Below are 57520 nucleotides of genomic sequence, written 5' to 3'. Positions count from 1 at the left end.
CGCGGTGCCGTGCTGGTCGCCGGTGCCGAACAGGGTCACCGCGTGGCCGTGCTGCACGAGTGCGTCCACCAGTCCGGCGACGACTTGCTCCACCCCGCCATAGCCCGGCGGCGGCACAGGCAGCCAGGGTGGAACGACCATCGCGATGCGCAGGGGTCGATCACGGGTGAGTGCAACTGCTTGGTCAACGGCCATGAGTCCTCCGATTCGGTCATTGGTGCGTGGCTCGCCTGCTGGCTTCCCGCCAAATAGCACCACTAACCAGTCACTCAGCCCCGTGAACGCTGACTGATCGGTCGATCAGTGCGAGGTTCCGCCTTAGCCAGCCACTCAGCGCTACGAAGCTCGGCGATTCGCCCGCTCACTTCTCACGCAGGCCACGGGTTCCCAGCCCACCTGCCCGCGGCGATCACGGACCTGACCCAGGCGCTCGACGGGCAGGCATCAACGGCATCGCGCTCTCGGCCTCCGCCGCCGCAGGCCCGCGATGGCCGCAACCACAGGACGGCCATCCGCCCCTCGGAACTCCCCAGCGGGCCCTCGGTCGTCGCGTCGCGGCCCGACGCCGTCGTCGCCAACTGAGTGGCGACTCCGGATAAGGCGCCGACCGGCGTCTGGATCCGATGACAGCACGCTCCTCCGCCAGGCGTGGACGTCCGAGCCGGCGAATTACCGGATAAGCAGCTTTCGTAGCGCTTCGCCGCGTTTACGATCGTTGAGCTTCTTACGGATCCAGGTCTCGGAGTAAGTCATGCCAAAGCCGGCGAGCACCAAGCCTGGTCAACACCGTCAAGCGCCCATCCTGGCCCCGGCGGAGTTCGGCGGCTATCCCGGGCCGCTGCGGCGCGCAGTGCCCGGCAACACCCTGCTCAGGCTGCTCGCCACGACCGACGCCAAGCAGATCGGCTTGCTCTACCTGATCTCGTCGTTCTTCTTCTTCATCGCCGCTGGCATCGAGGCGCTGCTCATGCGCGGCGAGTTGGCCCGCCCGGGGATGCAGTTCCTCTCCCAGGAGCAGTACAACCAGCTGTTCACCTCGCACGGCACGATCATGATGTTCCTGTTCGCCACACCGCTCGCCTTCGCGTTCGGGAACTACCTCGTGCCCCTGCAGATTGGCGCACCTGACGTCGCCTTCCCCCGGCTGAACGCGTTGGCCTACTGGCTGTACCTGTTCGGCGGCCTGATGGTGCTCGGCTCCTTCATCAGCCCGGCAGGCGCCGCGGACTTCGGATGGACGGCCTATCCACCCCTGAGTCAGGTGGAACACACACCCGGGGTGGGCGGCAACCTCTGGGTCATCGGGCTGGTGCTCTCGGGTGTCGGCACCATCCTCGGGTCGGTCAACCTGATCACCACCACCCTGACGCTGCGCGCCCCGGGGATGACGATGTGGCGAATGCCGCTGTTCACCTGGGCCATGTTCATCACCGCGTTGATGGCGATCGTGGTGTTCCCGCTGCTGTCGGCGACGCTCCTCGCCCTGCTGTCCGACCGTGTGCTCGACAGCCACATCTACGACGCCGCCAACGGCGGCCCGCTGCTCTACCAGCACCTGTTCTGGTACTTCGGCCATCCCGAGGTCTACATCGTGGCGCTGCCGTTCTTCGGCATCATCAGCGAGGTGCTGCCGGTCTTCTCGCGAAAGCCATTGTTCGGGTACAAGGGCATGGTCCTGGCACTGTGGGTGATCTTTTTCTACTCCCTGAACGTGTGGGCGCACCACATGTTCGCCACCGGTCAGGTCCTCCTACCCTTCTTCTCAGCGACCACCTTCATCATCGCCGTGCCTACCGGGGTTAAGTTCTTCAACTGGATCGGCACCATGTGGAAGGGGCAACTGACCTTCGAGACCCCGATGCTGTTCGCCATCGGGTTCCTCGTCACCTTCCTCTTCGGCGGCCTCACCGGCGTGCTGCTGGCAAGTCCGCCGGTCGACTTCCACGTCCACGACAGTTACTTCGTCGTCGGGCACTTCCACTACGTCCTCTTCGGCACCATCGTCTTCGCCGCGTTCTCCGGCGTGTACTTCTGGTTCCCGAAGATGACCGGCCGGCTGCTCGACGAACGACTCGGCAAGGTCCACTTCTGGACCATGTTCGTCGGTTTCCACACCACCTTCCTGGTCCACCACTGGCTGGGCAACCGCGGTATGCCCCGCCGCTATGCCGACTACCTACCGCAAGATGGGTTCACCACCCTGCACACCATCTCCACCATCGGGTCGTTCGTGCTCGGTGCATCCACGCTGTTCTTCATCTACAACATCTGGAAGTCCTGGCGCTTCGGTGCCGCCGTCACCGTCGACGACCCCTGGGGGTACGGAAACTCCCTGGAATGGGCGACAACCTGCCCACCACCGCTGCGCAACTTCGACCGCATACCCCGGATCCGCTCCGAACGCCCCGCCTTCGACGCCAAGTACGGCACCCGGGTCGCCGACCTCGGCCGTGACCTGCCGCAACGCGCCGCCAAACCTGCACAGAGCGTCAGCGAGGAGCTGCATCGCGAGGGACACGCGCCGGAGCCGCTCGCTGTCGAACGAGCCCACGGCGGTGAGGGCGCGGCCGGTGACCAGCCGATCCCGCAGTCCGGTGCCCGCCCCATCGAGGTACCCGACCCGGAGCAGACCCGACGACCGAGCTTCGAGCCGACCACCGAGACCGACGAAAACCCACTGGACTCCCAGCGGGGAGAGGAAGCCCCGCCGCAGTGGCGCCACCCCGGTCAAGAGGACGACGAGAGAAGGTGAGGAGGTCAGGTCGCCATTGCCCGCCGACTCCCCATCGACTAGCGCCCCGTCCGCCACGCCGCGTGGCAGCGCATCGGACGTCGTATCCGCGACGAGCGACCTCCGGGTCAGGCACCGGCAGACGGCCAGGCTGCTGCGCAACGGCAGTCCGCGGGGCTCTCCCTGTCGAGCGGCAGGGCAAAGCAACCTGTGCCGCCAGAGGAGGGGGTCATCTCCTCTGCCATCTCACGGGCTTTCGCCGTAACGTTCCCGAGTCAGCCGGTTGGCCGTCTCCGGATCGAGACCGCTGGCGCGAAGCAGGTCACTCGCCGCGACCCGCGTCTGAGTGACCAGGGTCTGGCTGAACCGGCCGGTGGCAACGTCGCCGGCCCTGCGAGCGCCGTGCATGGCCGCCAAGGCTGTCGCTCGCGCCCGCTGCGGATCACGGCCCGACCCGCGTTCGGCCCGAAGGTGCTCGTTGGCGTCGGCGAGTTGCCTGAGCGTCGTGGTCAGCTCAGACGGAACCGCCTCGTCGTACTGCAACACAGTCGCCGAGGTACGCGCCAGATCCTGTGCGTCACCAATCAACCGTTGGGCATGCGCAGCGAAATGGGCGAACTGTTCCACGTCATCTCGCCGGAGCCATCTCACCGGCGCCAGACTCACCACCTCCTTCGCCCCATCGAGCGCCTGCGACAATCGTGCGAGATCGGGTCCCGAGTCCCGCAGGCGCTGCAGGGACGCAGTCGCCCGCTCAGCGTCACGCTCGTTCAGAGCGGTCGCGATGGTGCGGAGTTCTGCACTGATCAACTGGACGATCGGCGTGGCCGCCCGGTTGAGAACGCGCATCGGGTTGACCGGAAACAGGAGCGTCACCACCACCAACCCCACCGCCCCACCGATGACGGCATCCAGGATCCTGGGCCACTCAAGGTTGGGATCCACCGGCGACAGGGTCGCGATCACGACAGCCGAAGCACCCGCGTGGGCCACGGTCGCGCCGCTGCCACCGGAAAGGATCAGCGCGAACGCGATCGCGACACCAACCGCCAAGCCGATCTGCACCGGTCCCGGGCCCACGGTATAGAGCAGAGCATCCCCGATGAGGATACCGATCACCACGCCAACCAGCGTCTGGACGGTTCGACGGACCCGCTGGCCAATTGCGGCGACGATCGTCCCGACCGCCGCGGACGGAGCGAAAACCGGCGCAGGGATGCCCAACACGTCGTGCCCGATGAACCAAGACAACGACGCCGCCAGCGCCGCCTGCACCGTGATCACCAGGATGACGTTCGTCAGACGCAGCCGCACCCGCCAACCCTGACGCCCACGCTGGCGAGCCCGCTCTGCCGCCTGCCGCACCTCGGCCGCTACAGCGTCGACACCGGAGGACGGATCGGGCGAAGGTTCCTGGGCACCACGCATGGGGGTAGCTACCCGAAGCAGCGACAAACAAGTCAGCAACGAGTGCCATCAGGGTCGCTCGTGGTGTGGCACAACAGCTGCAGCCAGCCGGACCGGTTACGGGCCTGGTGATCACCGACCATTCGTCGCTCAGCTCGCCCGGGTCTTCCAACCTCAAGCCGATGATGAACGCGCAGCGTCCACCGGCCACTTACGGCTGCCCGCCGTGTTCAACAGCATTCTGTGCCAGCCCACAGATTCCGACGGTTCCGGCACGCAGAAGAGGTCCCCACCTGAATACCCCGAGCAGGACGTTGCCCGTGGGGAAGATGCCTCAGACGACGGACCCGCGGGGGCCTCGGACCACGAACCGCAACGCCGATCACAGGGCGTGTGCACTCTGAGGTAATGGAAACCAGGTCCATCCACTGCATCAACGACGTCTTCCGCAAACACCATCGAACTCGAACAGCTCGGCGTCCTTCGCCGAAGCCGTCCCGCCGGAAGCATGGGCGCCGAGGCATGGGGTATCCGCCGCAGCATGGGTAGCCAACAGCGCAACAAGCATGACAGCGGTGGCGAGTCGGCGCGGGGCCGCCGGCACCCGGGCAGCGGCGCACGGGGTCGGCAGGGGGCCACGGTGGAGCACTCGCCGAACCAGCGGCACGAGCGCACCGCGACGGGATCAGCCGGCACCGAGCGCGACCACAGCCGGTCGAAGGCGGCCCGGGAGGGGCGGGTAAACCGCCAGGGTACGGCCTGATCCTCAGTTACCATCCTCCCGCGCTTGTCGGCTGCCAGCCTGCGGCAGCACATGCCGTACAGCCGGGAGAGAGGTGCAGTTGGCCGTGGCGAGCACTCCCTTATCGGCATCTGTCCGTGCGGCCGTTACGGATGCCCGCCCAACCAGGTTCGGACGGTGATCATTCGGCACCTCGGCCGCCTGCCACTGCAGCCAGCGTCGGCAGCCGATTACCGCGTCGCACCAGCAGCGTTAGTCGAACCACCTGGCATCGAATGACACTCGAAGCCCGGATCGCGCTGTGCGCGTTGGCCCTCGCCCTCCTCCAAACGATCACAGCTCTCCTCGCCTTCGCTGAACACCCCGCCCTGCCCTGGCCCCTGCCGCCGAGCAGTCGAGCGCTGAGTACGGCTCTTGTTGGGGAACCACTGCTCGCTCTCACCTAGGCCAGTGGGTGCGGCTGACCGCTGAGGGCTGCCAGGCGGTAGCGACGGCGTGCAGGTCGGCTTTGATGTAGGTGGTGGTGGCGGGTCCACGGCTGTCGGTGTGTCCGGCGTAGGCGCGGGCCACCCCGTAGCCGAAATGCCGCTCGACCCACGTCAGGGTGGTGTGGCGCAGCCAGTGCGTGCTGATCCCCTGGGCCGCGACCCACGGTAGCTGTCGGCCGATGCGTTTCCACATCAAGTCGTAGCGCCGGTAGGAGGCGGGTTGGCCATTGCGGTAGCGCAACAGCGCATCGGTCGGTGCGACGGCGCCGCGGGCTCGGGCATGGTCGTCCAATCGGCTGGCGAGCATCGGTGTGATGGGCTGCCAGCGTTGCGTGCCGCCCTTCTCGGACAGGCGGATCAGCGCGTGGTCGGTGTCCAGGTCGATCAGGCGTAGCGCGAGGGCGCCGCCGCGTCGGCAGGCCGTTTCGGTGTGCAGGCGCAGCAGTAGGGCGTCGAGCACGATGTCGTGGCCGCCGCTGCGGGCGGCGGCGTTGATGTCGGACAGTTCATCCGCGGTGAGAGCGCGGCGGGTGTTGGGCAGCCGGCGGGGTTTGCGGACCCGGTGGGCAGGGCTGTCCACGGCGGTGAGGTAGCCGTCGGCGATGGCGCGGTTGTAGAAGGCGCGGGCGGCGGCGATGAGATGCTCGCCGGCATGCCGGCCGTTTCGGGAGTTGCGGCGAGGGCGGGCACCGGCGGCGGCCCGTCGCATGAGGGCTTCGAGGTCAATGGCCCGCACCGCGTCGATGCGCCGATCGCCGAGGGCGGCGGCCATGAGCCGCCAGGAACTGCCGTAGGTGCGTCGGGTACCCGGGCTCGCCGCGGCGACAACAGCAGGAACGTACTCAACGACCGTCGGCACGGCAGGCGGGTCAGTGCCAGTGAGACCGGCGGCAGCGAGGCCGAGGTGCTCGAGAAACGCTCGGGCGATGGCGACACGATCGGGATTCGCGGTCATCAGGCCTCGCCGAGGATGCGATCGTGCAGCTCGGCCAGACCCACGGCGATGGTGTTTGAGGGGTGCACGACGACACGGTTTCGGCGTAGCAGGGCAGCCAGGAGCACGGTATCGCCGGGACCGATGCCGCACAGGCGTCGAGCGGCGGCCGGCAGGGGCAGTTCCGCGCGGGTGCCCACGACGTGCGCGCCATCAGGTGCGGGTGTGATGAGCACGGTGGCGTACGTGACGTCTATGTGCAAGGCGAGGCCGGAAGTCCAGCCCAGGGCGCGCAGCAGCGGGCGGGTGGTGACCCGGCCTGCGGCGTCGGGGCGTGCCACGTCGAACAGCATATCGTCGGCCGGTGGGACGGCAGGTGGCGGCAGCGTCGGTAAGGGTGCCGGCTCCGGCGGCACGACCGGCAACGGGGTGGGGACGAGCGGTTCGACGAGCTGCTCAACATCCCCGCACTGAGGGCGACGTCGGCGAATCATGGCCGCCACCAGCACGGCCGCACAAGCATCAGCTCAGGCGGAACCGCCCCCCGATATTCGCTAGGAGCATGGATGCTTCGTGACTTCGTCGAGAGATTCGCGGCGATCGGTTGATCTTTCGCGAATCTCCACACGAACTGGTGTCCGAGGGGGGACTTGAACCCCCACGCCCTATACGGGCACTAGCACCTCAAGCTAGCGCGTCTGCCATTCCGCCACCCGGACTTGCTCGTTCAGCCTACCTTGCCGACCCAGATGATCTTGCATCCGAAGGCCGGCCCAGCGGGCCGCACGGGGAGTTACTGTACACGGCGCCCATGGATCATGCACATCACCCTCCCGCCACCGCTCACACCGCCACTGAGGGTCACCAGAGTCGGCTCGAGCGCAGGGCCGGGTAGCGTCGACGGCCCGGTGACGGCAGCATTGCCCTGTGTCCCATCCCTCTCCCCTGGCCGCCGTACAGCAACGGGCCCTCGCGCTACGCGCGGCGGGCGACCACGACGCCGCCCGGACGTTGCTCGCGGACGCCGTCGACTCCGCCCGTCCGCCGTACGGCGAGGACCATCCCGAGACGTTGCACACCGCTCACCTGTTGGCCCGCCTGCACCGCGAGGCGGACGACCCGCTCGCCGCCCGCCGGGTGCTCGAGGAGGCCTTCGCGGCGGGCGAGCGGCGCTGGGACCATTCCGAACCGACGATGCTCGCGCTCGCCTTCGAGCTGGCCGAGGTCGCCGAGGAGTTGGGTAACAGGCACGAGGCCCGCCGTAACTACACCAGGGTCGCCAGCGCCGGGCCCGCGGCGCTCGGGGAGAACCACCCAGTCGTACGCGCCGCCCGTGACTACCTCGGCGAGGGCAGCGCTGCCGTGGAGCAGACGTACGTCGGACCGCCGGCCTCCGCCACCGGCACCTCGATTGATTCCGGGGCCCGCTCGGCGCTCTCCGGCCCGACGCTGTCTCTGGCGACCCTGGCCGCGATGCGCCCGACAACGGACGGTCCGCCAGCGCCCGCGTCGCCCTGGGCGCCGCAGCCCTCCCCGACCCCTGCCGGTCCGACGCGGCCCGCGTCGGCCGTCCCCCCGGTGCCGGCCGCACCGCCGATGCCGCCCCGCCAGCGGGTCGAGCAGCAGGCGGCCACACCCCGGCCAGTGGCCGGCCCACCACCCGGGGTAGCCGCCCAGCCCACCCCACACCTGCGGCAGCAGCCTCCGTCCGCGCCGCCGCGCCAGCGCACCAACGACGGGCCGATCCGCCCGGCCTCCGGCGGGCCGCAGACACCGCCCATGACCGGACCGCCCGCCACCGCGCCGACCTCCGCCGGTCCGCACACCGGCCCCCCGCCAGCGCCGCGGTGGGATGAACCCACGATTCAGGTACGGCAGATCGAGCCCCTGCTGGCCGAGGAGGCGGCTCGGCTCGCGGCGGCAGGGCCGAGCGGCCCGGCCGTCACGGCAGCAGGTACGGCACCGTCTGGTGCGATCCCGACGACCAACGGTCCGGCGGGCACGCCCACGCACCACGCATCCGGTGCGACGCCCGCCGCACCATCGCTGCCGGTCTCCGGGCCACCCCTGCCCTCGGCGCCGGCCTCCGGACCAGCCGTACCGCCCGGCCGCCCGGTGTCCGCTCCGCCCGGGTACGACCAACCCGTCTCCGGGCCGCCCGCCCAACCCCAACCGCTGGTCGGGCCGCCCACCAATCCGGTGTCCGGACCACCCGGCCACGCCTACCCCGTCTCCGGTCCGCCGGCCCAGGCATTCCCGACGTCCGCACCGCCCTACCCCGTGTCCGGTCCCCCGGCCTCGGCATTCCCGACGTCCGCGCCGCCGCACCCCGCCTCTGGCCCACCGGCCTCAGCGTTCCCGGTATCCGGGCCGCCCGCCTTTCCCGTATCGGCACCACCTGGGCAGAGCCAGCCGGTGTCGGCGCCTCCGGTGAGCGCACCGCCGTGGGGACTGACCGCGCCGCCGTGGAGCAGCAGCGCGCCTCCGCAACCGCTGCCCGCGTCGAATGCTGACTCCCCTGGGTCGACGGACGTCCGGCCCACCCCGGCCGTTGGGGGCACACCGGGTTCACCGGGCACCGGGGACGGCCAGGCGGGCGTGCCCCAGCGGCCTGGACCGGGCGACAGAGGCACGGAAGCGCTGTCGGCCGGACCCGGTGAAGCGTCAGGTTTCGCATCCGCGTCGACGGAGGTGTTCCCGGCCGTCGGGCCGTCGACCCCCCAGCCGGGCAGGCCCGACGCCGGAGATCTGGCTACCCCGCCCGACCGGGCACCGAACCTCGAACCGGCCCCGACGACGCCTGTCGCCCCGATCCTGAACGAGCACAGCGGACCGGGACCCGTCCCGGGTGGACATGGCGGCCCGGCGCACCTCACCGGCGGACATGGCGCCTCGGCGTCGACTCCGGTGGACGATCTGGTGCCGGGCCTGGCCGCGCCCTACGGCCCGCCGGTCACGCCCGCCTACCCGGCCGCCGAGCAGTACCGGGCCGCCGAGCAGTACCCGGCCGGCCAGCGGTACCCGGCGCAGCAGGCCCCGGCCGGCCACGAGGTGTACCCGGGGCAGTACTACCCGCAGGAGGCGTACGCGCCGTCGTACACCGATGGGACTGGCTCGACGGGCCGCAACCGGGCGACGGTGATCGGCGCGGCGGTGGCCGCCGGGGTGGCCCTGGTGGCGGTCGCGGGCCTGGGCGCGGTGGTGTTGAGCCGTGACGACGCGCCGCCGCCGTCCGGGACACCGGTGACGGTGGCACCGGCGACGACCGGTCCCCCTCCCGGCGACCTGAAGCTGAGCGACGATGCGGTGACGATCACGCTGAGCTGGACGGATCCGTCCGGGGGCACGGTGCCGTTCATGGTCGCGGGTGGGCGGGCCGGGTCGGCGCTCGGCGTGATGGCGACAGTGGAGCCGGGGCGGACCCGCCACACGGTCAACGGGCTCAGCTCCCGGGTGGACTACTGCTTCACGGTGCTGGCCGTCTACTCGACCGACAGCTTCGCCACCTCGGGTCAGGTGTGCACGGATCGTGAGCGGTCCACACCCCCGAGCTGAGCACCGCGCCGTGGAGCTGGTCATCGTCGGATTGACGATTGTGGAGCTGAGCTGGGCGTCCGCCGCCCACGCTCGGTATCCACAGGGGTGACGGTGCGGGTTCCCCCGTTCCCGGCCGGGCCATATGATGGCACCCGGCTCAGGGGAGGGGTCGCCGCGAGGCGTACGCCACCTGCCACGACTCAGGGAAGGCAGCCGGCTGTGGCCAGCATCGACGACGCCGAGCGGACCGACGCCCCCCGTTCCCGGTCCCGACTGCGAGGCGGGCTCGTGACGGTGGGCACGGTCACCGCGCTGCTGGCGGCCATGGGGCTGACCGTCCTGGGGTTGGGCGCGGCGGACAACGCGGTGGCCAACTACGACGCGAGTTCCTGGCTGTGGAGCGGGGTGCGCAGCGAGCTGGCCCGGGTCAACGGGGTGACGGCCCGGGTGGACACCCGCACCGAGATTCCGGGTGCCCGTCGGCACCCGATGCAGGTCGCTCAGACCGACCGGCTGCTGATCCTGCGGGACCTGCAGACGGGGCAGATCAGTTCACTGGACCTGGCCACGTTGCAGCTCACGGCGACCACGCCGACCACGCCCGGCCTGGGTGTGAGCGTCGCCCTGCACGAGGACGCGGCGTTCGTCGTCGACGCGGTGCAGGGCATCGTGCGGCAGCTCGACCCCCGCTCGTTGAGCCCGGTGGGTGAACCGGTGCGCTATCCGCCGGGCATCACCGGCGGCGCGTTCGACGGTACGGGCCGGCTCTGGATCGCGGTGCCCAGCGAGGGCACGGTCTCGGCGGTCACCGCCGCGAAGCTGCCGTCCGCGCCGGCCTCGGCCGCGCCGGCCGGCGGAGGGCTCAGCCCGGAGCGGGTCGAGACGTACGACGTCGCCGACCCCAGCCACGATCTGGTGGTCTCCACGCTGGACGACGGAGTGGCGGTGCTGGACCGGACGGCCGGCCGGCTGCTGCGAGTGCAGCGCGGCGAGGTGCGCCCGACGCCGTTGACGCTGCCCGGCCCCGCGGCGTTGCCGGCCCGCACGTCGGGGCCGCGGGTGCCGGTGACGGTGCCGGCCGAGCGGCGGGTGCTGGTGGTGGGGGACGTCGGTGAGGAGCGCACGTTCACGGTGCCGGGTAGCGGCGACCGGCTGAGCCCGGCGGTGGCGTGGGCCGATCGGTTCTACTGCGCCGACGAGGCCACCGGCACCATCTACTCCTTCGACGCGGGCGGCCAGTTGGTCGACACCATCAAGGGCAAGGCGACCGGACCGTTGGAGATGGAGGTCCGGGAGAACCACCTGTTCATCAACTCGCCCGACTCGGCGACGGCTCGGGTGGTGGACGACAAGCACCAGGTGCGCGAGGTCGACAAGTACGCCAATGACGTGTTGGGCGGTGACCCGCCGCCGGCGCCCCCGCCGCCGCCTCCGCCGAAGAAGCCCCGGGTGAGCAAGCCGAGCGCGCCGCGCAGCGTCACCGCCGCCGCCGGCAACGCCCAGGCCCGGGTGAGTTGGCGGCCGGCCGCCGCGAACGGCGCGGAGATCATCAAGTACGTCGTGCAGGGCGCCGGTCAGCGCCTGGAGGTGGGCGCCAACCAGCGCGCGGTCGAGGTGAAGGGGTTGACCAACGGCGAGACGTACCGGTTCGCGGTGCACGCCGTGAACGCCAAGGGTGACGGCCCGCCGCGCAGCAGCAACCCGGTCACTCCGACCGCCGCGGTGCCCGATCCGCCAGCCAGCATCACGGCGCAGGAGCGGCCGGACGGCACGGTGGTGGTCAAGTGGCCGGCCGCGAACGCCCAGGGCAACAAGATCGCCAAGTACGCGGTGACGGCCACGTCGGCGGGGACGAACGCGCCGGCCGGCGAGTCGACCAAGACCGAGCTGGTGGTGCCGGCCGGTGAGCTGGAGTACGGGACGCAGTACGCGTTCACCGTCGTGGCGGTCAACGACAAGGGCGCCGGCTCGGCGGCCTCGCCGGTCAGCAACACGGTGGTGCCGTTCGCGGCGCCGGGTCGTCCGCTCGACCTGCAGGCCGGCACGGTCGCCGACCAGCCGGGCGCGGTCACGGTGCAGTGGTCGCCGGCCGAGGCGAACGGTCGACCGGTGACGAAGTACCAGGTGGACGTCGGTGGCAAGACCACCGAGGTGACCGAGACCCGCACCACCGTCACCGGTCTGGGCAACGGCCAGAACGTCACGGTGAAGGTGAAGGCGGTCAACGAGGCCGGGCCGGGCCCGGAGGCCACCGCCACGGCCCGCACGGTCGCGGCGCCCCGGGTGACGGTGACCGGCTCGTCGGCGACGGCGACGGGAGCGACCGTCACGTTCACCGTGGACGCGGGCGGCGGCAGGGCCACCTGCTCGCTGAGCACGTCGGGTGAGCCGGCGAAGGCCGGGGCGTGTTCCAGCATCACGATGTCGGGTCTGACGCCGGGCACGGCGTACACGTTCACGGTGACGGCGACCAACGCCGCCGGCAGTAGCACCGCCAAGCGGGCGCAGACCACCCAGGCGCTGTACGGGATCGCGACGTGCCGCAACGGCGCGTCCGGCCCGGAGGCGAGCTACTGCACGCGGGAGATCCCCGGCGAACGCAACGGCAACGAGATCTTCGAGGTGCCGCGGCAGGACAACGATCGCCAGGCCGGCTGGGTGCCCAACGGGCAACGCTTGCAGGCGTACTGCAAGAAGTCGGGTGAAGAGGTCTACGCGTACATCTACAACAACGACAAGCGCAGCACCTGGTGGGTGCAGGTGGACTACAAGGGGAAGAACTACATCCCCTGGGCCTGGCTCAACCTGGAAGGCGGCGACAACATCAACGTCCTGCCCACCTGCTGAACCACCAGGCGAGGAGCACCACCGACCGTGAACACCCACGAGCCGCTAACCCAACCGGAGGTCCAGGGCTTCGCCGCCCTGGCCGCCCGGCTGGCCGAGAACGTCAACGCGGTGGTGCTCGGCAAGCCGCAGGTGGTCCGGCTGGCGCTGACGGCGCTGTTCGCTCAGGGGCACGTGCTGCTGGAGGACGTGCCGGGGGTCGGTAAGACGACGCTGGCACGGGCCATCGCCGCGACGGTGCAGGGTCAGTGGCGGCGCATCCAGTTCACCCCGGACCTGCTCCCGTCGGACGTGTCCGGCGTGACGATCTTCAACCAGGCGAGCAGGGAGTTCGAGTTCCACCCGGGGCCGGTGTTCGCCAACATCGTGATCGCCGACGAGATCAACCGGGCGTCGCCGAAGACGCAGTCGGCGCTGCTGGAGGTGATGGAGGAGCACACCGTCACCGTGGACGGGGTCCGACACCCGGTGCCGGCGCCGTTCCTGGTGGTCGCCACCCAGAACCCGGTGGAGATGGACGGCACGTACCGGCTGCCCGAGGCGCAGCTCGACCGTTTCCTGGTGAAGCTGTCCGTCGGCTACCCGGACGAGGCGGTCGAGGTGGAGGTGCTGCGCGGCGCGACGGTCCGCTCCCCCGAGGCGCTCGCCCCGATCACCGATACGGCGACCGTCGGGGAGATGGTCCGGATGGCGCGTCGGGTGCACATCGCCGAGCCGCTGTACGCGTACGCGGTCCGGCTGGCCGCCGCGACCCGCACCCATCCGCAGGTACGGGTCGGGGTGAGCCCTCGGGGTGTGATCGCGTTGACGCGGGCGGCGTGCTCGTACGCGCTGATCGACGGGCGGGGCTGGATCATGCCGGAGGACCTCAAGGCGCTCGCCGAACCGGTGTTCGCGCACCGGCTGCTGCTGACGCCGGACGCGCAGGTGCGCGGGATGACCGCCGGGGAGGTGCTGCGCCAGGCCATCGCCTCGGTGCCGGTGCCGCTGCCGTCGGGGCAGCCGGCCCCGGTGCAGGGCTGACCGGCAGCAGCGCCATGGGGATCACCGCCCGAGGGGTCGGGCTGCTCGTCGCCGCCGTCGTGTTGCTGGGGGCGGGTTTCCGGTTCGCGTACCCCGAGTTGACGTTGTTGGGCGCGGCGGCCGGCGCGGCCGTCGGCTACGCGGCGCTGACGGCGGCCTGGCGGCCCCGGCTGGTGGTCGCGCGCCGCGCCGATCCGGATCGGGTGGCGCGGGGCGAGCCGGCGAGCATGACGTTGACGGTCCGCAACGCCGGCCGGCTGCGCTCGGCGAACCTGCTGACCGAGGACCGGTGCGGGAGTCGCGCGGTGCCGGTGCCGCTGCTGCGCCTGCGTCCCGGTCGGGACACCGAGGTCCGCTACGACGTGCCGACCGACCGTCGTGGGGTGGTGGCGGTCGGTCCGCTGCGGGTGACCCGGCGGGACCCGTTGGGTCTGGTGGCGCTTGCCCGACCGTACGGGGAGACGGCACCGGTCTGGGTGCACCCTCGGATCCACCCGCTGTCGGCGGTGCCGACCGGTGCGGGGCGCAGCCTCGACGGTCGGGTGGACGGGGTGCCGCACGGGTCGATCACGTTCGACTCGCTGCGGGAGTACGTGGTCGGCGACGAGCTGCGGCGGGTGCACTGGCGCACGAGCGCCCGCGTCGGTGAGCTGATGGTGCGGGAGAACGTGGACACCAGCCTGCCCAGTCTGGTCGTCCTCCTGGACAACCGGTCGGCCGCGCATCCGCACCGCACGGGCGGGGTGGCGGAGTCGTTCGAGTCCGCGTGCGAGGCGGCGGCGTCGGTCGTCACCGCCGCGCACCGCGCGGACCTGCCGGTGCTGTTGCTGCTGGTCGGCCCGGAGCCGATCGAGGGCGGGCCGGCCGGGGTGGGGCCGCTGGACCGGCTCGCCGCCGCCGAACTGTCCGACTCCGACGACGCCCTGCGCGCCGTCACCACCCGGCTGCGTCAGGACCGGCTCGGCGACACGCTGATCTTCCTGACCGGCCCCGGTGGGCGGGACGGACTGGGGCACGTCGGTGCGCTGCGGGGCGCGTACCCGTCGGTGGTGGTCGGGGTGTTCGGCGCGGCGGAGCCGACGCCGGCGGGCACGGGCGGCCTGGTGGTGGTCGACGCGGTGGACGGCGCGCAGTTCGCCGCCGAGTGGGACGGGGTACGCCGGTGGTGACGGGCATCGCGCCGCGGCGCGAGGCGCAGGAGGCGACTGCGGGCGGCCCGAGCGCGGCGGGGCGGGTGGTGCGCGCGCTGCGGGCGGCCGTCGTGCCACTGGCGCTCATCGCGCTCATCGCGCTCGCCGGGGTGGTGCTCGGCCGGGTGTACGCGGGCGACCTGCTGACCCGGCTGGTGATCGGCGCGGCGGTGGGTTCGGTGCTGGCCAGCGTGGCTGCCCGGCGGCTGCCGTCGTGGCTGGTGGCGCCGGTGTCGATGGTGGCGTTGGCCGGGTGGACACTGTGGTCGCTGCGCCTGGCCGCCGCCCGCGCCGACCTGCCGGGCAGCCTGCTCGAGGTGAGCGCGGACGCGGCGCGCAACGGCATTCCCCGCCTGCTCACCGCGATGATCCCGGTGGAGCCCACTCCGGACACGGTGCTGGTGCCGGTGGTGGCGGCCTGGCTCGCCGGTCTGGCCGGGGCGGAGGTGGCGTTGCGCACCGGCCGGGTGTTGCTCGGCTACCTGCCGGCGGCGGGGCTCTACGCGGCGGCCCTCTACGTGGTCGGCCCGAACGCCGAACCGGCGATCGGCGCGACGGTGGCGTTCGTCGCGGTCGCGGCGGTCGGGCTGGCCGTGCCGACCGGCGCGTCACCGGCCGGCGGCGACCCGGCGGCCGGTCTCGCCCCCGGGGTACGGGCGGCCGTGCGACTTCGGCTGGCGGCGTCGGCGGCGCTCGGCGTCGTCCTGGTGATCGGGCTGGTGGCGCTGCTCGGCCCGGTGGTCGCCGGTCAGGTCGACGGGCGGCCGGTCGACCCGCGCCGCTATGTGGAGCCGCCGCAGGTCGAGACGCTCGACGAGAACCCGCTGATCCGGATCTCGGGGTGGGCGCTGCACCCGGAACAGAAGCTCCTCGACGTGAGTACGTCGGGCGCCACCGCTCCGGCCGGCGACGCGGACGAGCCGAGGGCGGCCGGGGTGCGGATCCGGCTGGCGGTGCTCAGTGACTACGACGGGATCACCTGGCGGGTCGGCGCGACGTACCGCAACGCGGGGCGGATCCTGCCGGCCGGCGAGCCGGCCCGGGACAGCACGGTGCAGACCGTCCGGCAGCAGATCACCGTGGCCGAGCTGACGGGGCGGCTGCTCCCGGCCGTGGCGACGCCGCGTGAGGTCAGCGGCGCGCGGGTGGCGTACGACCCGGCGACGGGGACGCTGATCCGGCCGGAGGGGTTGACGCCGGGGCTGCGGTACGAGGTGACGTCGGTCCGGGAGCGCCCGGACAACAACCTGCTGGCGACCGCGAACGTGCCCGCCGGCGAGGAGGTGGCCCGGGTGCTGCGGGTCGCGGACGGTGTGCCGGATCCGCTGCGCCGGCTGGCGACCCAGCTCGCCGAGGAGAACGGCGCCCCCTACGCGCGGGCGGCGGCGATCGAGCAGTTCCTGGCCGAGCACTACCGGGTGGTGGCGGACGCGCCGAGCGGGCACGCGTACCCGAACCTGGCCTTCTTCCTCTTCGGCCCGCGCAACGGTGGCGGGCAGCGGGGCACGTCGGAGCAGTTCGCGGCGGCGTTCGCGGTGCTCGGCCGGCTCTCCGGGCTGCCGACGCGGGTGGTGGTCGGTTTCTCCTCGGGTGGTCAGGGGCCGGTGCGGGCGGGTGACGCGTACGCCTGGCCCGAGGTGCTGTTCGACGGGCTGGGTTGGGTGGCGTTCGACCCGTTGCCCCGCCCGGAGAACGAGCCGCGGCCGGTGGAGGAGGACTTCCGCCCCACGCCCGAGGATCCGCCGCCGTCGGAGGTGCCCGCGCCCACCGCGGAGCCGAGCGCGTCGCCGGAGCCGGTGGCCGCTGGTGACGGGCCGCCGACGCGCGGTGGGGTGTCCACGCCGGTGCTGGTCGCGGGCGGCAGCGGGTCGCTGCTGCTGCTGGTGGGGGTGCTGCTGCTCACCCTGCTGGCGATGCGCCGCTCGCTGAGTCGGGGCCGGTTGGTGCGGGGTGACCCCGGCCAACGGATCGCGGGCGCCTGGCGGGAGGTGACCGACGCGCTGCGGCTGGCCGGTCGGCCGGTCGGCGACGACCTGGCGGCCACCGAGGTGGCCGGACGCGCCCGGCAGGCCCTCGTCGACGCCCGTCGCACGGCTGGTTCGCCACCGGAGGTGACGACCGACCCGGCGGTGGACGAGCTGGCGACGCTGCTCAACCAGGTGGGCTTCGCCCCGGGCACCGCGACGGCCGACCAGGCGGTCCGCGCCGCCGAGGTGGCCACCGCCTACGTGACGACGTTGCGGGAGGCCCGTCCGTGGTGGCGTCGCCTGCTCTGGTCCATCCACCCCGATCCCCTCCGCCGCGCCCGCCGGCTCCGCCGCGCCCGCCGGCTCCGGCGCTGATCAAGAGGTTCGCGTCATCGGTGGACGTCTTTCTGACGCGAACCTCTTGGTCAACTCGGAGACTGTCGGGCGGTCAGACGGCGGATGAGTTTGCGCATGCCGGCCTGCCAGCCGTCGGGGTCCTCGGCGCGACGGCGGGCGTAGTCGGCGACCTCCGGGTGCGGCAGGATCAGGAACCGCTCCTCGGCGAGCCCGGCGATCGCCGCGTCGGCGACCTGGTCCGGGGTGAGCACCGCGCCGGAGGCGGTGATCACCCGGGCGCCGAGGTGCCCCTCGGCGATCCCGTCGGCGAGCATCGGGGTGTCCACCCCCTGCGGGCAGAGGGCGCTGACCCGGATGCCCCGGTCCCGGTAGGTGATGGCCAGCCACTCGGCGAAGCCCACCGAGGCGTGTTTCGTGGCGGTGTACGCGGCGTCGCCCACCGCGGTCAGCACCCCCGCCGCAGAGCAGGTGTGCAGCAGGTGACCGCCACCGCGAGCGAGCATGCCGGGCAGCACGGCACGGGCCGAGTAGACGTGGGCGAGCACGTTGACCCGCCACGCCCGGTCCCAGCCCGCGTCGTCGACCTCCACTCCCCCGCCGGTGGTGACCCCGGCGTTGGCGCAGAACAGGTCGATGCGGCCGAACCGCCGTTCGGTGTCGTCGACGAGCGCCCGTACCTGGGTCTCGTCGGTGACGTCGACGGCGACGGCGTGCGCCACCGGGCCAATGCCCTCGGCAACGGCGCGCGCGGCCTCGGCGTCCAGATCGGCGACGACCACGGCGGCGGCGCCCTCGGTGGCGAAGCGGCGCGCGAGGGCCGTTCCGATGCCACCGGCGCCTCCGGTGACGACCACGACCCGGTCGGTCAGGTTCACGCGGACGCTCCCGCCGGCTCGGCGCCGAGTTGGGCGATGAGGGTCGTCAGCGCGGCGGCACCCCCGGCGGTCACCTCCGGGGTGGGCAGCAGCGCGAGGATCGGCACGTCCACGCCGGCTTCGGCGTAGCGCCGCGCCTGGGCCCGACACCGCTCGGGTGAGCCGTGCAGCACCAGGGAGTCGACCACCTCGTCGGGCACGGCCGCGCTGGCCGCGCGGCGGTCGCCAGCCGCCCACGCCGCCCACATCGGCCCGAGCGTTTCGTCGCGGCCGAGCCAGCGGTGGAACTCGGCGTACGCCGGGACCGTCAGGTAGCTGGTGATGAGCCGGCGGCCGAGGGTACGGGCGTACGCGGCGTCCTCGGTGGGGCAGACGAAGATCCGCGCGGCGACCTCGAAGCCGGCCCGGCGCTCGCCCAGCTCGGCCAGGGTTCGCGGCACGTCGTCGGCGCTGAGCCAGTTGAGGATGACCCCGTCGGCCTCGGCGCCGGCCAGCCGGAGCATCCCCGGGCGCAGCGCGGCGAGCAGGATCGGCGGCGGCGCCGTGGGCGGGCGTTCGAGGGTGAACCGGCGCACGGTGAAGGTGTCGTAGACCTCGTCCACCGTCTCACCGCGCAGGGCGGCCCGCAGGAAACGCAGCACGTCCCGGGTACGCCGGAACGGCTCGTCGAACCGCGCCGCGTTCCAGTCCCGCACCAGCACCGGGGAGGACGCGCCGATGCCGAGCGCGAACCGGCCCGGTGCCGCCTCGGCCAGCGCCGCCGCGCTCATCGCGAGCAGCCCGGGTCCACGGGTGAAGACCGGGGTGATCGCGGTGCCCAGCCGTAGCTGCGGCTGCCACGCCGCGGCGAGGGCCAGCGGGGTGAACGCGTCGGTCCCGGCGACCTCGGACGACCACACGTCGGTGAACCCGGATCGCTCGAGGGTCGCGTAGACCCCCTGGTGCTCGGCCAGCGGAATTCCGCCCAACGGCACCGTCATGCCCCATCGATTCGTCACCGATCGATCCTGCCTGGTGACGGCGCCCCTGAGCAAGATCCCCTTAGTGGGCCTAATCGCCGGTTCGCCGCGCCCCAGCCCGCGAAGGTGTTACCACTGCGAGGTGGACCGGAGCACCGGCGCAGGCCGCTGACCATGGGTTCCAGGGCGGCAGGACACCTGGAGCCGGTCCCGGCGGCGGCCGCGCCCGGCCGGGCGACGTTCCTGGAACTCTTCTTCGACCTGGTGTACGTCTTCGCGCTCACCCGGATCTCCGCGCGGGCGTTCGAGGATCTGAGCCGGGAGCCGGCCCGCGACCACGCCGCGGCGGCGATCACCGGCAGCGGCAAGACGCTGCTGTTGCTGCTGGCGCTCTGGTCGGTCTGGCAGGGCACCGCGTGGACGACCAGCCGCTACGACCCGTACCGCGCGCCGTTGCAGATCGTCGTGTTGACCGCGCTCGTGAGCAGCATGGTGATGGGGGTGGCGGTTCCTCGGGCGTTCTCCGAGACGTCGCTCATGTTCGCCACGGCGTACGTGGTTGCGCAGGTGACCCGGCCGGTGATCCTGTCGATCGCGTTGGGGCCGCACCCGTACCGCCGGCTGAAGGTGCGCATGGCGGTCGTGTTCGCCGTCACGGGGGTGCTCTGGATCAGCGGGGCGCTGCTGGACACCAACACGCAGGTGGTGCTCTGGTCGGTGGCCCTGGCGGCCGAGTACCTGGCCGCGCGGTGCGGCTGGCCGGTGCCGGGGCTGGGCCGCTCCACGGTCTCGAAGTGGGAGATCGCCGGGGAGCACCTGGCGGAGCGGTACCAGCAGTTCTTCCTCGTGGCGCTCGGCGAGACGATCCTGGTGGCCGGTTTCGCGTACAGCAAGGGTCCGTACGGGTCGGGGCACCTGTGGGCGTTCGCGTTCGCGGTGGCCACGTCGATCATGCTGTGGCGGATCTATGTGCAACGCGCCGGGCAGATCCTGGGCGAGGCGGTGCAGATGGCCCGTCACCCCGCCAACATCGGCCGCTCGGCGGCCGACACTCACCTGATCATGGTGATCGGTCTGGCCGCGACGGCGATCGGTTACGAACTGGTGATCGAGCATCCACTCGGCCACGCCCCGGCGCCGTGGGTGGTCATGGTGCTCGGCGGACCCGCGCTGTTCCTGGCCGGCCGGGCCCGCTTCGAGTACGAGGTTTTCGGGCGGGTGTCGCCGTCCCGGTGGATCGCCATCGGAGCGCTCGCGGCGGCGGTCGTACCGCTGCTGTTCCTGCCGGGGGTGGTCGCCACCGCCACCGGGACGATCGTGCTCGGCGGCGTCGCGGTCGCGGACGCCCGTCGGGCGCGCGGCGCGCCGCCGGAGGCCGCCGCGACGCCGTTCTGAAGCACCGGTGTACGCGACCAGGTCGGTTGGGTCGAGTCTCACAGCCCCTGGCCGGCCGAGGAACCGGACACACGCCCTAGTCTCGGCGGGTGACCTTCTCCCTCGTCGCCCGCTCCGCCGACGGCCGCCGCCACGGCGTCGTCGTGGCCAGCAAGTTCCTCGCCGCCGGAGCGTTGGTGCCGGCGGCCGCGGCAGAGGTCGGCGCGCTGGCCACCCAGGCGCACGTCAACCTGGCCTATCGTCCGCAGGGGCTCGCGTTGTTGCGCACCGGGGTGCCCGCCGCCGACGTGGTGGCCGGCCTGGTCGCCGCCGACCCCGAGCGGCAGCACCGGCAGCTCGCCGTGGTGGGCGTCAGCGGGCCGGGCGCGAGCTGGACCGGGCCGGCCTGCCATCCCTGGGCGGGCGGACGCGTCGGCGACGGCTGGGCCGCGCAGGGCAACATCCTGGCCGGCCCCGAGGTGGTCGACGCGATGGGCGAGACGTGGCAGGGCGCCTCGGCGCTGCCGTTCGCCGAGCGGCTGGTCGCCGCGCTGCGGGCCGGTGACGAGGCCGGCGGGGACCGGCGCGGCCGGCAGAGCGCCGGCCTGCTGGTGGTCGAGCGCGGCGGCGGGTACGGCGGCACCAGCGACGTGGTCGTCGACCTGCGGGTGGACGACCATCCGGACCCGGTCGCCGAGCTCGGTCGGCTGCTGACCGTGCACACGATGCTGTTCAGCCGGCCCGACCCGGCGACGCTGCTCGACCTGAGTGGCGCGCTCGCCGACGAGGTGGCGGCGCTGCTCACCGCGCTGGGTCACCCGGTGGGCGACGCCGGGCCGGAGGCGGCGCTGGTCTCCTGGGCGGGGCTGGAGAATCTGGAGGAGCGCCTGGTGCCGGGGCGGATCGATCCGGTGGTGCTCACCCACCTGCGTGGCGTCGCCCCGCACGTGCCCGCGCCCCGCCAGGGCGCCTGATCACACTGGACGCTCGCCGGGTCAACCCTTCACGCGGGGTACCAGCCGGTGCACGACGGTCAGCGCCAGCGCCATGACCACCGCCATCGTCCCGGCGATGCCGGCGGCGCTGCCCGCGTACCCGGCGAACAGCGGTCGGCGGGCCAACTCCTCCGGGCCGGTCCCGCGCAGATCCACCAGCCAGGTGAGCGCCAGCCCGGAGGCGATCAGGGCGAGCACTCCGGCGACACCGAGCACGGCGGCGGCGACGCGGTGCGCGTCGCCGGGCTCGATCTGGGCCTGCTCCCGTTGGGTGATCAGCAGGAGCAGCCCGGCCAGCGCCGCCCAGACACCCACCACCAGATAGGCGGCGACCGCGTCACTGGGCCGGTGCCAACCGGCGGAGAGGGTGGCCACCCCGGCGACGGCGGCGTAGAGCGCGCCGACGAAGGCTCCGACGGCCCGCACCTTGCGGGGCAGGACGAGCATCAGCGCGACCGCCACCGACGCGGCCACCGCGGTGTGCCCGCTGGGGAGGCTGTTGCCCACCGCGGCCCGCTCCGGGTCGACGCCGAAGTCGGGCCGGCTCAGCCCGTACTTGAGTAGTTGGGTGGAGACGTTGGCCCCGGCGATGAGCAGGGTCGCGGTGACGGCCAGGGCGATCCGCCCCCGGATGAGCGCGATGAAGCCGATCATCGCGGTGGCGGCGAGCAGCGACACCACCGACATCGCGTTCAGGATCCGGTCCACCGGCCCGTCGATGCGGTCGTGACCGATCTCGTTGCCGGTGAGGGCCACCGTGTCGACCCACTGACCGATCTCGGTGTGCACGGCAACCCGCCACACGGCGAGGAAGGCGGCCGCCTGGACGAGGGCCAGTACGACCAACCAGACCGCGGTCCAACCCCGTGCCGTCGCGCGCATCCGCACACCGTAGCGGCCGGACCGGACCGGGCAGTCGGTGGCCCACCGGCTGTTGGCGGTCAGGTTGTGGCGGGGGTCAGGAGGTGGCGGTGAGCGACACACCGGAACGCGAGTCCGGCCAGGTCGAGCCCGGCCCGGCGCTCGCCGTCGGCGTCGGCGTGGCCGGCGTACGACCGCGGCGGGGTGACCGGCCGCGCTCGGGCATAAAAGTGGAGAGGCCGCCACGGGGGGAGCGGCCTCTCCGGTGACGTACGTTACTCCGTCAACGTCCTTGGTGTGATCCCGTGACAGCCGGAATTTCTGGGCTTTTTCGCGGCAGTCTTCAGTCCGGGCGGTGGGGTGGGCCGGTCGACCCGCTGCGTTGACCAGATGACCGGCCCACCCCGGCCTGACCGTGGGTGTCAGGCCGTCCGCCGGCCGGGTCCCGTCGTTCCCCCGGACCCGGCCGAACCCCGGGGTGGGCGGGGCACTCCACCCACCCCGGGTCGCTCTCAGCCGTTCGGGAAAAGGCTCCCGTAGTCGGCGTACGCCATGGCCACATCGGCCTGCGCCCAGAAGCGGTGGTAGTTGAACGTGGGCTCCGGGCCACCGTTCAGGTACGCCTGCACCTTCGGCCAGTCCGGGTCGTTCTTGTAGAACGACCGGATGTCCAGGAAGCTCTTCCCGGCGGAGATGGCGTCGCCGTTGGGCATCTTCCCGGTCCAACCCGGCGGGACGTAGAGGCCCTGACCGCTGGAGGCGTCGTAGACGTCGTCGAAGCGCTTGTAGTCGCCACGCGTCTCGGTGGTGGAGACACCCTTCGAGTCACTGGCGGCGTCCAGCGCGTCGAGCAGACCCTTGGCGGTGGTCTTCGCCGCCGCGTTGCCCGACTTGGCCGCGTACGCGATCAGGATCCGGGCGTAGGAGGCGGCGACGCCGACGTCCTGGCCCTTGCTGATCACCTCGACGTGCAGGTTGGTGTTGGGCTGCGGGCTGCTCGGGTTCCAGGTGGTCGGCTGGCCGGTCCACTTCATGTCCGACGGGATCGACCAGTTGGTGCCGAGCGTGGTGTTGGCGATCGCCCACGGCACCCACTTGTCCAGCAGCGCCTTGGCCTTCGTGTTGCCGGTCTGCAGGTACAGCTCGGCGATCCGCTGCATCGACCACGCCTGCATGCCGAACCACTGGTTCGACGGCGGGTCGTTGTAGACCGGGTCGACGTCGTAGAACATGCCGTAGAAGGTGCTGGTGCCCGCCGGCGGCTGGGCGTAGCTACCGTCCCAGCTGTTGGTCGCGCCGCCGGCGATGCCGCCCTCGGAGGACTGCAGCCAGGTGTAGAACTCCAGCTGCCGGTCGAAGCTCTTGGTCCAGTCGGAGACCGCGGTCGACGACTGCGGCTTCAGCTCCGGCGTGTTCGTCAGCGCCCAGGCCGCGAACGGGTTCTGGTAGCCGAAGTGGTTGTGGCTGGAGCCGATCCGCCAGGACCAGTTCTGGCTGGTGTCGTACGCGCCACCCCAGGCGTAGTACCAGGACAGCAGGTAGTGCGCCGAGTCCCGGCCGCTGCCGGCGGGGCAGGTGCTGGCCCCGACGCAGTTGCCGATCTTCTTGAAGTACTTGTCGAACATCGCGTACCGCAGGTAGTCGCCCATCTTGGCGGCCTTGGCCACGGTGGCGGCGACGTCGGCCTGCTTGCCCTGCGCCTTGGCCCAGGTCAGCGCCCAGTAGGCGGCCTGCACCGCACGGGCGTCGGCGTCCGGCGCGTTGGTGTACTTCCACTGCTTGGCGGGAGCGCCGGTGTCCTTGACGAACAGGTCGAGGTAGCCGTACTGACCGCCGTGCTTGAAGGTGTCACAGGACGGCTGCGGGATGGTCTCCCACACCGACTCCTGGGTGCCCCGCTGGAAGGTGTTGATGTACGCCGGCTTGGTGGTGCCGTCGCCGCAGCGGCCGAAGCCGTATGTGTTGTCGACGTCCATCAGCCAGTGCATGCCGTAGATGTCGCCGGTGCCGTAGGTGGACTGCAGCTCCGAGCGCAGCGGGTCCTGCCCGACCGAGATGTTCGGGTTCAGGGCCGACGGGTACTGGCTGGGCAGGTTGTACTCCGCGGCGTACTGCGGGGTGCCGGCGGAGCCCGCGGTGGGCTGGTCGGCGTGCGACGGGATGATGTACTTCTCCATCACCGTCCAGGCGTTGTTGAACGGCGCCCAGTTCTGGGTGACGCGGCCGTACTGGGCCTCCAGCCAGATCCAGAAGCTGAACGCCTCCGAGGTGGTCTCGTGGCCGTAGTCGGGCGCCTCGACGATCAGCGTCTCGACCGAGTGGTACGGCACGCCCTCGGGGCTGAAGTAGCCCGAGTTCTTGATCTTGCCGTACTGGTCGAGGAACTTCTTGATGTAGGCGTTGTCGCCGCCCGGGGTGTCGTTGTCGATCTCGGTGGCGGCGACCGCCAGCGAGGCGAGACCGGTGGCGGCGGCGGTGATGGTGGCGCTACCGCCGACGGTGTCGGTGTCCTCGGCCGCGGCGACCGTGACGGTGACCCCGGTGTTCCAGTTGGTGGGGGTCAGCGTGACGGTGCTCGGCGAGACCGTGATGTCGCTGTCGCCCGAGGGGGTGAGGGTGACCGGCACACTGGTCGTCGGCGCGGCGCTGAGCTTGAGGTTGAAGGTGGACGTGCCACCCTCGTTGACGCTCACCGCGGACGGCGTGGCGACCAGCGTCGGGCCGTTGGCGGCGCCGACGGTGAACGACTTCTCGGCGACCCCGATGCCGTTGGCGTTGTCGTACGCCTTGGCCTGCACGGTGTAGCTGCCGGCCGGCAGGTCCTCCTGCGTGTAGGAGTACGGCGCGGTGGTGTCGGTGTTGATGAGCAGGCCGTTGCGGTAGAACTCGACCTTGCTGATCGTCCCGTCCGGGTCACTGGCGGTCGCGGTCAGCGGCACGTCGGCAGGCGCGGTGAACGGCCCGGAGGGCAGGTTCAGCGAGACGGTCGGCGGCTGGTTGGCCGGGGTGCCGTTGCAGGGGGTGCCGTTCAGGGTGAACGAGGTGGGCTTCGGGTTGCTCCCCGTGTGGGAGCCGTTGAAGCCGATGGTGGTGGAGGCCCCGGTGCCGAGGTTGCCGTTGTACGACTCGTTGGTCGCGGTGACCTCGCTGCCGGACTGGCTGTACCGGGCCGACCAGCCCTGGGTGACCCGCTGTCCGCTGTTCGGGAAGGTCCACTTGAGCGTCCAGTTGCTGATCGGGTCGCCCAGGTTCTTGATGGTCACGTTGGCCGTGAAGCCGGTGTTCCAGTCGTTGGTCGCGTAGACCACGTCGCAGGCCGGTGCGGCCTGTGCGGCGCCAGCGGGCAGCATCACCCCGCCGACGGCGAGCGCGGCGGCGGCGAGGATCGCCACTCGACGGCGTCGTGCCAGATGTCTCATGTGCGCGGTGTCTCCTCGGACCAGGCCGGGTGGTTCCCGGCGAGGCGCCTGCCCGCAGGTGGTGGTGGTACGCGGGGGATTCGAGGCGCCCGGGAAGGTGGTAGCCCCGGGCCCGGCCGGGGTGCGGCGATGCGGCCCGCGCGGGAGGGGGTCCCGCCGGCTCGCTCGGGTGCCGTGACCGGAGGTGGTGCTCCGGCTGCCCTCGGCGGTCCCGCGCCCACGCGATCTGGCTCCTGTCGCGTTGAATCGACAGTGTGCCATGGAAGCGCTCCCACAACAAGCGCGGAGCGAGCTGGTTCACCCACTTGTTTCGATCTCGTTTTGGGTCTTTCACAAAGGCGTGACGGGCGTTACAGTCGCAACATCGGTCGATGGGAGCGCTTCCATCGACAAAGGTTCCAACTGGAAGATCGCCGGGACCGTCCTCGTGGCGGGCCCGGGGAACCATCCGAAGGCCGACGGCGGGCCAGCCCGGACGCCGCCGTCAGCCATCATCCCGCCACAGGGAGGGAGGTGGAACCAGAGCCACTCGCGTGGCCCGGCTCCCGCGCGACACGCACGGCAGGACCCAATTCCGCCCGTGTGTGTGCAGTTACGGTGGGGACGGGGGTTGCCCTCCCCCGTCCCCACACTAAACCCCCGTACACGATGGGAAAAGAGGCCGACGGGACAGGCGCGAAGCGCCGCCCGGTCGGCCTCGTTCGCTGTCCGGGGCCCTCAACCGCCTCAACCCGCCATCGTCGGCCGCCGTGACGGCCGGCTCACCGGGTCGAGCGCTTCTGGCCTATCCTGGGAGCGCTCCCGAATCTGGGCGGTGGGCCCCGTATCCACGAGGAGAATCCATGTCGATACCTACCGGGCCCGCCGGCCCGCTGCGCTTCCCCCGCCACTTCGGTTGGGGCGCGGCCACCTCTGCCTACCAGATCGAGGGCGCCGCCAAGGAGGACGGCCGCGGCGAGTCGGTCTGGGACACCTTCAGCCGCATCCCCGGTCGTACCCGCAACGGCGACACCGGCGACGTGGCCGCCGACCACTACCACCGGTACGTCGAAGACCTCGACCTGATGCGTGACCTGGGTCTGCGCAGCTACCGCTTCTCCATCTCCTGGCCCCGCATCCAGCCCGACGGCAGCGGAGCGCCCAACCAGCGTGGGCTCGACTTCTACCGTCGCCTCCTCGACGGTCTGCACGAACGCGGCATCGCCCCGATGGCGACCCTGTTCCACTGGGACCTGCCGCAGGCGTTGCAGGACGCCGGTGGCTGGGAGTCCCGCGACACCGCCCTGCGCTTCGCCGACTACGCCAACGCCGTCTTCAGCGCCCTCGGCGACCGGGTGCCGGTCTGGCTCACCATCAACGAGCCCAAGACCGTCGTACAGAACGGCTACCTCACCGGCCACCACGCGCCCGGTCGACAGGACCCGGAGGCCGCCTACCTCGTCGCCCACCACCTGCAGCTCGCGCACGGCCTCGCGGTGCGCGCGCTACGGGCCTCGGACAGCACCGCCCGGATCGGCCCCGCGCTCAACCTGCACCCCTGCTACCCCACCGACGACTCCGCCGAGGCCGCCGCCGCCGCGCACCTCTACGACGGCTACGAGAACCGCCTCTACCTCGACTCGGTGCTCAAGGGCAGCTACCCGCAGGACGTCCTGGCCGACCTCGGCCCGCAGAGCCGGATGGTCCGGGGCATCCGCGACGGCGACCTGGCGGTGATCTCGTCACCGGTCGACCTGCTGGCCGTGCAGTACTACACGCCCATCTACGTCGCCGCCGACGGCAGCACCGAACACCGCTGGCCCACCTCCGAGGCCGGCTGGCAGCAGATCTACCCCGACGGGATGTACGACATCCTGACCCGGGTCACCCGCGACTACGGCCCGATCCCGCTCACCGTGACCGAGAACGGTCTGCCCACCCCCGACACCCTGGCCGCGGACGACACCGTCGACGACAGTGGCCGGATCACCTTCCTGCGCGACCACCTGGCCGCCGCGCACCGCGCCATCGCTGACGGGGTGCCGCTGGAGAGCTTCCATGTCTGGTCGATGCTCGACAACTTCGAATGGGACGAGGGATACGAGCAGCGTTGGGGCCTGGTCTACGTGGACTACGTGACCCAACGGCGCGTGCTCAAGCGCAGCGCCCACTGGTACCGCTCCGTCATCACCGAGGGTGGCTTCTGAACGGCTCGCCCGGACGGCCGGGCCCGGACGGCTCGGCTCGGGTGAGCCGGTGACCGTCCGGGTCACGGCCGGAAGACTCAGCGGGGCAGCGCCTGCTGCAACTCCGCTCGCAGCGCCGGGGTGAGCATCTCCCCCGCCTGCTTCGCCAACCGGGCCATCTCGTAGCCCACCACGCCGATGTCGGCGTCCCCGGCCGCGAGCGTGGCCAGGATGGACCCGTCGCGCACCTGCATCACCAGGAAATAGCCCCGGCCCATCTCGACCACCGTCTGCTTGACGATGTCGCCGTCGAACATCTGCGCCGCGCCCGCCGTGATGCTCATCAGCCCGGACGTCACCGCGGCGAGCTTGTCCGCGTGGTCGCGGGGCAGGTGGTCGGAGATCGCCACCAGCAGCCCGTCGGAGGAGACCACCACCGCGTGCGCCACGCCCGGCACCCGCTCCGCGAACGCGCTCACCAGCCAGCTCAGGTCACGTGCCTCCTGGCTCAACGTCGTCACTGTCGTCGTCCTCCTTCGTCGTGCCCCCACGAGGGTGGCACCGGTATCTCGGTGGTGTCCTCGGCCTCGGCACGCCGTACCCCGCTGTAGAGCCGGGAAAGCATGCCGCCGACCGCGTCCGGGTCGAGGTCGGCGCGCCGCGGCGACGACTCCGGCTGGGCGGGGCGGGTGACCGCGGAGAGCTGCGCCATGGGTACGCGTACCGGAAGGCCCCGCTCGTTCGTGCCGGCCGTCACCGGAGTCGCGGGCGGCACGGGCTGGACCGGGGCCGCCGACGCGGTCGGCCCCTGCCGGGACCACCAGCCACCGCCGTCGCCATCGCCGGCGGAAGCGGCAGCCGGAGCCAACACGTCCTCGGCGCGTACCGGCACGGGTCGGGTCTGGCGGGGCACCGCCGCGGCCGGCGGACGACCGGCCACCGGAAGGTCCAGCGGCGCGGTCGCTGTCCCGTGGACGCCGCCGGACGGGGGCACACCCGCCCCACGCTGCGCCGCGGCGCCCCGGGCCGCGTTCGACGCCAGCATCCGGGCGGACGCCGGCGGATCCAACTCGACCGCGCCGCCGGGCGCCAGCAGGGTCGCCGGCAGCACGAGCCGCGCGACGAGGCCACTGTGGCGCCCGTCGAGCTGCACACGCACACCGAGCCGGCTGGCCAGGTGACTGACCACGAACAGGCCCATCCGCTCGACCGCCGCGACGTCCGCGGCCGGCGGGCTGGCCAGCACCGCGTTCGCCTCGGCGAGCGCGGACGGGCTCATGCCCAGACCGTCGTCGACGATCTCGATGAGCGCGGTCGACGCCTCGACCCGCGCGGTCACCACGACGAAGGTGTCCGGACGGGAGAAGGCCGTGGCGTTCTCCAGCAGCTCGGCCAGCAGGTGCACCAGCTCGCCGACCGCGTGCCCGACCACGTTGACGGCACCCATCGACTCAAGCCGTACCCGCTGGTACTGCTCGATCTCGGCGGCGGCCGCCAGCAGCACGGTGCCCAGGCCCACCGGACGGTTCCACCGGCGGGTGGAGTCCGTGCCGGCCAGCACCAGCAGGCTCTCGTCGTTACGGCGCATGCGGGCGGCCAGGTGGTCGAGCTTGAAGAGGTTCTCCAACTGGTCCGGGTCGCTCTCCTCACGCTCCAGGTCGTCGAGCAGCTCCAGTTGCCGCTCCACCAGCACCTGGCTGCGGCGCGCGAGGTTGACGAACATCGCGTTGACGTTGCGGCGCATCAGCGCCTGCTCGACGGCGACCGTCACGGCGCTGCGGTGCACCGCGACGAACGCCTCGGCCAGCTCGCCGATCTCGTCGAGCGAACGGACGACCGCCGGGGACACGTCGATGGTCGGCACACCACCGGTGACGGTGCGCAGCCGGTCCAGCGCGTCGGGCAGCTCCACCTGCGCGATCCGCAGCGCCTGGCTGCGCAGCAGGCGCATCGACCGGGCGACCGAGCGACCGACCAGCAGAGAGATCAGCAGGGCGACCAGCAGCACCGCCACGACGCCGCCGACCACCAGCAGGGTGGTCCGGAGCTGGCCGCTGCTCGCGTCGTCGGCCTGGCGCACCGCGTCGTCGAGCACACTCGCCTCGACCTGCCGCAGCAGCTCCTGGCGTTGCTGGCTCGCCGACCACCACTGCTCCGAGGGCAGCACCTCCGGCGCCGCGTCGCCGACCGGAAGACTGCGCTCCTCCAGGCGGGTGGCGACCTGGAACCCCGGGTTCACCGAGGTCTCGTCGTACCGGCGGATCTGGTCGCTGGTGGCGGACACCCGGAACGCGCCGAGCGCGGTGAGCTGTTGGGCACGCAGGTCGGAGAGGATCACCCGGTCCTCGGTGCCGTACCGGCCGGCCCGGCCGGCGCCGTAGAGCTGCGCCCGGACCCGGGAGGACAGCTCCTTGACCCTGGCGATCTGGACGTAGCGCAGCACCGCGTCGCTCAGCCCCGGTCGGTCCTGGCCCGGTGTCGGCTCGGCGAGCAGGTCCAGCAGCGCGTCGACCGCCCGGTGGTAGTTGCTCAGGATGGTGTCGTTGCTGAGCACCGCCGGCGGGATGGCCGGTCGGATGTCGACGACCTGGTCGTACGCCTCGAGCACCTCGGAGTAGGCGACCCGCCAGGAGGCGTCGGCGTCGGCCAACGGCTCGGCCGCCCGCCGGAGGTCCTCGACGGCGCGGTCGGTGGCCGACTGCAACGGCCGCAGGGCGGTGGCCGCCGCCTCGCGGTCGCCACCGCGGCGCAACTCGCCCAGCTCACCCGCCGAACGGTCCCGCTCCTGTTGGAGCTGGTCGACCACGGCGGTGATCTGCCGACCGATGCCGACCTGCCGGGAGAAGTCGTTCAACGTGGCCGTCCGACCGACCAGCGCGCTCGTCTGCACGCCCGCCAGCACCAGGAACGCCATCGACGGCACCAGCAGCACGGTGGCCAGCTTGGTGCTCATCCGCCAGTCCCGCAGCCGGAACGGCGAGCGGCGTCGATGCGGGACGACCCGGACGTCGAAGCGACGCCGACGGTGGTTCGACACCGCACCGATCGACGGGTCGGGACCTGCCGCCACCCTGCCTCCTCCGTCCTGCCGCGTCCACCGCGACCCGGGGAGCGGAGTCCATCCAACCAGGCTCGGTGGCGCTGTCAACGGCCCGGGCAGGGCGAAAGTTCAGGAAGGATACTGCGGGTGGGAACGTCCTGTCGTGGTCGGTGAGACCAGTTCGTCCGTCCGGCCGATGTCGGCGAGCGCCGCCGCCGCATCAAAGTGACCCAGGGCCACCAAAGCGGCTCCGGTGGCACCGATCTCCGGGTTGCGTTGGTGCGACACCGGTCGCGGCGCGAGCGCGGCGGCGAACGCCTGCCGCCACCACACCGACGCGGCCACCGCGCCGCCGCCCAGCACCACCCCGACCGGCTTGTCGACTGTGGACTCCAGCACCGCGAGGTCCTCGGCGACCAGCTCACACAGCCCCTGCATGAGCCCGGCCAGGATGTCCACCGCCGTGGTGCTGAAACTCAGACCGCGCAGCTCGCCGGTGCCCGCCGGGGCCAACCCGGGCGCCCGGTCGCCGCCGAACCGGGGATCGGCCGGCCGGCCACCACCGACCGGCACCAGCGCCAGCGCCGCGTCCAGTTCGTCCCCGTGGGGCAGCCGCAGCTCCCGGTCCGCCCAGGCGAACAGGTTGCCACCGCTGGAGTACGCCGCCCCGGTCACCACGTGGTCGTGGTCGACCCGGTAGCGCCAGAGCCGCTCGGGCAGCCGCGGCAGCGGCTCGCCGGCCGGGATGCGCTGCATCAGGCGTACCGCCGCGGAGGTGCCCACCGTGACGGCGGCCCGGCTCGGGTCGGCGCAGCCCGAGCCGACGTTGGACGCGCCACCGTCGCCCACCGGCGGCGCCCACCGGGCCTCGGCCAACTGCGGCCAGCGGCGGGCCCGGTCGGGGCGGAGCCGGCCGTGCCAGTCCAACTCGCCCAGCGGCGGCAGGTCGCGGGGCCGTACGCCGGCCAGCGTCAGCGCCTCCTCGTCCCAGCGCAGGGTGACGAGGTCGAGCAGGCCCGTGCCGGAGGCCTGCGAGATCGACATGGGCGCCGTCTGGAGCAACTCGCCCAGCACGTACTCCGGAAGGCCGACGAACCGGGTGATCGGCGTGCCCGACTGGTCCCGCAGCCAGGGCAGGCGCACCGGCCAGTAGGAGCGGTGCCACCAGCAGCCGGTGCGTTGGTGGAAGCCGTCCGGGTCGGCCGGGCCGGACGTGTCGCCGACCGGCGCGGGCCGGGTGTCCAACCAGGTGACGACCGGGCCCAGCGGGGTGCCGTCACGGTCGAGCGGAAGCACCGAGTGCCACTGCGCGGACGTCGCCACCATGCCCACGTCGTGCAGGTGCCCCGCCTCGGCCAACTCGTCCAGACAGTCGACGAGACTGGCGAGGTAGTCGGGGCCGGAGAGGGTGCCCGTGCCGTCGTCCCCGATGGCGATTTTGACCTTGCGCCGGGCCAGGGCGCCGGGCAGCGGCCGGGTTTCCCCGTCCAGCACCAGCCCGCGTACGGAGGAGGTGCCCAGGTCGAGCGCGAGAATGTTCATCGCCGGTCAAGTTACCCGGTGCCGGCCGCGCCGGGACGAGGGTCCGGCCCGGCACACCCGTACGCCGGAAGGGGTCCCGAGTGAGGCCTCGACCGCGTAAGGTGATGCGCATGCTCGCGCACCCAACCTCCTGGTGGCCCGCCGACCCGGCGGCCACCCCCCGCGCGTAGCTTCATCCACGCGGCCGCCACCGAGGCGGCCGCCGGATCTCCGGCCCGGATGGCCGCCCCCGATGGCGGCGCCCAGCGCCCACGGAGACCACGATGACCAGCCAGAACCCCCTGACCGACCTGCTCGCCGCCATCTCCCGGGGCGACGATCCCGGCCCCTTCGCGCTGCTGCGCCGCGAGGGCGCCGACGACCTGGAACTGTTCACCGGCCCGGTCGGCACCGTCGACCGGCTGGCGGACATCCCGCTGACCCCGGGCGAGCCCGGGGCGCGGACGTTGGCCCTGGTGCCGTACCGGCAGATCGCCGAGCGCGGCTTCGCCTGCGTCGACGACGACGCCCCGCTGGAGTGTCTCCAGGTCCGCGAACACGATCGGATTCCGCTGGCCGAGGCGCTTGCCGCGCTGCCCGACGAGCCGGTCCGCACCCGGGACGCCGCCTTCGACGTCAGCGACGAGGAGTACGCGCGGATCGTGCAGCAGGTGCTCACCGACGAGATCGGTCGCGGCGAGGGCGCCAACTTCGTCATCCACCGCACCCTGCACGCCACCGTGCTGGGTGCGCCGCTGGTGGCCGCGCTGGCCGCGCTGCGCCGGCTGTTGGTCGCCGAACGCGGCGCCTACTGGACGTTCGTGGTGCACACCGGCGCCCGCACCATGGTCGGGGCCAGCCCGGAACGGCACGTCAGCGTCGACGACGGGCTCGTCATGATGAACCCGATCAGCGGCACCTTCCGGCCCACCGGCGGCATCCCGGACCGGGCGGCGCTGCTGCGGTTCCTCGCCGATCCGAAGGAGATCGAGGAGCTGTACATGGTGCTCGACGAGGAGCTGAAGATGATGGCGACCGTCGCCGAGCACGGCGGCCAGGTCATCGGCCCTTATCTCAAGGAGATGTCGCACCTGGCCCATACCGAGTACCTGCTCGCCGGCCGGGGCACCCGCGACGTGCGGGAGGTGCTGCGGGAGACGATGTTCGCGCCCACCGTGACCGGCAGTCCGATGGAGAACGCCTGCCGGGTGATCGCCCGGCACGAGCGCCGGGGTCGGGGCTACTACGCGGGCGTGCTGGCGCTGCTCGGCCACGACGACGCCGGCCGGCAGACGCTGGACGCGCCGATCCTGATCCGTACCGCCGAGATCTCCCCGTCCGGTCGGCTGCGGGTGCCGGTCGGCGCCACCCTGGTCCGGCACTCGACGGCGGCCGGTGAGGTGGCCGAGACCCACGCCAAGGCGGCCGGGGTGCTGGCCGCGCTGGGTCTCGGCCCGGCGGCGTCCACCGGCGAGCGCGGGCCGGTCGTGCGGCTGGCCGACGACCCGGAGGTACGCGACGCGCTGGCCGCGCGTAACACGCCGCTGGCCCGGTTCTGGTTGGACCAGCGCTCGCCCGACGCGTCCGGGCTGCCCGGCCTGGCCGGGCTGCGGGCCCTGATCGTGGACGCGGAGGACACCTTCACCGGCATGTTGGCGCACCAACTGGGCGCGTTGGGTCTCGCGGTCACGTTGCGCCCGTGGCACGCCGGCGGCCCGGTCGACGGGTACGACCTGGTGGTGGCCGGGCCCGGCCCGGGTGACCCGGGCAGCCCGGACGATCCGAAGATGGCGGCGTTGCGGGACCTGCTCGGCGAGTTGCTGGCGTCCGGTCGACCCACCCTCGCGGTCTGCCTGGGGCACCAGGTGCTGGCCGGGCTGCTGGGGCTGCCCCTGCACCGCAGGGACGCTCCCTACCAGGGGCTGCAACGGGAGGTGACGCTGTTCGGCCGGTCCCGCCGGGTCGGCTTCTACTCCTCGTTCACCGCCCGCGCCCAGGTGGACCGGCTGGACACCGCGTACGGGACCGTGGAGCTGGCCCGGGACGTCCGCGACGGGTCCGTGCACGCCCTGCGTGGGCAGGGCTTCGCCGGGGTGCAGTTCCACCCGGAGTCGGTGCTCAGCCCGGACGGACTGACCGTGCTGACCGAGGTGTTGACCGACCTGCTGCCGGCGTCGCGCCCGGTCGGCCAGGGTTAGCTCCCGGCCACGGCATGGTCACCGTCGTCCCGGGGTAGGGCTGGTGCGACCGGTGGCGCGGGCGGGTCGAGAGCCCCCGTCCGCGCCACCGGTCGCCTCAGCCGCCCAGGCCCTGCTTGAGCGCCGTGCCGATCAGCACCGCACGGCGGGCGGTGAGGGCGCAAGCGCCCAGCGCCACCGCGTCCGGGGCGATCTCCCCGTTGTTGCTGGTGTGCGAGGCGCCGTACGGGTTGCCGGCGATGAACTGGCTGGAGTCGGTGTAGCCGGGAGGGACCACCACACCACCCCAGTGGTAGAAGACGTTGAAGAGCGACGTCAACGTCGTCTCCTGACCACCGTGCGACGTCGCCGTGGAGGTGAAGGCCGCGTACACCTTGTTGGCCAGCGCGCCCTGCGCCCACAGCGGGCCGGTGGTGTCGATGAACTGCTTCAACTGCGCGGCGATCATGCCGTACCGGGTGGGCGAGCCGAAGATCGTCACGTCGGCCCAGGCCAGGTCGTCGATCATCGCCTCGGGAACGTCCTGGGTCTCCAGATGGTGCGCCTGCCAACCGGAGTTCGAGCGGATCGCCTCGTCCGGCGCGAGCTCCCGTACCTTGCGCAGGCGCACCTCCGCGCCGGCTTCCCCGGCGGCCTCACACGCGGCCTGCGCCATCTGGTAGGTGATGCCGGTGGCGCTGTAGTAGATCACCGCCACCTTCGTCTGGGCAGCCATCAGAGTTGTCCCCTTCTCGTCTCGGGTCAGCTCCCGCGACTACCCCGGCGGTGCGGAGACAAACGACGGATCGCGGTGTTCCGGTCGTCCGGGTTCAAGTTTTCCGCAAGTTCCCGGACGTTCCGATCCGGCCGTCCGCGCGGGCGGCGATCCTGATGCCAACCGGTGCCGGCGTGCAATCCTGCCGCCCCCCTGGCACCGGCGCCTGAACGGGGGATCGCGCTCCGCCGGCAACGGCGCTGGCGCAGCGCGATCAGGGGTCCGCCGTCGTCGAAGGCCCCGCCCGCTCAGCCCACCGGCCGGTCAGCGGACCAGCATCGTCATCAGCCGGTCCAGCTCGGCCGCCGGGTCGGCGGTGAGGCCGGTGTGTACCGGACCGGCCTGGATCATCGTGCTGCGCGGCGCGACCAGCCAGTGGAAGCGCTCACCGAGCCGCATACGGGTGGCCGGCCCGTCGCCGGAGCAGGTCCGGTCCAGCGACTCCAGCACCGCGGCGACGGCCGGCAGATCGACGTCGGGCGCCAGGGCGCGCGCCCGGTCGGCGTCCAGGTGCGTCCGCGCGGCCAGGAAGTCCCGCTGCTGGCAGTAGAGCAGCACACCCACGTTGATCTGTTCGCCGCGCTCGACGCGGGGCACCAGCCGGATGACGGCGTACTCGAAGGGATGCCTCACGCCGCGCTCCCCGCCGGCAGCCAGTCCGCCGGGTCGGCGACCCGCCGCGACAGGTGCGACACGTACGCCTCGCGCGCCTCGTCGGCCGAGTCGAAGTCGGCGGCGGTCAGCCACTGGGCCGGCACCAGCGCCAACACCTCCCGGAGGAGGTCGGGGGTGACCCGGGCGGCCAGCTCGTCGTTGGCCTCGGCGACCCGGTGGGCGTACGGCGCGAGCACGTGATCCTCGGCCCGGTAGGCGCGGTGCACGGCGGCGTCGGCGCGGGGCCAGTTGTGGTGGAAGTACAGCGCGGCGCCGTGGTCGATGAGCCACAGCTCCCGGTGCCAGATGAGCAGGTTGGGGTTGCGCCAGCTCCGGTCGACGTTCTCCACGTACGCGTCGAACCACAGCACCCGGGAGGCCAGCAGCGGATCGACGGGGTGCGCCACCGGGTCGAAGCCGAGCGCGCCCGGCAGGAAGTCCATTCCCAAGTTGGCGCCGCCGCTGTTGCGCAGCAGCTCCTGTACCTCCTGGTCGGGCTCGGCCCGGCCGATCACCGGGTCGATGTCGAGGACCACCAGCGGCGGCACCCGCAGGTCCAGCCGGCGGGCCAGCTCGCCGCAGATCACCTCGGCGACGAGCGCCTTGGGCCCCTGCCCGGCGCCGGTGAACTTCGCGACGTACGTGCCGAGGTCGTCGGCCTCCACGACGCCCGGCAGTGAGCCACCCTCCCGCAGTGGGGTGACGTAGCGGATCGCGGTGACCTGGCGGAGCACGCCGCCCACCCTACTGTGATCTCCGGTCAGCGGGGTCGCTGGAGGCCGCGCAGCAGCAGGTCGACGAGGCGGCGGGGGTCGTAGTCCGGGTCGTTGTCGCGACTGACGCAGAGGTTGCCGATGCCGCGCATCAATTCGTACGGGCGCGTGCCGGGGGTGATCTCACCCGCGTCGACGGAGGCGTCGAGCAGTTGCCCGCAGACCGGCACGAGGCGGTCGAGGAACCAGGCGTGCAGCGTGTCGAAGCCGCCGGCGTCCGACTGCAGCGCGCTCGCCAGGCCGTGCTTCGTGACCAGGAAGTCGGTGAAGAGGTCGACCCACTGGCGGAGGGCCGCCAGCGGGGAGGCGGCGTTCGCCAGCAGGGTCGGGCCCGCTTCGGCGCAGGCCTCGACCTGGTGGCGGTAGACGGCGACGACGAGGTCCGCCCGGGTCGGGAAGTGCCGGTAGATCGTCCCGATGCCGACCCCCGCGCGGGCCGCGATCTCCCGGATCGGCGCTTCGACGCCGGAGGTGACGAAGACCGCGGCGGCTGCCGTCAGGAGCGTCTGCTGGTTGCGCACCGCGTCGGCGCGGCGGCCTCGGGCCGGCATCTCCGGGGACTGGCTCGTCGCCGACACGGTTCTCCTCCACACGCCGTTTGGAAAACGGATCAGCGTTCCGTATATTAGTGGAACGGCGATCCGCTTCAACTGTAGCGGAGGCGGGGACACCCCTGCCGTGCCACCTCCGCACCACGGGAAGGCAACCATGACCACATCGACCCTCGTCGCCGACACCATCAGCACCCCGATCGTGTCCGTCGGCCCGATCACGCTGCCGGCCCCCGGCCGCGCCGTGGACCTGCAGGTACGCGTCTCCGCGCCGATGACCGGCACCCGGCTGCCGATCATCCTGCTCTCGCACGGCCACGGGCACTCGAACAACCTCTCCTCGCTCAACGGCTACGGGCCCCTCGCCAACCACTGGGCGGCACTCGGCTTCGTCGTGATCCAGCCGACCCATCTGGACTCGAAGACCCTGAGCCTCGACCCCGGCGACGCCGAGGCACCGCTCTACTGGCGGTCCCGGGCCCACGACATGACGCGCATCCTCGATGCGCTCGACGCCATCGAGGCCGCCGTCACGCAGCTGCACGGCCGTCTGGACCGGGACAGGGTCGCCGTGGCCGGGCACTCCATGGGCGGGCACACCGCCAGCCTGCTGTTGGGCGCGCGGCTCACCGACCCGCACGACGGGACGCCCGTCGACCTGACCGAACCCCGGATCAGCGCGGGGGTGCTCCTCGCCGCCCCCGGCCGGGGCGGGGACGCGCTCAGCGAGTTCGCCCGGAGCTACGGGTTCTTCCAGACCACGGACTTCTCCGCGATGACGACGCCCGCGCTCGTCGTGGCCGGCGACCGGGACACCTCCGAGCACCTGACGGTGCGGGGCGCGCAGTGGCACGCCGACCCGTACGTCCTGTCCCCCGCCCCCAAGTCGCTCCTGACCCTTTTCGACGCGGAGCACGGTCTCGGCGGGATCTCCGGCTACGACGCCGCCGAGACCACCGACGAGAACCCCCGACGGGTGGCGGCGGTCGCCGCGCTCACCGCGGCGTACCTGCGCAGCACGCTCTACCCGGGAGATCCCGCGTGGCAGTCCACCCGCGCGGCGCTCACCTCGGGGGTCGACGCGGTCGGACGGGTCGAGTCCAAATAGGCCGGGGTGGGGGCCAGCGGCACGCCCTGGCCCCCAGCCACCCGGGCCCGGTGTCAGTCGAGCTTGTCCCGTAGGTCGTCGACCTGGTTCTGCAGGCGGTCCACCGCGCCCTTGTTGTTGACAAACGTGGTGATGCCCGCGGCGAGGCCCAGGCCGATCAGGACCGCCAGGATGCTCAGCACCAGGCCGCCGATGGACACGCCCCGGCCGGTCACGCCCGGCCGGCGGGCCATCTTCAGCCCGACGATGCCGAGGACGATGCCGATGATCCCGAGCACCAGTCCGACCCAGGCGAGGATGGCCGTCAACACGCTGAACAGGCCGGCCACACCGAAGACCAGAGCAAAGGTGGCGGCTGCGCTGGTCTTGGCGCCGGTGGACGCCCGGTGGGCCCGAGAATCGGCCGGTACGCCGGCACCGCGGGCCGGTTGGCTTGCGGCAGTCATGAGACTCCCTTCCGTACGCGCGGCGCGCGTACTTCCGGCCGGCCGCATTCCCACCGGCGCGGCGGTTAACCGTGCGTGTCGGTCCTCGGGCCTAGGCTGCGGCGTGGCGACCGGAAGGGGTGCGATGACTGCCGACCTCAGCGCGGCCGAAGCGCTGGCACTGCGGATGACCAGCCTGCTGCTGCGCCCGCCCGGCGGGCCGGGCACCGTCGCCGAGGTGGTCGAGTGGTTCGGGGCGATGCAGGCTCAGGACCTGGCGAGCGGGCTGTGGTCGCTCGGCGCCCGGCTGCCGGGGTGGACGGTGACCGACGTGCAGGCCGCGCTGGAACGCCGCGAGGCGCTGCGCACCTGGCCGATGCGGGGCACCGTGCACCTCATCCCGCCCGCCGACACCTGCTGGATGCTGGAGCTGACCGGCGTACGCGCGCTGGCGGGCTCGGCGACCCGGCGCGTACAGCTCGGGCTGACCGAGGCCGACGAGGCGCGGGCGCTCGACGTACTCGGCGTCGCGCTGGCCGGCGGCGGCCGGCTCAGCCGGGCGCAGTGTCTCGCCACCCTGCGCGCGGCCGGCATCGGCACCGACGGCCAGCGCGGCTACCACCTGCTCTGGTACGCGAGCGTGCGCGGGGTGACCTGTGTGGCGCCCACCATCGGCACCGAGCAGACGTTCGTCCTGCTCGACGAGTGGGCGCCGGAGCAACGCCGCCCGGAGCGGGACGAGGCGTTGGCGCTGCTCGCCCACCGCTACGTCCGGGGCCACGGGCCGGTCACCGACCGCGAGTTCGCCGGGTGGAGCGGCCTCACCCTGACCGACGCGCGGCGCGGCCTGACCGCCGCCGCCGACCTGCTGAGCACGGTACGCGTCGACGGCGAGCCGATGTACGTGGACGCGGCGCTGGCCGACACCCCGCGCGCCCCGGCGCCCGAGGTGCTCGCGTTGCCGGGCTTCGACGAGTACCTCCTCGGCTACCGGGACCGCACGCTGATGCTCGACCCCGCGCACCGGGCGGCCGTGGTGCCGGGTAACAACGGCATCTTCCAGGCCACCGTGGTCCGCGCCGGTCGCGTGGTCGGCGTGTGGAAGCGCAAGGTCGGCCGGCAGGCCGTCACCCTGACGGTACGGCCGCTGGTGCCGATGACCGCCGCCGAACGGGTCGAGGTCGAGCGGGCGCTGACCCGGTACGCGGACTTCCTCGGACTGCCACCACGGTTCGACTGGTTGACCTGAACGGGCGGGCTACTGGCCGACCCGGGTGGGGCGGCCTACTGGCCGGCCTGACCGGGTGGCCTACGGGCCGGCCGGGTCGGGTGGCCTATCTCCGACCGGGTCCGGGGTGGTCCGCCGACCGGCCTTCTCCCCGGCCCGGTCGGGCGGGGTCGTCCGGGGACGGGCGGCGGTGAGCAGGTGGACGATCCGGGCCACGCCGGGGTCCGTCCGGATCTGCGCCACGCTGGCCGGCAGCGGCAGCCGCCAGTTCGGATACTCGTCGACGGTGCCCGGCATGTTGGGTTGGCGCACCTCCCCCAGCACGTCGTAGAGGGACACGCCGAGCAGTCGTGACGGGCTGGCCGCGAGCGCGGCGTGCATCGCCACCACCACGTCACCGTCGGCCGGGTCACCGTCGGCCCCCGCCCCGGAACCGACCTCGGGCCCGGCGGCGGCCTCTGCTTCGGCGGCGGCCTCGGCCCCGGCGGCGGCCCCTGCTTCGGCGGCGCGCGAGCCGGGCAGCAGCGCCTCGTTGCGCAGCATCGCCAGCAGCCGCTCGCGGTCGGTGGCGGCCCGGGCGCGTTCGACGGCCACGTCGGTGCCGAGCAGCTTCAACTCGTCACGCACCCGCACGTGCTCGCCGGTCAGGAATCCCGGGGCGGTCGGCAGGTCGTGGGTGCTGATCGTGGCGAGGGCGTTCGTGGGCCAGCGGGTCGGTGGGGTGAACTCGCCGTCGTCGTCCCGGGCGAACCACAGCACCGTCGAGCCGAGCATGTTGCGCCCACGCAGCCCGCGGGTCACCGCCGGCTGGACCGTGCCCAGGTCCTCGCCGACGACCACCGCGCCGGCCCGGTGCGCCTCCAGCGCCAGGATGCCGAGCATCGCCTCGGCGTCGTACCGCACGTAGGTGCCCTCGGCGGCCCCGGCGCCCGGCGGCACCCACCACAGTCGCCAGAGCCCGGCGACGTGGTCGACCCGCAGGCCGCCCGCGTGCCGCAGGGTCCGCCGCAGCATGTCCCGGTACGCCGCGTACCCGGTCTCGGCGAGCCGGTCCGGTCGCCACGCGGCGAGGCCCCAGTCCTGGCCGAGCTGGTTGAAGTCGTCCGGGGGCGCGCCGACCCGTACCCCCTGGGCCAGGACGTCGGCGAGCTGCCAGCCGTCCGCGCCGCCCGGGTCGATGCCGACGGCCAGGTCGTGCACCACGCCGACCGGCATGCCCGTCGACCGGGCCGCCGCCGTCACGGCGTCGAGCTGCTCGTCACAGAGGTGTTGCAGCCAGGCGTGGAACGCCACCCGGTCGGCGAGTTGGCGACGCTGCTCGGCGACCGCCGGGGCGTCCGGGTGGTGCAGCTCCGCCGGCCACGCCCGCCAGTCGTTGCCGTGCCGCTCCGCCAGCGCGCACCAGGTGGCGAAGCTGGTCAGCGCCGGGTCCGCGTCGAGGTCCACCGCCGGGGCGTACGGGTGCAGCAGCTCCAACGCGTGCCGCTTGGCGGCCCACACCTCGTCGTAGTCGATCAGGTCCCGGCGGTCGGGGCGTAACGCGTCGACCACCGCCCGGGTGGCCGGGTCCGCCGCCGTGTACGCGGTGGTGTCGCTGACGCGCAGGTAGAGCGGATTCACGAAGCGTCGGCTGGCCGGCGAGTACGGCGACGCGGCCACCGGGTGCGCCGGTCCGACCGCGTGCAGCGGGTTGAGCAGCACCAGTCCGGCGCCCGTTCCGCCCGCCCATCCGGTGAAGTCGGCCAGGTCGCCGAGGTCGCCCATGCCCCAGGACCGCTCGGAGCTGAGCGCGTAGAGCTGGAGCATCCAACCCCAGGTGCGGGGCGGCACGGGCAGCCGCCGGGGCACCACGACGAGGGTCACGTCCCGCCCGTCACAGGCCAGCCGGTGCCAGCCCAGCGGCAGGTCAGCGGGCAGCTGCGCGTCAACCGTCCGGCGACCACCGTCCTCCAGGGACACCACACCCGGGCCGGGCAGCGCGTGCGTCGCGCCCTCGGCAAGCACCAGGGTCGGCGGCAGCGCGGTCCGGTCCACCGCGCGGGCGGCGGCGAGCGCGTCGGCGATCGCGGCGGGGCTGGTGGCGTCCACGCCGAGCAGCCCGAGCACGCCGACGACCGTCTCCGACGCGACCTCGACGCGGCGGTGCCGCCAGTCCTCGTACCAGGTGGACACGCCGTGCGCGGCGGCCAACGCCACAAGTCCCCGATCCATCACCAACCCACCCTGCCACGCCCACCCCCGTGCCGCAGCACCACACGCCCCCGCTCCCCTTCCCGCGATCTTGCACTTTCTGCGGCGACATAAAGGACCTTCCCCTCCATGTCGACGACACAAAGTGCAAGATCGACGGGGCCGGGGCCGGGGCCGGGGCCGGGTTAGTGGGACTTGTCGAGGGTTAGGTTGCGGCCGGTGGATGGGTCGAAGAGGTGGATCTTTTCCAGGTTGAACCAGGCTCGGCGGGATTGCCCTTCGGCGGCGCCGGACTCGGCGGACAGTCGGGTCACCAGGTTGCCGCCGCCGCCGGCGAAGTCGCCCGCACCCGCGTCCGCGGCCAACTCCTCCAACTCGGCGGCGCTGGCCCGCTCACCCTCCACGGTGAAGTACACGTACTTGTCCGAGCCCATCGACTCGACGATCTCCACCGGGGCTTCGAACTCCAGACCCCGGCGGCGGGTCTCGTCGTCGACCAGCTCGGCGTCCTCGAAGTGCTCGGGCCGGATGCCGAGGATCAGTTCGCGGGGCGCGTCGGCCGCCTCCAGCTCCCGGCGCAACCGGTCGTCGAGCGGCACGTCGCCCAGGGCGGTCCGCAGGCTGCCGTCCTGCACCGCCGCGTGCAGGAAGTTCATCGACGGCGAACCGATGAAGCCCGCCACGAAGAGGTTGCGCGGGTGGTCGTACAGCTCCTGCGGAGGGCCGACCTGCTGCACCGCGCCACCCCGCATGATCACCACCCGGTCGCCGAGGGTCATCGCCTCGGTCTGGTCGTGGGTGACGTAGACGGTGGTGGTGCCGAGCTGCTTCTGCAACCGGGACACCACCGTGCGCATCTGCACCCGCAGCTTCGCGTCGAGGTTGGACAGCGGCTCGTCCATGAGGAACGCCTTGGGCTGGCGGACGATCGCCCGGCCCATCGCCACCCGCTGCCGCTGACCACCCGAAAGGTTCGCGGGTTTACGGTCCAGCAGCGCGGTCAGCTCCAGCACCTTGGCGGCCTCGTCGACCTTGGAGTTGATCGTCTCCTTGTCCAGCTTCGCCAGCCGCAGCGGGAACGCCATGTTCTCCCGCACGGTCATGTTCGGATACAGCGCGTACGACTGGAACACCATGGCGATGTCCCGGTCCCTCGGCGCCTTGTCGTTGACCCGCTGGCCGCCGATGCGCAGCTCGCCGGAGCTGATGTCCTCCAGCCCGGCGATCATGTTGAGGGTGGTGGACTTTCCGCAGCCGGAGGGGCCGACCAGGATCACGAACTCGCCGTCGGCGATCTCCAGGTCGACGTCCTGCACGGCGACGGTCCCGTCCGGGAAACTCTTGCTCACCTTGTCGAGCACGATGTCAGCCATGACTACCCACCTATCCCTTGACTGCGCCGGAGGTCAGGCCGGAGACGATGCGGCGCTGGAAGAAGAGGACGAACAAGATGATCGGTACGGTGATCACCACGGCGGCGGCGCAGATCGCCCCGGTGGGGTCCTCGAACTGGGACGCGCCGGTGAAGAACGACAGCGCCGCCGGCACCGTGCGGGACCGCTCGGTGGAGGTCAGCGAGATGGCGAACAGGAAGTCGTTCCAGCAGAAGATGAAGACCAGGATCGCCGTGGTGAACAGGCCGGGCGCGGCCAGCGGGGCGATCACCCGCCGGAACGCCTGGGCCTGCGTGGCGCCGTCCATCTTCGCCGCCTTCTCCAGGTCCCACGGGATCTGCTTGAAGAACGCCGACAGCGTGTAGATCGCCAGCGGCAGCGCGAAGGTGATGTACGGCAGGATCAGTCCGGGCCAGGTGTCGAAGATCCCGAGCTGCCGTTCGATCTCGAACAGCGGCGACACCAGTGACACCTGCGGGAACATCGCGATCAGCAGGGAGATGCCGACCAGCAGCTTCTTGCCCGGGAAATCCAGGCGGCTGATGGCGTACGCGGCCATCGCACCGAGGACCACCGCGATCAGCGTGGCGATCAGTGCGATGCCGATGGAGTTGACGAGTGCTCGGACGAACTGGTCGGTGTCGAAGATCGTCCGGTAGTTGTCCAGCGTCCACTCGCGGGGGATGAACTTCCCGTCGGTGAGGGTGGCCGGCGTCTTGAACGACAGCGAGGCGATCCACAGCACCGGGACCAGCGCGAAGACGACCACGAGGACGTCCAGCAGGCCCCACCGCAGCTTCGCGCGGGTGGTGGTTTCCGCGGCCATGTCAGCGCCTCTCCCCATCGTCGCTACCGGGGGCAGCGGTACCGAACAGCTTCACGAAGACGAACGCGATGATCGCCACGGTGAGGAAGACCAGCACCGACATCGTCGAGCCGATGCCGAGGTTGAGACCCCGCAGCAGGTTGTTGTAGGCGAGCATCGACACCGACGAGGTCTCGTTGCCTCCGGCGGTCAACACGAAGATGTTGTCGAACACGCGGAACGCGTCGAGCGTGCGGAACAGCAGCGCGACCAGGATCGCCGGCTTCATCACCGGCAGCATCACCTTGGTGAACTTCTGCCAGGCTGTCGCGCCGTCGGTGGAGGCGGCCTTGAGCAGGTCGTCCGGCACCAGGGCCAGCCCGGCCATCAGCAGCAGCGCCATGAACGGCGTGGTCTTCCAGATCTCGGCCAGCATGATGATCGCCAGCGAGCTGGCCCGCTCGGTGAGCGGAGCGCCGTCGCTGAACAGGTCGGCCAGGTAGCCGGTGCCGGGTGTCCAGGCGTACCGCCAGGAGAAGGCGGCGACGACCGTGACGATGCCGTACGGGATGAGCGCCGCGGTACGGACGATGCCCCGCCCGACGAGCGTACGGTGCATGATCAGCGCCAGCCCCATGCCGAGCACCAGCTCGACGGCCACGGTGACCACCGTGATCAGCGTGGTCACCCCGAACGCCGTCCACCAGAACTCGTTGCTGAGCACGGTGACGTAGTTCTCCAACCCGACGAACTCGCGCTGGTCGGGAAAGCGCAGGTCGTAGCGCTGCAACGACAGCCAGACCGAGTAGATGATCGGGTACGCGGTCACCAGGACCATGACCAGCGCGGCGGGCGCGCAGAGCAGCCAACCGAGCCGGCGTTCGGCCTTCTTGTTCTCGCTCAGCGGCGGCTTGCGGCGACCGCCGCGCTGGGTGGGTACGGCGGCGCGCTGGCCGTCGGTCACCTCGGTCGCCTCGGTCGACTCAGTGGTGGCGGGCCGGGTCATGGCAGCACCCCCTTCGATTCCAGGGCGTCGGCGATGGCGTCGCGCAGCTCGTCGGCGGTCTGCTGCGGGCGGATCCCGGACGGCGGCGACAGGATCGCCGACATGACGGTGGAGATGCTCTGGTAGGCCGGGGTCAGGGGGCGGGTCGCCGGGTCCTTCAGCTCTTCCAGGATGGTGTCCTTCATTGGGTACGCCTCGGCCATCTCCGGCTCGTCGAAGACGGCCTCGATGGTCGGTGGCACGCCGTCGTTGATCGCGGAGAACTGCTGGTGCTCCGCGCTGCGCAGGCACCGCGCGGCCTCGAACGACAGCTCCGGGTGCTTCGAGTACGAGCTGACGGCCAGGTTCACCCCGCCGATGGTGACCTTGCTGGGGGTGCCCTCGTCGACGCCCGGCACGCGGGCCCAGCCGACCTGCTTGGCCAGCTCCGGGTTGGCCTCCTGAAGGGCCGGGTAGACGAACGGCCAGTTCACCTGGAACGCGCCCGACCCGGACTGGAACTCCAGCCGGACCGGGTCCTCGGTGGCGTTGCTGAACGACGGCGAGGTGACGCCCGACGTGGCGAACTTCTGCAACTGCTCCAGCGCCCGGACCGTGCCGTCGTCCATCACGGCCTTCTTGCCGTCGTCGGAGAGGACCTTGCCGCCCGCGCTCTCGGCCAGGGTGTTGTAGAGGACGACCAGACCCTCGTACTGCGCGCCCATGGTGAGCACCTGGTACGGCTTGCCCTGTTCCTTGAGCTGCCGGGCAGCGGTGATCATCTGGTCCCAGGTGGTCGGTGGCTGCGGCACCAGGTCCTTGCGGTACCAGAGCAACTGCACGTTGGTGTTCTTCGGTGCGGCGTAGAGCTTGTCCTCGTACCGGGCGGTCGCCAGCGGCCCGGCCAGGGTGCCCTGCTCGACCTCGGCCTTGTCCTGGCCGGTCCACTCGCGGATCCAGTCGGCGCTGGCGAACTCCTGGGTCCAGGTGACGTCCAGTCCGAGGATGTCCATGCCGGTGTCCTCGGCGGCGAGCCGGCGCACCATCTGTACCCGCTGGTCGTCGGCCTGTCGGGGCAGCACCCGGTAGGCAATCTTGTACCGCCCCTGGGCCTGCGTGTTGCAGTCGTCGACGACCTTCTGCAGGTTCTGCTCGGGCGGGTAGTACAGGTTGAGCGTCGGTGGTCCACCGTCATCGGCTGCGCCACACGCGGCGAGCGGCGCGACCAGCGCCAGCGCGGCGGCAGCCGCCCCGACCCGGGCAACCGGCCGGCGTCGGTGTCGGTGTCGGGCCGTTTCGGGGTCCGTCATCGCCTTCCCCCTCTCGTGCACAACGGACCGGGGAGGGCATCCGTGCCCCGGCGCACGGTGAGCTGTCTCCGAGCCCAGGAGCTGCGAAAACGCCCCGCTCGGGTACTCCGTGCGGCTACACTGCCCCACTCCCCACGCCGCGAAACCTGCCGGCAACACGACAGGCTCCCACCCCAACCAAACCCCCAACCCCCACCCCACCCCCTCTCAGCCCTGTTGATCAAGAGGTTTGCGTCAGGAAAGGCGTCTTTCCTGACGCAAATCTCTTGATCATCGGGAGCGGGCGGGGTGGGGCAGCCCTCAGCCCCGGGCCCGCGCCCAGGAGAGGAAGCGCTCGGTCATCCGGGCGGGCGGGTGGTCGGGGTGGAGTTGGGTGAGCTGCTGGGTCGCCTCGTTCATCAGGGTGCCGAGGTAGATCAGCAGTCCGGTGCGGTTGGTCCGGTACTCCGTGAGCAGGGCGAGCTTGGCCGGCTGGCAGGGCCACTCCCGGCCGCAGTTGCGGCACCGCCAGAGCGGACGCATGGCGACATGCGGAACGGGCGGACGGACCACCATCACCACCACCGCGCTTCGTCGTGGTCTCTCGGGCTGAGCACATCGACCTCCTCGTGCAGGGGAAGAGGGTCGCTCCCGCAAGGGGGAAACGGGAGCGACCCCGGGCAGAGCCCGCCACCGCCATTGCGGCCACCAGCGAACCCGCCATTGGTGACAGTCTGCGAGGAGTCAACTACGGTCGATCCGTGCTCGCGGCATCCGCGCAGCTCAGCGGTCCGGTCGAGCAGCCACGAGGGACACGCGGCTTCGGGTTGGGCAGAGATGGGGGAGTCAATGGGGACAGTGACGGACTACGTGCTGGAGGAACTGCGCCTGCTGCGGGCGGAGACAGGGCTCAGCCAGGACGACTTCGGCCGGGGAATCGGCTACTCGGGCTCGCACGTCAGCTCCGTGGAGACGGGCGGGCGACCGCCCACGAAGGAGTACATGCGGGCCGTCGACAACCACCACCGGACGGGCGAGCGCTTCCAGCGGATGCTGGAACGGTTGGGCCGGCTCGACGCCGAGCCGGCCTGGCTGCGCGAATGGATCGAGTTCGAGCGGGAGGCGACCACGCTGCGCTGGTTCGAGTTGGCGTACGTGCCCGGCCTGTTGCAGACCGAGCGGTACGCCCGCGCCACGCTGGCCGGCGGGCGGTTCGACGCCGAGGACGTCGACCGGATCGTCGCGTCCCGGCTGGAACGGCAGGCGATCCTGCGCCGCCCGCGTCCGCCGCAGCTCATCGCCGTGCTGGACGAGGCGGTGCTCCGCCGGCCGGTGCTCGACCAACCGGGCCTCATGGTCGAGCAGTGCGAGCACCTGGTGGAGCTGGCCACCCAGGAGCACATCCAGGTGCATGTCGTGCCGGTGGATGCTGGCATGTACCTGGGCTTGGCCGGACAGTTCATCATCGCCGAGATGCCCGACGGCGAACGGGTGGCGCACGCCGACAACCAGCTCATCGCGCAGTTCGTCGACGCGTCGACCGACGTCGCTAAGCTGGCGAAGACGTGGGAGATCGTCCGCAACGAGGCGCTCCCCCGCCGGCCGTCAATCGAGCTGATCAAGGAAGTGGCGAAGTCATGGACACCCTGACCCCACGGTGGCGCAAGTCGACCCGGTCCGGCGGTAACGGCGGCTCCTGCGTCGAGGTCGCCGACAACCTGCCGCACGTCGTGCTGGTGCGCGACACCAAGGACCGCGACGGCGGCACCCTGCACGTAACCCCGACGGCCTGGAAAACCTTCGTCGCCTACGCCAAGCAGCACTGACCGCACCCCACACGCAGACCTCCCCGCCCCCGCCCCCGGCACTCCGCCCCGCCCCAGCCCCGGCACCCCGCCCCGCCCCGCCCGCCCGCCCCCCCGAACGGCCGAACGGCCGAGCGGCCGAGCGGCCGAGCGGCCGCCCGCGTCGATCTTGCAGTTTCGGTCGTCGAAAAGCCTGGAATGCCGCCTATGCCGGCACAGAAAGTGCAAGATCGCGGCCAGGCCCCGTCGATCATGGAGTTGTGGTGCCCGTCTTGGGTGGCGTGGGTAGTTTTGTCGCCCACCACAACTCCTTGATCGACCGGGCGCAGGGCGGCGACCGGGGCGCCGAGCGGCAACCGGGCGCAATGCAGGAACCCGGGGGGCCGAGCGGCGACCGGGCGCAGCGCGGGGACCCGGAGGGCCGAGCGGCGACCGGGCGCAGCGCGGGGACCCGGGGGGCCGAGCGGCGACCGGGCGCAGTGCGGGGACCCGGGGGGCCGAGCGGTGATCGGGGGGGGCGAGTGGCGCTGGATCCGTCACGCGGCGTCCCCCACGGGCGTGCCCGGAGCGGGCATGCTGGGACGATGATCGCTCGTTTCAAGGACCTCTGTCTGGACGCCGCCGACGCGCTCGCCCTGGGCGGCTTCTGGGCGCGGGTGCTCGACGCCGACGTCGCCGACGCGGGTGACGGCGACACCAGGATCGACCCTCGTTCGGCGCGGTCGGCCGCCGAGTCGATCTGGGTGAACCGGGTGCCCGAGCCCCGGGTCGGCCGTACCCGCGTACACCTGGATCTGCGGTTGGCCGACGCGGACACGGCGGCGCTGCTCGCGGCCGGCGCGCGGTCGGTGCGCGAGCCGGACGGCGACGTCGAGCGGTGGGTGCTGGCCGACCCGGAGGGCAACCAGTTCTGCGTGCTCCCGGCCGGCGGCGAGGCCCGGCCGGGCCCGGTCGAGTTGGTGGTGGCCGCCGTCGACCCGGCGGCGCAGGCGGCGTGGTGGGCCGGCCTGCTGGGCGGCACGACCGGGGCCGGGCCGAACACCGCGTCGCTGCACGACGCGGCCGGTTTCCCGTGGCAGGCGTGGGTGTTCGACGGGGTCGACGAGCCCAAGACCGTGAAAAACCGGATGCACTGGGACGTCGAAATGACGGCCCCGGAGCCGACCGCGCTGCTCGACGCGGGTGCGACGCTGCTGCGTGAGCCGGTCGACCGGGCGCGCTGGTGGGTGCTGGCCGACCCGGAGGGCAACGAGTTCTGCGCCTTTTCGCCGTCGACCACCGGGTGAACGACCGACTACCGAGCGCGGGCGCGGTGCACTAGCGTCTTTCCCAGCGCCGCAGCCAGCGCGTTCGCCGCCGCCGTCGACACGCCTCCGGCCGACCCAGCCTGCCCGATCGGTTGGTTATCGCGGGAACGCCCCTCCGCCACTGCACCGGTTCGGCAGGATCGTCCCCAACGAGGGAGGTGCCGCCGTGCAGGACACCCGCGCTCTCGCCCTGACGTTCGAGGTGAGCGGCCTGCCACCGGTCAAGACTGAAGCGTTGTCCATCTTCGCCGCCGGGCACCGGCAGGCGACGAGGGTCCGCACCCTGCTCCAGGCCGCCCTGGGCGCGGCCCAGCGCACCGGCTGGACGCCGTTGCCCGGGCCGATCGAGGTGGACGTGGTTCTGCGGTGCCCGCCCGGGCACCGTACGTCCGACGCCAGCACCCTGCTCGGCGGCGTCTGCGCCGTGCTCCAGGACAAGAAGCGCGTCGCCACCATCGGCCTGGCGCATCTCGGCGTCCTGGTGGACGTCGCCCTCTACGACGACGACCGGCAGATCCGCCGGTTGTCGTACCACGAGGAACCGGCGGAAGACTTCTCCTACCAGGTGCGGGTCGCCGCCGTACCGACCGGAGTTTGACCGACGGCCGCGGTGGGGTATCGCGGACGCCGACGAAGGGAGCACCGATGTCGGAGCCACATGTCACGCTCGACCCGCGCGGGCTCGATCCTGTGCAGCAGAAGCTGCGTGGCCCGCTGGAGGACCAGCTGACCTCGGCTCTCCAGGCGGCCACCGACCGGATCCGCGCCAGCTACGCGGGCGAGCCGGTCGAGCAGGTGTGCCAGCGGCTGTTGGACGAGACCCGATCCGGGTTGCACCCCGACATCGCGGCCGGCTTCAACCCGGACATGGACGAGTTCTGCCGCGTGGCGATCTCGATCGTCCGCGGCGGCTCGGACGAGGCGGACGCCCGCCACACCGGCGACGGCCGGCACCGCGCCTAGGTTCTGTCTCACAAGGACTGGCCGGGTCAGGACCGGGTCCGCAACTACCCGGCCCTGACCCCCGGCCGTCCGACGGGGGAGCGGCAGCTCCGGCATTCACCACGCGCGTGGGCGTGGCACGACGCCACGCGGCTCGGTGGGGAGGCCCGGCCGCCCTGCACTCAGCTCCACGGTGCCCACCTGCCGGACGCCGGTGCGCCCCCGGCACACCCCGAAAGGCCGCGAACGCCGGCTCAGGCTAGGCGGATCGCGCCGGGCCGGACAAGCGCTGCCGGGCCCGCCGCGACGTGACTGATCTCAAGGGCGAAAAGCGGCACGTCCGCGTAACGCGACCATGATCGCCGACGCTGTTCGGATTCGACGGTCAGAAGTGGTCCAGCAGGTCCCGGAAGGCCGCGAGCCGCAGCACGCCGGTGTCGGTCGGGTCCAACTCGTCGTTCTCCAACACCCAGGTGTTCTCGTTCGGAATGAACACCGCGTTCAGCCCGGCCGCCCGCGCCGGCAGGATGTCCGACTTCGGGGAGTTGCCGATCATCCACGCCTGGGCCGGCTCGAACCCGTGCTCGCGGACCAACCACCGGTACGTGTCGACGTCTTTCTCGGCCACGATGTGCGCGGCCCCGAAGTGGTGCAGCAGGCCGCAGGCGTCCAGCTTGCGCTGCTGCTCGGCCTGCTCCCCCTTGGTCAGCACCAGCAGCTCGTGCCGAACGGCCAACTCGTCGAGCGCGTCGGCCACGCCGGGCATCAGCTCCACCCGGTGCTCCACCAGCGCCAACGCGAGCCGATCGATCTCCTTGCGCTCGGCGTCGGTGGCCGGCCGCTCGCGCAGCCGCTCCAGACAGTCGCCCAGGCTGCGCAGGAAGACCTTGCTGCCGTACCCGTGGGCCACCGTGTTGGCGCGTTCGATGTCGTCGAGGATCGTCCGGATCTCCACGCGGTCCAGGGTGGGGTGATCGAGCCAGGCCAGGAAGTCGTCGATCACCCGCTCGAAGACGACGTTGTTCTCCCACAGTGTGTCGTCCGCGTCGAAGATCAGCACCTGCGCCTGCCGTCGAGACGTTTCGCTGGCGGCCATCCCGTACCCTCCTCATGTTCCTCACGGCCGAACTGAGCGATCAGGATAGGCGCGTGATCACGACGGCGTCGTCCCGCGCCCGGGGGTGCGTCCGCCGGTGGAATTCGCGCACCGCCGACGGTCGTGAGGGATGTCGACATGATCGTGCGACGCGGCGTCCCATCGGGCAGTCCCCGGCCGACCGGCTCGGGCCAGAAGCTTCAGGAGCACGGCATGATCACGGTGAGATGGTGGGCGGGCGCCGCGATGCTGGCCTGCGTCGGGACACTGCTGGGGTGCGGCGACGGAGACGACCGGGTGCCAGGTGCCGCAGCGGGGACGCCGACCTCGTCCGCTGCGGCACCGTCGAGCCCGGCACCGTCGCGCCCGGCGGCCCCGGCCGATCCGCTCCTGTCCGGCAAGCGGGAGATCAGCATGGTGCGGGTGCGGGGGTCCGGGAGCGAACTGGAACTCAGCGGCAGCCTGGTGGAGGGCGGCGACACCGGCGGTCGAGTCCTGTTCGTTCCGGTCCCGATCGGAGATGACCGGTACGTGATCAAGGCGTACGGCACCGCCGACGGTCATCCCGCCAACGACGACCCGTCGTGTTGGCAGGTGAACGGCCTGGACATCGAGCCGGAGCTGACCATCCAGGCCTCCACCTGCGACGCTGACGACCCCATCCAGCGGTTCACCATCATTGCCCAGGGCGACGGGACGTACGTGATCGGCAGCGAGTCCCGGACGCTGCAACACGCGCCCGGCAACGGTCTGGTCCTCAAGGAGCGCGGCGACGCCCCGCCACCCACCACGTTCCGGTTCGTCGACAAGGGCCCGTTCAAGCGCGAGCCCCTCAACTGAGACGGCGCGGCGGGCGATCAGGGCCATCTCAGCAGGCCTTCCGCGATCATCGCTTCCCGCTCCTCCTGCGCCTCGGGGCGCAGGCGACCTCCACGGGTGAGCATGACGACGCCGTGCAGCAGGCTCCAGCCCAGCTCGGCGAGGGTGTCCGGGTCACGGCCCTGGGCCAGCGGGAGCAGGGCCGCCCGCAGCGCGGCAAAGACGGCCCGTGGCGCCGCCGGCACCCCGGCCGCGCCGAGGGCGAGGTCCGGCGTCAGGGCGAGCATGGCGTCGTAGACAGCAGGATTGGCGTACGCGAAGTCGAGGTACGCGCCCGCCATCACCGCCCACGCCCGTTCGGGGTACGGGTTGTCCGCGTGCGCCGCGGTCAGCGCGGCGGCCAGGTCGGCGAAGCCGTGCACCGCGACGGCGGCCAGCACCGCCTCCTGGTCCGCGAAGTGCCGGTAGAGGTCGCCGACGTCCGTGTTGGCCCGTTCGGCGACCCGACGGGCGCTCAGGCCCAGCCAGCCCTCGGCCTCGGCCAACTCGCGGGCAGCGGTGACGATGAGGAGTCGCCGGTCCTGCTCGGTGGCCTCCTCGGCGGGTACGGGCACCGGCCGAGCGTAACGACCAGCACTGTTCGCATCCGTCTCGTGACGGATTGGTGACTGATCGCCTACTCCGGGGCCGTTCGCTGCCCCACCCGGTGGTGCGTCGTTAGGTGATCAGGTCACCGCGACGGGAGGGCACGTGGTCGTTCGACGGCGTCCGCCCGCCGAGGCGGTCGGCGGATGAGCAAGATGCCCGGCGGGGGGTTGGTGCGGGGCGCGGGCGCCCGCGAGCGGGCGACCTTCCTGGAGCTGTTCCTCGACCTCGTCTTCGTCTTCGCTCTCACCCGGATCTCCCTGCGGCTGATCGACGACTTCACCGGGGGTGGGCGCGGCGCTCTCGCGGGCCTCGGTCAGGCACTGCTGCTCTTCCTGGCGCTGTGGAGCGTCTGGACACTGACGGTCTGGTCGACCAGTTGGCTCGACCCGGAGGCGATGATCGTCCAGACCGTCATCGTCATCACGATGGCGGGCGCGATGACGATGGCCGTCGCCGTACCCGACGGATTCGGCGCGCGGGCCTCGCTCTTCGCCATCACGCTCGTGGCACTCCAGGTCGCGCGGGTGGGGTACTTCCACATCGCCGGCCACGGTGGCCCCGACCCGCACCAGTCCGTCCGGATCGTGTTCTGGCTCAGCCTGCACGCGCCGTTCTGGATCGTCGGTGGGCTCGTGAACGACGGCGACGTTCGCGGTTGGCTCTGGGCTGTCGCCGTCCTGGTGGACTACACCGGGTCGTACCTCGGGTGGCCGACCCCGGGACTCGGCGCGCAGCGACTCGGCATGCAGGGACTCGCCGCCGAGCATCTGGCCGAGCGCTACCAGCAGTTCCTGCTCATCGCGCTCGGCGAGGCCATCTTCGTCATCGGACTGGCGTTCAGCGGCAGCAGCTTCCACGCCGCGCAGACCGCCGCCTTCGTGCTGGCGCTGGCGACGACGGTCCTGCTGTGGCGGATCTACTTCCACCTGGCCGGCGGGACGCTGGACGCCGCTATCGGCAGTTCCCGTGACGCCGCCCGGCTCGCCACGCAGATGGCGTTCGCGCACCTGGCGATGATCGCCGGGATCGTGCTGACCGGCGTGGGGATGGAGCTGTACATCACCAAGCCGCTCGGCCACCTCCCGCCGACCTGGCTGATCGCCATCCTCGGTGGCCCGGCGCTCTTCCTCGCCGGACGGGCGGCCCTGGAATACCAGGTGTTCGACCGGATCTCCCGGTCCCGGACGGCCGGCCTGCTGGCCCTCGCCCTGCTGGTTCCGGTGGCACTCCCCCTGCGTCCGCTCGCCGTCGGCGCGGCCGCCGCACTGGCGCTGCTCGGCGTCGCCGCCGTGGACACCCGACGATCCCGTGACCGGCCCCGCGAAGCCGCCAGGCCACCGTTCTGACCCGCGTGGTCGTTCACCGGCGCAGCGCCGTGGCCTGGCGCATGTGCGACAGCTTCTCGGGATTGCGGACGGCGTACAGCCCGGTGACGATTCCGTCGTCGAGACGCACCGTCAGGACGGTGTCGAGTTCGCCGTCGAACCGGACGATCAGCGCCGGACAGCCGTTGACCTCGGCCGGGTGCAGCGACAGCCCGGCGACCTCCACCTGCCGGGAGGCCAGCAGACGGGCCACCTTGTCCGCGCCGACGACAGGCCGCAGTACCGCCTGCTTGATGCCGCCGCCGTCGCCCAGCAGGACGACGTCGGGCGCCAGGATGTCGAGCAGACCCTGCACGTCGCCCAGATCGACGGCCCGCTGGAACGCCTCCAACGCGCGCCGCGCCTCGGTCGCGGAGACCACACCGCGCGGTCGACGCGCGGCGACGTGCGCCCGTGCCCGGTGGGCGATCTGGCGAACGGCGGCGGGGCTCTTCCGCACGGTCGCGGCGATCTCGTCGTAGTCCACCTCGAACACCTCCCGCAGGACGAACACCGCCCGTTCGGTCGGGCCGAGCGTCTCCAGCACGAGCAGCATCGCCGTCGAGACGTGCTCCGCCAGCTCGACGTCGTCGGCGACGTCGGGTGTGGTCAGCAGCGGCTCGGGCAGCCAGGAGCCGACATAGGACTCCCTGCGCCGACCGATCGTCCGCAGCCGGTTGAGGGACTGGCGGGTGGTGATCCGGACCAGGTAGGCGCGCTCGTCCCGGACCGCCGCGTGGTCGGCGTCCGCCCACCGCAGCCAGGTCTCCTGGAGTACGTCCTCAGCGTCGGCCGCCGAGCCGAGCATCTCATAGGCCACCGTGAAGAGCAGGTTCCGGTGCGTGACGAACGCGTCCACGGCGGAATCCACCCGCGCCTCCTGTCCTCGACGTCGCTTCACCACCATCCGACACCGGTCGACGGTCTCCTGTGACACCACGGGCCTGTGCGGCACATCACCCACCGGGATGAGTCACAGCCACCGGGCCGGCGGTGTCTCCTGGTCGACCCCGACCGAAGGGAACGTCCATGAACATCGTGCTGTGGATCGCGGCCGGACTGCTGGCCACGGTGGCGCTGGCCGGCGGCATCACCAAGATCTTCGTACCCCGCAAGAAGCTGGCCTCGCACCGCGGCGGCGGGTGGACCGGGAACGCCAGCGACGGCTTCGTCAAGACCCTGGGGGTGCTCGAACTCCTGGCCGCCGTCGGCCTGATCCTGCCGGCCGTGCTCGACATCGCACCGGTCCTGGTGCCGGTCACCGCCATCTGCTGGATCGTGCTGATGATCGGCGCGATGATCACCCACCTGCGCTACGACGAGGCGAGGTTCGTCGCGGTGAACGCGGTGTACCTCGCCCTGGCCGCCTTCGTGGCCTGGGGTCGGCTCGGCCTCGAACCCTTCACCGGCTGACGTTCACTGGATCTCCACACCGCCTCGCTAGCCTGGCGCGATGACATCACCTCGACGCCTTCTCCTGGCCGGGCTCGGCGTCGTGGGCCTGCTGGCCTGCGGTTGGGGCCTGTGGTTCGCGTCGCTGTGGGCGTTCGGCGACGAGGGCTCGCTGCCGCCGAAGTGGCGGATCCCGGACGTGCCCGCCGGGGCGACGGTCGTCGACGAGAGCGAGACGTGCGCCTCCGGCGGGTGCTCGTGGCAGGTTACGGTGGCGCCCCCGGCCGGCCAGTCAGCGGAGGAGCTGGCCGAGCGGATGGGCCTGTCCGAGCAGCAGGACCTGCCGCCGAAGCTGCTCGACCCCGGGTCCGTCTACGTGGTGGCGGAACCCCGGAACGGCCAGTTGATCATCCACGTCGGCTACGAGTAGCCCGACGGGTCGACGCCTGCTCGGCACAGTGCCCCGCACCCGCATGATCGTGCTTGATCCAGGATGTAGTGGCCTCCCGCGCCGAGGACACCACTACAACAAGGATCGGGCACGATCATGCCGCGCCCGTCCCGAGACCCGCACAACTTCGGCGATGTTGCTGGCTCAGGCCGTCGTGATGCAGCACCATCACCGTAGTTGCACGGATCTTGCGGCGCAGCGGCGCTCACGGCGCAGCGGCGCTCACGGCGCAGCGGCGCTCACGGCGCAGCGGCGCTCACGGCGCAGCGGCGCTCACGGCGCAGCGGCGCTCACGGCGCGGCGCGGCAAGGGTCGGTGTCAGCGGCGACGGCCTACCAGGGCTGACAATCAGCCCAGGCCGCGCTGCCGGGCGAGCAACTCGACGGCGTCCTTGGCCTCTCGCAAACCGACACCGGTCGCCTCCCGGTATGCCTTGATGGCCTGGATCTTGCGGCCGGCGAGCAGCTCTTGCAGGACCGCCCCGGGGGCCTCAAGCTCCGGCTCGTGGATGTCGAGGTGCGCCATGATCAGATCCAGCTTGCGCTCGACCACGGCGAGCCGGCGAGCCAGCTGATCCGCGTCGGAACGACGGCCACCCCCAGCGACCAGGAACACGAGCACGAGCGACAACACGACGGCGATGGGCACTGTCCACTCCATAACGCGCCATTGAACACCGGCGCGGGTACTGACCGCACACTCGCACGCGTGATCCGCACACTTTCGGTGAAGTTGCTGCTTCCGGCCGCCGTGATGCAGCAGCATCACCGAAGTTGCGCGGATCTTGCGGGCACGGGCACGGGCATGGGCATGGGCGTGGGCGTGGGCGTGGGCGTGGGCGTGGGCGTGGGCGTGGGCGTGGGCGTGGGCGTGGGCGTGGGCGTGGGCGTGGGCGTGGGCGTGGGCTACG

At 72.0% G+C, this 57520-nt stretch carries 49 protein-coding genes and 1 tRNA gene (1 of these 50 only partly in view); 23 read left to right on the top strand and 27 right to left on the bottom strand.

Annotation, left to right across the window (positions count from 1 at the left end; all coding sequences use genetic code 11):
• Positions 1-195 carry the beginning of a glycosyltransferase family 4 protein gene (locus AB0I89_RS19520; protein WP_357128340.1) on the bottom strand. Its footprint begins 912 nt before the window's first position, so only the first 195 of its 1107 coding nucleotides appear in the window; the start codon lies at positions 193-195; its stop codon lies beyond the left edge, outside the window.
• A 556-nt stretch (positions 196-751) separates the two neighbouring features.
• Between AB0I89_RS19520 and ctaD the strand changes: the two genes are divergently transcribed.
• Positions 752-2752: a cytochrome c oxidase subunit I gene (gene ctaD, locus AB0I89_RS19515; protein WP_357128337.1), complete on the top strand. Its 2001-nt coding sequence runs from the start codon at positions 752-754 to the stop codon at positions 2750-2752.
• A gap of 225 nt (positions 2753-2977) precedes the next feature.
• Here ctaD and AB0I89_RS19510 read toward each other — a convergent pair whose 3' ends face one another.
• The gene (locus tag AB0I89_RS19510; RefSeq protein WP_357128334.1) at positions 2978-4045 is read right to left on the bottom strand and encodes an FUSC family protein; all 1068 of its coding nucleotides are present in this window, start codon (positions 4043-4045) and stop codon (positions 2978-2980) included.
• A gap of 634 nt (positions 4046-4679) precedes the next feature.
• Here AB0I89_RS19510 and AB0I89_RS19505 point away from each other — a divergent pair.
• Positions 4680-4901 (top strand): hypothetical protein, encoded by a 222-nt coding sequence (locus AB0I89_RS19505; protein WP_357128331.1) that lies wholly within the window; start codon positions 4680-4682, stop codon positions 4899-4901.
• A 417-nt stretch (positions 4902-5318) separates the two neighbouring features.
• Here the strand turns inward: AB0I89_RS19505 and AB0I89_RS19500 are convergent, their stop codons facing one another.
• The 3 genes from AB0I89_RS19500 to AB0I89_RS19490 all read right to left on the bottom strand — a co-directional run bounded on the left by AB0I89_RS19500 (position 5319) and on the right by AB0I89_RS19490 (position 7021).
• Complete coding sequence (locus tag AB0I89_RS19500) at positions 5319-6227, bottom strand: site-specific integrase (protein WP_357128328.1); 909 nt, start codon at positions 6225-6227, stop codon at positions 5319-5321.
• 95 nt (positions 6228-6322) lie between these two features.
• On the bottom strand, positions 6323-6643 hold the full coding sequence (locus tag AB0I89_RS19495) for a hypothetical protein (RefSeq protein WP_357128325.1): 321 nt from the start codon (positions 6641-6643) through the stop codon (positions 6323-6325).
• Between the two features lie 291 nt (positions 6644-6934).
• Positions 6935-7021, bottom strand: a tRNA-Leu gene (locus AB0I89_RS19490).
• A 208-nt stretch (positions 7022-7229) separates the two neighbouring features.
• Here AB0I89_RS19490 and AB0I89_RS19485 point away from each other — a divergent pair.
• The 5 genes from AB0I89_RS19485 (at position 7230) to AB0I89_RS19465 (ending at position 17241) form a co-directional block, all read left to right on the top strand.
• Positions 7230-9857, top strand: coding sequence for a tetratricopeptide repeat protein (locus tag AB0I89_RS19485; RefSeq protein WP_357128323.1), 2628 nt, complete (start codon positions 7230-7232; stop codon positions 9855-9857).
• A 201-nt stretch (positions 9858-10058) separates the two neighbouring features.
• Entirely contained in the window at positions 10059-12686 is a 2628-nt protein-coding gene (locus AB0I89_RS19480) for a fibronectin type III domain-containing protein (RefSeq protein WP_357128320.1), read from the top strand.
• Between the two features lie 27 nt (positions 12687-12713).
• Positions 12714-13709: a MoxR family ATPase gene (locus AB0I89_RS19475; protein WP_357128317.1), complete on the top strand. Its 996-nt coding sequence runs from the start codon at positions 12714-12716 to the stop codon at positions 13707-13709.
• Positions 13710-13723: 14 nt separating this feature from the next.
• A complete protein-coding gene (locus tag AB0I89_RS19470; protein WP_357128314.1) occupies positions 13724-14878 on the top strand; it encodes a DUF58 domain-containing protein in 1155 nt (384 codons plus the stop codon).
• Positions 14854-17241, top strand: a complete 2388-nt coding sequence (locus AB0I89_RS19465; RefSeq protein WP_357128311.1) for a transglutaminaseTgpA domain-containing protein — start codon at positions 14854-14856, stop codon at positions 17239-17241. The genes AB0I89_RS19470 and AB0I89_RS19465 overlap by 25 nt, the downstream gene beginning before the upstream one ends.
• A gap of 50 nt (positions 17242-17291) precedes the next feature.
• Here AB0I89_RS19465 and AB0I89_RS19460 read toward each other — a convergent pair whose 3' ends face one another.
• Together AB0I89_RS19460 and AB0I89_RS19455 are read right to left on the bottom strand one after the other, a co-directional pair.
• Positions 17292-18098 (bottom strand): SDR family oxidoreductase, encoded by an 807-nt coding sequence (locus AB0I89_RS19460; RefSeq protein WP_357128308.1) that lies wholly within the window; start codon positions 18096-18098, stop codon positions 17292-17294.
• Positions 18095-19078 carry an LLM class F420-dependent oxidoreductase gene (locus AB0I89_RS19455; RefSeq protein ID WP_357128607.1) on the bottom strand — a complete coding sequence of 328 codons (984 nt, stop codon included), beginning with the start codon at positions 19076-19078 and terminating at the stop codon, positions 18095-18097. The genes AB0I89_RS19460 and AB0I89_RS19455 overlap by 4 nt, the downstream gene beginning before the upstream one ends.
• Positions 19079-19231: 153 nt before the next feature.
• Between AB0I89_RS19455 and AB0I89_RS19450 the strand changes: the two genes are divergently transcribed.
• Positions 19232-20452, top strand: coding sequence for a low temperature requirement protein A (locus AB0I89_RS19450; RefSeq protein ID WP_357128305.1), 1221 nt, complete (start codon positions 19232-19234; stop codon positions 20450-20452).
• 89 nt (positions 20453-20541) lie between these two features.
• Complete coding sequence (locus AB0I89_RS19445; RefSeq protein WP_357128302.1) at positions 20542-21405, top strand: DUF1028 domain-containing protein; 864 nt, start codon at positions 20542-20544, stop codon at positions 21403-21405.
• Positions 21406-21426: 21 nt separating this feature from the next.
• On the opposite strand, the gene AB0I89_RS19440 is transcribed toward AB0I89_RS19445, so the two are convergent.
• Complete coding sequence (locus AB0I89_RS19440) at positions 21427-22314, bottom strand: phosphatase PAP2 family protein (RefSeq protein WP_357128604.1); 888 nt, start codon at positions 22312-22314, stop codon at positions 21427-21429.
• Between the two features lie 485 nt (positions 22315-22799).
• Positions 22800-25697: a glycoside hydrolase family 48 protein gene (locus AB0I89_RS19435; RefSeq protein ID WP_357128601.1), complete on the bottom strand. Its 2898-nt coding sequence runs from the start codon at positions 25695-25697 to the stop codon at positions 22800-22802.
• Between the two features lie 851 nt (positions 25698-26548).
• Between AB0I89_RS19435 and AB0I89_RS19430 the strand changes: the two genes are divergently transcribed.
• A complete protein-coding gene (locus AB0I89_RS19430) occupies positions 26549-27892 on the top strand; it encodes a GH1 family beta-glucosidase (protein WP_357128299.1) in 1344 nt (447 codons plus the stop codon).
• Positions 27893-27969: 77 nt separating this feature from the next.
• Here AB0I89_RS19430 and AB0I89_RS19425 read toward each other — a convergent pair whose 3' ends face one another.
• The 3 genes from AB0I89_RS19425 to AB0I89_RS19415 form a co-directional block, all read right to left on the bottom strand.
• Complete coding sequence (locus tag AB0I89_RS19425) at positions 27970-28383, bottom strand: roadblock/LC7 domain-containing protein (protein WP_197281421.1); 414 nt, start codon at positions 28381-28383, stop codon at positions 27970-27972.
• A gap of 5 nt (positions 28384-28388) precedes the next feature.
• A complete protein-coding gene (locus tag AB0I89_RS19420) occupies positions 28389-30941 on the bottom strand; it encodes a nitrate- and nitrite sensing domain-containing protein (RefSeq protein WP_357128296.1) in 2553 nt (850 codons plus the stop codon).
• 99 nt (positions 30942-31040) lie between these two features.
• On the bottom strand, positions 31041-32453 hold the full coding sequence (locus tag AB0I89_RS19415; RefSeq protein ID WP_357128293.1) for an FGGY family carbohydrate kinase: 1413 nt from the start codon (positions 32451-32453) through the stop codon (positions 31041-31043).
• 263 nt (positions 32454-32716) lie between these two features.
• Between AB0I89_RS19415 and AB0I89_RS19410 the strand changes: the two genes are divergently transcribed.
• Entirely contained in the window at positions 32717-34630 is a 1914-nt protein-coding gene (locus AB0I89_RS19410) for an anthranilate synthase family protein (protein ID WP_357128290.1), read from the top strand.
• A 97-nt stretch (positions 34631-34727) separates the two neighbouring features.
• Here the strand turns inward: AB0I89_RS19410 and wrbA are convergent, their stop codons facing one another.
• The 4 genes from wrbA to AB0I89_RS19390 all read right to left on the bottom strand — a co-directional run bounded on the left by wrbA (position 34728) and on the right by AB0I89_RS19390 (position 37362).
• Positions 34728-35345, bottom strand: coding sequence for an NAD(P)H:quinone oxidoreductase (wrbA, locus tag AB0I89_RS19405; protein ID WP_355047649.1), 618 nt, complete (start codon positions 35343-35345; stop codon positions 34728-34730).
• 303 nt (positions 35346-35648) lie between these two features.
• Positions 35649-36017: a DUF3037 domain-containing protein gene (locus AB0I89_RS19400; RefSeq protein WP_357128287.1), complete on the bottom strand. Its 369-nt coding sequence runs from the start codon at positions 36015-36017 to the stop codon at positions 35649-35651.
• Complete coding sequence (locus tag AB0I89_RS19395) at positions 36014-36772, bottom strand: HipA family kinase (protein ID WP_357128284.1); 759 nt, start codon at positions 36770-36772, stop codon at positions 36014-36016. Before AB0I89_RS19395 ends, AB0I89_RS19400 begins: the two co-directional genes overlap by 4 nt.
• Positions 36773-36798: 26 nt before the next feature.
• A complete protein-coding gene (locus AB0I89_RS19390; protein WP_357128598.1) occupies positions 36799-37362 on the bottom strand; it encodes a TetR/AcrR family transcriptional regulator in 564 nt (187 codons plus the stop codon).
• Between the two features lie 157 nt (positions 37363-37519).
• On the opposite strand from AB0I89_RS19390, the gene AB0I89_RS19385 reads away from it, so the two are divergent.
• Complete coding sequence (locus tag AB0I89_RS19385; protein WP_357128281.1) at positions 37520-38470, top strand: chlorophyllase; 951 nt, start codon at positions 37520-37522, stop codon at positions 38468-38470.
• A 53-nt stretch (positions 38471-38523) separates the two neighbouring features.
• Here the strand turns inward: AB0I89_RS19385 and AB0I89_RS19380 are convergent, their stop codons facing one another.
• A complete protein-coding gene (locus AB0I89_RS19380) occupies positions 38524-38916 on the bottom strand; it encodes a DUF4190 domain-containing protein (RefSeq protein ID WP_355047644.1) in 393 nt (130 codons plus the stop codon).
• Positions 38917-39040: 124 nt separating this feature from the next.
• Between AB0I89_RS19380 and AB0I89_RS19375 the strand changes: the two genes are divergently transcribed.
• Complete coding sequence (locus AB0I89_RS19375; protein WP_357128278.1) at positions 39041-40144, top strand: winged helix DNA-binding domain-containing protein; 1104 nt, start codon at positions 39041-39043, stop codon at positions 40142-40144.
• 60 nt (positions 40145-40204) lie between these two features.
• Here the strand turns inward: AB0I89_RS19375 and malQ are convergent, their stop codons facing one another.
• The 6 genes from malQ to AB0I89_RS19345 all read right to left on the bottom strand — a co-directional run bounded on the left by malQ (position 40205) and on the right by AB0I89_RS19345 (position 47329).
• On the bottom strand, positions 40205-42334 hold the full coding sequence (malQ, locus tag AB0I89_RS19370) for a 4-alpha-glucanotransferase (protein WP_357128275.1): 2130 nt from the start codon (positions 42332-42334) through the stop codon (positions 40205-40207).
• A 164-nt stretch (positions 42335-42498) separates the two neighbouring features.
• Positions 42499-43686 carry a sn-glycerol-3-phosphate ABC transporter ATP-binding protein UgpC gene (gene ugpC / locus AB0I89_RS19365; RefSeq protein WP_357128272.1) on the bottom strand — a complete coding sequence of 396 codons (1188 nt, stop codon included), beginning with the start codon at positions 43684-43686 and terminating at the stop codon, positions 42499-42501.
• A gap of 10 nt (positions 43687-43696) precedes the next feature.
• Entirely contained in the window at positions 43697-44533 is an 837-nt protein-coding gene (locus AB0I89_RS19360; protein WP_355047639.1) for a carbohydrate ABC transporter permease, read from the bottom strand.
• A 1-nt stretch (position 44534) separates the two neighbouring features.
• Complete coding sequence (locus AB0I89_RS19355; protein WP_357128269.1) at positions 44535-45518, bottom strand: sugar ABC transporter permease; 984 nt, start codon at positions 45516-45518, stop codon at positions 44535-44537.
• Positions 45515-46807 (bottom strand): ABC transporter substrate-binding protein, encoded by a 1293-nt coding sequence (locus AB0I89_RS19350; protein WP_357128266.1) that lies wholly within the window; start codon positions 46805-46807, stop codon positions 45515-45517. The genes AB0I89_RS19355 and AB0I89_RS19350 overlap by 4 nt, the downstream gene beginning before the upstream one ends.
• 300 nt (positions 46808-47107) lie before the next feature.
• Entirely contained in the window at positions 47108-47329 is a 222-nt protein-coding gene (locus tag AB0I89_RS19345) for a flavin reductase (RefSeq protein WP_357128264.1), read from the bottom strand.
• A gap of 306 nt (positions 47330-47635) precedes the next feature.
• Here AB0I89_RS19345 and AB0I89_RS19340 point away from each other — a divergent pair, with 306 nt between their 5' ends.
• From AB0I89_RS19340 to AB0I89_RS19320, 5 genes are all read left to right on the top strand, one after another.
• Entirely contained in the window at positions 47636-48436 is an 801-nt protein-coding gene (locus AB0I89_RS19340; protein WP_357128260.1) for a helix-turn-helix transcriptional regulator, read from the top strand.
• Positions 48424-48612, top strand: a complete 189-nt coding sequence (locus AB0I89_RS19335) for a DUF397 domain-containing protein (RefSeq protein WP_357128257.1) — start codon at positions 48424-48426, stop codon at positions 48610-48612. The genes AB0I89_RS19340 and AB0I89_RS19335 overlap by 13 nt, the downstream gene beginning before the upstream one ends.
• A 563-nt stretch (positions 48613-49175) precedes the next feature.
• Positions 49176-49877 carry a VOC family protein gene (locus AB0I89_RS19330; RefSeq protein WP_357128254.1) on the top strand — a complete coding sequence of 234 codons (702 nt, stop codon included), beginning with the start codon at positions 49176-49178 and terminating at the stop codon, positions 49875-49877.
• A 187-nt stretch (positions 49878-50064) separates the two neighbouring features.
• Complete coding sequence (locus AB0I89_RS19325; protein WP_355624547.1) at positions 50065-50496, top strand: hypothetical protein; 432 nt, start codon at positions 50065-50067, stop codon at positions 50494-50496.
• Positions 50497-50543: 47 nt separating this feature from the next.
• Positions 50544-50861 (top strand): hypothetical protein, encoded by a 318-nt coding sequence (locus tag AB0I89_RS19320; protein WP_357128251.1) that lies wholly within the window; start codon positions 50544-50546, stop codon positions 50859-50861.
• A 364-nt stretch (positions 50862-51225) separates the two neighbouring features.
• Here the strand turns inward: AB0I89_RS19320 and AB0I89_RS19315 are convergent, their stop codons facing one another.
• Positions 51226-51936, bottom strand: coding sequence for an HAD family hydrolase (locus AB0I89_RS19315; RefSeq protein WP_357128248.1), 711 nt, complete (start codon positions 51934-51936; stop codon positions 51226-51228).
• A gap of 213 nt (positions 51937-52149) precedes the next feature.
• On the opposite strand from AB0I89_RS19315, the gene AB0I89_RS19310 reads away from it, so the two are divergent.
• A complete protein-coding gene (locus tag AB0I89_RS19310) occupies positions 52150-52776 on the top strand; it encodes a hypothetical protein (RefSeq protein ID WP_357128245.1) in 627 nt (208 codons plus the stop codon).
• 17 nt (positions 52777-52793) lie between these two features.
• Here the strand turns inward: AB0I89_RS19310 and AB0I89_RS19305 are convergent, their stop codons facing one another.
• Complete coding sequence (locus tag AB0I89_RS19305; RefSeq protein WP_357128242.1) at positions 52794-53369, bottom strand: TetR/AcrR family transcriptional regulator; 576 nt, start codon at positions 53367-53369, stop codon at positions 52794-52796.
• Between the two features lie 177 nt (positions 53370-53546).
• Here AB0I89_RS19305 and AB0I89_RS19300 point away from each other — a divergent pair, with 177 nt between their 5' ends.
• Entirely contained in the window at positions 53547-54749 is a 1203-nt protein-coding gene (locus AB0I89_RS19300; protein ID WP_357128239.1) for a low temperature requirement protein A, read from the top strand.
• Between the two features lie 13 nt (positions 54750-54762).
• On the opposite strand, the gene AB0I89_RS19295 is transcribed toward AB0I89_RS19300, so the two are convergent.
• Positions 54763-55638, bottom strand: a complete 876-nt coding sequence (locus AB0I89_RS19295) for an RNA polymerase sigma-70 factor (RefSeq protein ID WP_357128237.1) — start codon at positions 55636-55638, stop codon at positions 54763-54765.
• A gap of 158 nt (positions 55639-55796) precedes the next feature.
• On the opposite strand from AB0I89_RS19295, the gene AB0I89_RS19290 reads away from it, so the two are divergent.
• Both AB0I89_RS19290 and AB0I89_RS19285 read left to right on the top strand, forming a co-directional pair.
• Positions 55797-56180 carry a DoxX family protein gene (locus AB0I89_RS19290; RefSeq protein ID WP_357128234.1) on the top strand — a complete coding sequence of 128 codons (384 nt, stop codon included), beginning with the start codon at positions 55797-55799 and terminating at the stop codon, positions 56178-56180.
• A gap of 40 nt (positions 56181-56220) precedes the next feature.
• Positions 56221-56589 carry a hypothetical protein gene (locus tag AB0I89_RS19285; RefSeq protein ID WP_357128231.1) on the top strand — a complete coding sequence of 123 codons (369 nt, stop codon included), beginning with the start codon at positions 56221-56223 and terminating at the stop codon, positions 56587-56589.
• A 369-nt stretch (positions 56590-56958) separates the two neighbouring features.
• Here the strand turns inward: AB0I89_RS19285 and AB0I89_RS19280 are convergent, their stop codons facing one another.
• Positions 56959-57258: a ribosomal protein L7/L12 gene (locus tag AB0I89_RS19280; RefSeq protein WP_355052769.1), complete on the bottom strand. Its 300-nt coding sequence runs from the start codon at positions 57256-57258 to the stop codon at positions 56959-56961.
• A 60-nt stretch (positions 57259-57318) separates the two neighbouring features.
• Here AB0I89_RS19280 and AB0I89_RS19275 point away from each other — a divergent pair.
• Positions 57319-57520: hypothetical protein (locus AB0I89_RS19275; RefSeq protein WP_357128228.1), on the top strand; the 202-nt coding region annotated here is incomplete at its 3' end.

This window comes from Micromonospora sp. NPDC049801, assembly GCF_040656575.1.
In the GTDB taxonomy this organism is placed as follows: Bacteria; Actinomycetota; Actinomycetes; order Mycobacteriales; family Micromonosporaceae; genus Micromonospora.
Note: the sequence above shows the minus strand (reverse complement) of the source record. Positions and strands in the feature narration are given on the sequence as shown.

Bases quoted from the DNA above. Each gene is read 5' to 3' on its own strand.
- AB0I89_RS19355 (WP_357128269.1), bottom strand. From the start codon at position 45,518: ATGACCCGGCCCGCCACCACTGAGTCGACCGAGGCGACCGAGGTGACC.
- AB0I89_RS19340 (WP_357128260.1), top strand. From the start codon at position 47,636: ATGGGGACAGTGACGGACTACGTGCTGGAGGAACTGCGCCTGCTGCGG.
- malQ (WP_357128275.1), bottom strand. From the start codon at position 42,334: ATGGATCGGGGACTTGTGGCGTTGGCCGCCGCGCACGGCGTGTCCACC.
- AB0I89_RS19385 (WP_357128281.1), top strand. From the start codon at position 37,520: ATGACCACATCGACCCTCGTCGCCGACACCATCAGCACCCCGATCGTG.
- AB0I89_RS19390 (WP_357128598.1), bottom strand. From the start codon at position 37,362: ATGCCGGCCCGAGGCCGCCGCGCCGACGCGGTGCGCAACCAGCAGACG.
- AB0I89_RS19290 (WP_357128234.1), top strand. From the start codon at position 55,797: ATGAACATCGTGCTGTGGATCGCGGCCGGACTGCTGGCCACGGTGGCG.
- AB0I89_RS19345 (WP_357128264.1), bottom strand. From the start codon at position 47,329: ATGCGTCCGCTCTGGCGGTGCCGCAACTGCGGCCGGGAGTGGCCCTGC.
- AB0I89_RS19350 (WP_357128266.1), bottom strand. From the start codon at position 46,807: ATGACGGACCCCGAAACGGCCCGACACCGACACCGACGCCGGCCGGTT.
- AB0I89_RS19450 (WP_357128305.1), top strand. From the start codon at position 19,232: ATGGGTTCCAGGGCGGCAGGACACCTGGAGCCGGTCCCGGCGGCGGCC.
- AB0I89_RS19320 (WP_357128251.1), top strand. From the start codon at position 50,544: ATGTCGGAGCCACATGTCACGCTCGACCCGCGCGGGCTCGATCCTGTG.
- AB0I89_RS19300 (WP_357128239.1), top strand. From the start codon at position 53,547: ATGAGCAAGATGCCCGGCGGGGGGTTGGTGCGGGGCGCGGGCGCCCGC.
- AB0I89_RS19430 (WP_357128299.1), top strand. From the start codon at position 26,549: ATGTCGATACCTACCGGGCCCGCCGGCCCGCTGCGCTTCCCCCGCCAC.
- AB0I89_RS19360 (WP_355047639.1), bottom strand. From the start codon at position 44,533: ATGGCCGCGGAAACCACCACCCGCGCGAAGCTGCGGTGGGGCCTGCTG.
- AB0I89_RS19310 (WP_357128245.1), top strand. From the start codon at position 52,150: ATGATCACGGTGAGATGGTGGGCGGGCGCCGCGATGCTGGCCTGCGTC.
- AB0I89_RS19330 (WP_357128254.1), top strand. From the start codon at position 49,176: ATGATCGCTCGTTTCAAGGACCTCTGTCTGGACGCCGCCGACGCGCTC.
- ugpC (WP_357128272.1), bottom strand. From the start codon at position 43,686: ATGGCTGACATCGTGCTCGACAAGGTGAGCAAGAGTTTCCCGGACGGG.
- ctaD (WP_357128337.1), top strand. From the start codon at position 752: ATGCCAAAGCCGGCGAGCACCAAGCCTGGTCAACACCGTCAAGCGCCC.
- AB0I89_RS19505 (WP_357128331.1), top strand. From the start codon at position 4,680: ATGGGTAGCCAACAGCGCAACAAGCATGACAGCGGTGGCGAGTCGGCG.
- AB0I89_RS19375 (WP_357128278.1), top strand. From the start codon at position 39,041: ATGACTGCCGACCTCAGCGCGGCCGAAGCGCTGGCACTGCGGATGACC.
- AB0I89_RS19415 (WP_357128293.1), bottom strand. From the start codon at position 32,453: ATGAACATTCTCGCGCTCGACCTGGGCACCTCCTCCGTACGCGGGCTG.
- AB0I89_RS19455 (WP_357128607.1), bottom strand. From the start codon at position 19,078: ATGACGGTGCCGTTGGGCGGAATTCCGCTGGCCGAGCACCAGGGGGTC.
- AB0I89_RS19335 (WP_357128257.1), top strand. From the start codon at position 48,424: ATGGACACCCTGACCCCACGGTGGCGCAAGTCGACCCGGTCCGGCGGT.
- wrbA (WP_355047649.1), bottom strand. From the start codon at position 35,345: ATGGCTGCCCAGACGAAGGTGGCGGTGATCTACTACAGCGCCACCGGC.
- AB0I89_RS19380 (WP_355047644.1), bottom strand. From the start codon at position 38,916: ATGACTGCCGCAAGCCAACCGGCCCGCGGTGCCGGCGTACCGGCCGAT.
- AB0I89_RS19315 (WP_357128248.1), bottom strand. From the start codon at position 51,936: ATGGCCGCCAGCGAAACGTCTCGACGGCAGGCGCAGGTGCTGATCTTC.
- AB0I89_RS19470 (WP_357128314.1), top strand. From the start codon at position 13,724: ATGGGGATCACCGCCCGAGGGGTCGGGCTGCTCGTCGCCGCCGTCGTG.
- AB0I89_RS19285 (WP_357128231.1), top strand. From the start codon at position 56,221: ATGACATCACCTCGACGCCTTCTCCTGGCCGGGCTCGGCGTCGTGGGC.
- AB0I89_RS19410 (WP_357128290.1), top strand. From the start codon at position 32,717: ATGACCAGCCAGAACCCCCTGACCGACCTGCTCGCCGCCATCTCCCGG.